The organism is Curtobacterium sp. VKM Ac-1393 (genome assembly GCF_015350995.1).
GTDB lineage: Bacteria > Actinomycetota > Actinomycetes > Actinomycetales > Microbacteriaceae > Curtobacterium.
Genome location: NZ_JADKRW010000006.1, coordinates 340,869 through 390,300, shown reverse-complemented (window position 1 = coordinate 390,300; position 49,432 = coordinate 340,869). Strand labels below are relative to the sequence as shown.

At 68.2% G+C, this 49,432-nt stretch carries 51 protein-coding genes and 1 pseudogene (1 of these 52 running past the window's edge); 26 read left to right on the top strand and 26 right to left on the bottom strand.

Features of this window, described 5'->3' with window-relative positions; all coding sequences use genetic code 11:
• The first annotated feature begins 256 nt into the window (after positions 1–256).
• Positions 257–835, top strand: a complete 579-nt coding sequence (locus ITJ59_RS15485) for a sigma-70 family RNA polymerase sigma factor (protein WP_323749520.1) — start codon at positions 257–259, stop codon at positions 833–835.
• On the top strand, positions 801–1,838 hold the full coding sequence (locus ITJ59_RS15480) for a CU044_5270 family protein (protein ID WP_194652168.1): 1,038 nt from the start codon (positions 801–803) through the stop codon (positions 1,836–1,838). Before ITJ59_RS15485 ends, ITJ59_RS15480 begins: the two co-directional genes overlap by 35 nt.
• A 767-nt stretch (positions 1,839–2,605) precedes the next feature.
• Here the strand turns inward: ITJ59_RS15480 and ITJ59_RS15475 are convergent.
• Positions 2,606–2,914 carry a DUF4190 domain-containing protein gene (locus ITJ59_RS15475; RefSeq protein ID WP_194652167.1) on the bottom strand — a complete coding sequence of 103 codons (309 nt, stop codon included), beginning with the start codon at positions 2,912–2,914 and terminating at the stop codon, positions 2,606–2,608.
• A 155-nt stretch (positions 2,915–3,069) separates the two neighbouring features.
• On the opposite strand from ITJ59_RS15475, the gene ITJ59_RS15470 reads away from it, so the two are divergent.
• Entirely contained in the window at positions 3,070–3,405 is a 336-nt protein-coding gene (locus ITJ59_RS15470) for a histone-like nucleoid-structuring protein Lsr2 (RefSeq protein ID WP_194652166.1), read from the top strand.
• Positions 3,406–3,600: 195 nt separating this feature from the next.
• Positions 3,601–4,755 (top strand): IS30 family transposase, encoded by a 1,155-nt coding sequence (locus ITJ59_RS15465; RefSeq protein WP_228511650.1) that lies wholly within the window; start codon positions 3,601–3,603, stop codon positions 4,753–4,755.
• On the opposite strand, the gene ITJ59_RS15460 is transcribed toward ITJ59_RS15465, so the two are convergent.
• Positions 4,738–5,115 (bottom strand): GNAT family N-acetyltransferase, encoded by a 378-nt coding sequence (locus tag ITJ59_RS15460; RefSeq protein WP_323749524.1) that lies wholly within the window; start codon positions 5,113–5,115, stop codon positions 4,738–4,740. The genes ITJ59_RS15465 and ITJ59_RS15460 overlap by 18 nt on opposite strands.
• Between ITJ59_RS15460 and ITJ59_RS19225 the strand changes: the two genes are divergently transcribed.
• From ITJ59_RS19225 to ITJ59_RS15445, 4 genes are all read left to right on the top strand, one after another.
• Complete coding sequence (locus ITJ59_RS19225) at positions 5,035–5,295, top strand: hypothetical protein (RefSeq protein WP_228511653.1); 261 nt, start codon at positions 5,035–5,037, stop codon at positions 5,293–5,295. The two genes, ITJ59_RS15460 and ITJ59_RS19225, sit on opposite strands and share 81 nt — an antisense overlap.
• Positions 5,296–5,413: 118 nt before the next feature.
• Positions 5,414–5,674, top strand: a complete 261-nt coding sequence (locus tag ITJ59_RS15455) for a hypothetical protein (RefSeq protein WP_194652165.1) — start codon at positions 5,414–5,416, stop codon at positions 5,672–5,674.
• Between the two features lie 299 nt (positions 5,675–5,973).
• Positions 5,974–6,561, top strand: a complete 588-nt coding sequence (locus ITJ59_RS15450) for a hypothetical protein (RefSeq protein ID WP_194652164.1) — start codon at positions 5,974–5,976, stop codon at positions 6,559–6,561.
• Positions 6,562–6,678: 117 nt separating this feature from the next.
• The gene (locus tag ITJ59_RS15445; protein WP_194652163.1) at positions 6,679–8,499 is read left to right on the top strand and encodes a DUF4209 domain-containing protein; all 1,821 of its coding nucleotides are present in this window, start codon (positions 6,679–6,681) and stop codon (positions 8,497–8,499) included.
• 213 nt (positions 8,500–8,712) lie between these two features.
• Here ITJ59_RS15445 and ITJ59_RS15440 read toward each other — a convergent pair whose 3' ends face one another.
• Positions 8,713–8,904: a hypothetical protein gene (locus ITJ59_RS15440; RefSeq protein WP_194652162.1), complete on the bottom strand. Its 192-nt coding sequence runs from the start codon at positions 8,902–8,904 to the stop codon at positions 8,713–8,715.
• A 198-nt stretch (positions 8,905–9,102) separates the two neighbouring features.
• Between ITJ59_RS15440 and ITJ59_RS15435 the strand changes: the two genes are divergently transcribed.
• On the top strand, positions 9,103–9,291 hold the full coding sequence (locus tag ITJ59_RS15435; RefSeq protein ID WP_194652161.1) for a hypothetical protein: 189 nt from the start codon (positions 9,103–9,105) through the stop codon (positions 9,289–9,291).
• 37 nt (positions 9,292–9,328) lie between these two features.
• Positions 9,329–9,613: a hypothetical protein gene (locus tag ITJ59_RS15430; RefSeq protein ID WP_194652160.1), complete on the top strand. Its 285-nt coding sequence runs from the start codon at positions 9,329–9,331 to the stop codon at positions 9,611–9,613.
• A gap of 95 nt (positions 9,614–9,708) precedes the next feature.
• Here the strand turns inward: ITJ59_RS15430 and istB are convergent, their stop codons facing one another.
• Both istB and istA read right to left on the bottom strand, forming a co-directional pair.
• On the bottom strand, positions 9,709–10,521 hold the full coding sequence (gene istB, locus ITJ59_RS15425; RefSeq protein WP_134196241.1) for an IS21-like element helper ATPase IstB: 813 nt from the start codon (positions 10,519–10,521) through the stop codon (positions 9,709–9,711).
• Positions 10,518–11,771: an IS21 family transposase gene (istA, locus tag ITJ59_RS15420; RefSeq protein WP_323749523.1), complete on the bottom strand. Its 1,254-nt coding sequence runs from the start codon at positions 11,769–11,771 to the stop codon at positions 10,518–10,520. Before istA ends, istB begins: the two co-directional genes overlap by 4 nt.
• 55 nt (positions 11,772–11,826) lie before the next feature.
• Between istA and ITJ59_RS15415 the strand changes: the two are divergent.
• Positions 11,827–12,468 (top strand): annotated as a pseudogene (locus ITJ59_RS15415) (IS3 family transposase); the annotation flags it as partial.
• A 330-nt stretch (positions 12,469–12,798) separates the two neighbouring features.
• Here the strand turns inward: ITJ59_RS15415 and ITJ59_RS15410 are convergent.
• Both ITJ59_RS15410 and ITJ59_RS15405 read right to left on the bottom strand, forming a co-directional pair.
• Positions 12,799–13,368, bottom strand: a complete 570-nt coding sequence (locus ITJ59_RS15410) for a hypothetical protein (protein WP_194652158.1) — start codon at positions 13,366–13,368, stop codon at positions 12,799–12,801.
• A gap of 426 nt (positions 13,369–13,794) precedes the next feature.
• Positions 13,795–14,463 (bottom strand): hypothetical protein, encoded by a 669-nt coding sequence (locus ITJ59_RS15405; protein WP_194652157.1) that lies wholly within the window; start codon positions 14,461–14,463, stop codon positions 13,795–13,797.
• Between the two features lie 62 nt (positions 14,464–14,525).
• Between ITJ59_RS15405 and ITJ59_RS15400 the strand changes: the two genes are divergently transcribed.
• From ITJ59_RS15400 to ITJ59_RS15370, 7 genes are all read left to right on the top strand, one after another.
• The gene (locus ITJ59_RS15400; protein ID WP_194652156.1) at positions 14,526–14,759 is read left to right on the top strand and encodes a helix-turn-helix domain-containing protein; all 234 of its coding nucleotides are present in this window, start codon (positions 14,526–14,528) and stop codon (positions 14,757–14,759) included.
• A 324-nt stretch (positions 14,760–15,083) separates the two neighbouring features.
• Positions 15,084–16,571, top strand: a complete 1,488-nt coding sequence (locus tag ITJ59_RS15395; RefSeq protein ID WP_194652155.1) for a metallophosphoesterase family protein — start codon at positions 15,084–15,086, stop codon at positions 16,569–16,571.
• 337 nt (positions 16,572–16,908) lie between these two features.
• Positions 16,909–17,295, top strand: a complete 387-nt coding sequence (locus ITJ59_RS15390; RefSeq protein WP_194652154.1) for a hypothetical protein — start codon at positions 16,909–16,911, stop codon at positions 17,293–17,295.
• Positions 17,296–17,645: 350 nt separating this feature from the next.
• Positions 17,646–19,118, top strand: coding sequence for a tyrosine-type recombinase/integrase (locus ITJ59_RS15385; protein WP_194652153.1), 1,473 nt, complete (start codon positions 17,646–17,648; stop codon positions 19,116–19,118).
• 41 nt (positions 19,119–19,159) lie between these two features.
• Complete coding sequence (locus ITJ59_RS15380) at positions 19,160–20,935, top strand: hypothetical protein (protein ID WP_194652152.1); 1,776 nt, start codon at positions 19,160–19,162, stop codon at positions 20,933–20,935.
• Positions 20,932–23,070, top strand: a complete 2,139-nt coding sequence (locus ITJ59_RS15375) for a hypothetical protein (protein WP_194652151.1) — start codon at positions 20,932–20,934, stop codon at positions 23,068–23,070. Before ITJ59_RS15380 ends, ITJ59_RS15375 begins: the two co-directional genes overlap by 4 nt.
• A 17-nt stretch (positions 23,071–23,087) precedes the next feature.
• Complete coding sequence (locus ITJ59_RS15370) at positions 23,088–23,462, top strand: hypothetical protein (protein ID WP_194652150.1); 375 nt, start codon at positions 23,088–23,090, stop codon at positions 23,460–23,462.
• Positions 23,463–23,675: 213 nt separating this feature from the next.
• Here the strand turns inward: ITJ59_RS15370 and ITJ59_RS15365 are convergent, their stop codons facing one another.
• The 8 genes from ITJ59_RS15365 to coaBC all read right to left on the bottom strand — a co-directional run bounded on the left by ITJ59_RS15365 (position 23,676) and on the right by coaBC (position 30,241).
• Positions 23,676–24,680, bottom strand: coding sequence for a low temperature requirement protein A (locus tag ITJ59_RS15365; protein ID WP_323749518.1), 1,005 nt, complete (start codon positions 24,678–24,680; stop codon positions 23,676–23,678).
• Positions 24,681–24,772: 92 nt separating this feature from the next.
• A complete protein-coding gene (locus ITJ59_RS15360) occupies positions 24,773–25,648 on the bottom strand; it encodes a phospholipase (RefSeq protein ID WP_194652149.1) in 876 nt (291 codons plus the stop codon).
• A gap of 291 nt (positions 25,649–25,939) precedes the next feature.
• On the bottom strand, positions 25,940–26,395 hold the full coding sequence (locus ITJ59_RS15355) for a MarR family winged helix-turn-helix transcriptional regulator (RefSeq protein ID WP_194652148.1): 456 nt from the start codon (positions 26,393–26,395) through the stop codon (positions 25,940–25,942).
• Positions 26,396–26,579: 184 nt separating this feature from the next.
• Positions 26,580–27,230, bottom strand: coding sequence for a GntR family transcriptional regulator (locus ITJ59_RS15350; RefSeq protein WP_194652147.1), 651 nt, complete (start codon positions 27,228–27,230; stop codon positions 26,580–26,582).
• Positions 27,231–27,340: 110 nt separating this feature from the next.
• Positions 27,341–27,814 (bottom strand): DUF1810 domain-containing protein, encoded by a 474-nt coding sequence (locus tag ITJ59_RS15345; protein WP_194652146.1) that lies wholly within the window; start codon positions 27,812–27,814, stop codon positions 27,341–27,343.
• Entirely contained in the window at positions 27,811–28,602 is a 792-nt protein-coding gene (locus ITJ59_RS15340) for a YqjF family protein (RefSeq protein WP_194652145.1), read from the bottom strand. Before ITJ59_RS15340 ends, ITJ59_RS15345 begins: the two co-directional genes overlap by 4 nt.
• Entirely contained in the window at positions 28,599–28,997 is a 399-nt protein-coding gene (locus tag ITJ59_RS15335) for a hypothetical protein (RefSeq protein ID WP_194652144.1), read from the bottom strand. Before ITJ59_RS15335 ends, ITJ59_RS15340 begins: the two co-directional genes overlap by 4 nt.
• 29 nt (positions 28,998–29,026) lie before the next feature.
• Positions 29,027–30,241, bottom strand: a complete 1,215-nt coding sequence (gene coaBC / locus ITJ59_RS15330; RefSeq protein WP_194652197.1) for a bifunctional phosphopantothenoylcysteine decarboxylase/phosphopantothenate--cysteine ligase CoaBC — start codon at positions 30,239–30,241, stop codon at positions 29,027–29,029.
• 64 nt (positions 30,242–30,305) lie between these two features.
• Between coaBC and ITJ59_RS15325 the strand changes: the two genes are divergently transcribed.
• Entirely contained in the window at positions 30,306–31,097 is a 792-nt protein-coding gene (locus ITJ59_RS15325; protein WP_194652143.1) for an NRDE family protein, read from the top strand.
• A 209-nt stretch (positions 31,098–31,306) separates the two neighbouring features.
• On the opposite strand, the gene ITJ59_RS15320 is transcribed toward ITJ59_RS15325, so the two are convergent.
• Entirely contained in the window at positions 31,307–32,215 is a 909-nt protein-coding gene (locus tag ITJ59_RS15320; RefSeq protein ID WP_194652142.1) for an SDR family oxidoreductase, read from the bottom strand.
• Between the two features lie 96 nt (positions 32,216–32,311).
• Between ITJ59_RS15320 and ITJ59_RS15315 the strand changes: the two genes are divergently transcribed.
• The 3 genes from ITJ59_RS15315 (at position 32,312) to ITJ59_RS15305 (ending at position 34,976) form a co-directional block, all read left to right on the top strand.
• Positions 32,312–33,421: an LLM class flavin-dependent oxidoreductase gene (locus ITJ59_RS15315; RefSeq protein WP_228511576.1), complete on the top strand. Its 1,110-nt coding sequence runs from the start codon at positions 32,312–32,314 to the stop codon at positions 33,419–33,421.
• Positions 33,422–33,494: 73 nt separating this feature from the next.
• Positions 33,495–34,124 (top strand): hypothetical protein, encoded by a 630-nt coding sequence (locus tag ITJ59_RS15310; RefSeq protein ID WP_194652141.1) that lies wholly within the window; start codon positions 33,495–33,497, stop codon positions 34,122–34,124.
• Between the two features lie 360 nt (positions 34,125–34,484).
• Positions 34,485–34,976, top strand: coding sequence for a pyridoxamine 5'-phosphate oxidase family protein (locus ITJ59_RS15305; RefSeq protein ID WP_194652140.1), 492 nt, complete (start codon positions 34,485–34,487; stop codon positions 34,974–34,976).
• A 146-nt stretch (positions 34,977–35,122) separates the two neighbouring features.
• Here the strand turns inward: ITJ59_RS15305 and ITJ59_RS15300 are convergent, their stop codons facing one another.
• A complete protein-coding gene (locus ITJ59_RS15300) occupies positions 35,123–36,364 on the bottom strand; it encodes a hypothetical protein (RefSeq protein WP_194652139.1) in 1,242 nt (413 codons plus the stop codon).
• Between the two features lie 228 nt (positions 36,365–36,592).
• On the opposite strand from ITJ59_RS15300, the gene ITJ59_RS15295 reads away from it, so the two are divergent.
• Entirely contained in the window at positions 36,593–36,994 is a 402-nt protein-coding gene (locus ITJ59_RS15295) for a RidA family protein (RefSeq protein ID WP_194652138.1), read from the top strand.
• A gap of 109 nt (positions 36,995–37,103) precedes the next feature.
• Here the strand turns inward: ITJ59_RS15295 and ITJ59_RS15290 are convergent, their stop codons facing one another.
• The 5 genes from ITJ59_RS15290 to ITJ59_RS15270 all read right to left on the bottom strand — a co-directional run bounded on the left by ITJ59_RS15290 (position 37,104) and on the right by ITJ59_RS15270 (position 42,485).
• A complete protein-coding gene (locus tag ITJ59_RS15290) occupies positions 37,104–38,726 on the bottom strand; it encodes an N-acyl-D-amino-acid deacylase family protein (RefSeq protein ID WP_194652137.1) in 1,623 nt (540 codons plus the stop codon).
• A complete protein-coding gene (locus ITJ59_RS15285) occupies positions 38,723–39,382 on the bottom strand; it encodes a bifunctional 4-hydroxy-2-oxoglutarate aldolase/2-dehydro-3-deoxy-phosphogluconate aldolase (protein ID WP_194652136.1) in 660 nt (219 codons plus the stop codon). Before ITJ59_RS15285 ends, ITJ59_RS15290 begins: the two co-directional genes overlap by 4 nt.
• 81 nt (positions 39,383–39,463) lie before the next feature.
• Positions 39,464–40,441: a sugar kinase gene (locus ITJ59_RS15280; RefSeq protein ID WP_194652135.1), complete on the bottom strand. Its 978-nt coding sequence runs from the start codon at positions 40,439–40,441 to the stop codon at positions 39,464–39,466.
• Complete coding sequence (locus ITJ59_RS15275; RefSeq protein ID WP_194652134.1) at positions 40,438–41,283, bottom strand: IclR family transcriptional regulator; 846 nt, start codon at positions 41,281–41,283, stop codon at positions 40,438–40,440. The genes ITJ59_RS15280 and ITJ59_RS15275 overlap by 4 nt, the downstream gene beginning before the upstream one ends.
• On the bottom strand, positions 41,283–42,485 hold the full coding sequence (locus tag ITJ59_RS15270) for an alanine racemase (RefSeq protein WP_194652133.1): 1,203 nt from the start codon (positions 42,483–42,485) through the stop codon (positions 41,283–41,285). The genes ITJ59_RS15275 and ITJ59_RS15270 overlap by 1 nt, the downstream gene beginning before the upstream one ends.
• A gap of 132 nt (positions 42,486–42,617) precedes the next feature.
• Between ITJ59_RS15270 and ITJ59_RS15265 the strand changes: the two genes are divergently transcribed.
• Together ITJ59_RS15265 and ITJ59_RS15260 are read left to right on the top strand one after the other, a co-directional pair.
• On the top strand, positions 42,618–44,030 hold the full coding sequence (locus tag ITJ59_RS15265) for an MFS transporter (protein ID WP_228511575.1): 1,413 nt from the start codon (positions 42,618–42,620) through the stop codon (positions 44,028–44,030).
• Between the two features lie 134 nt (positions 44,031–44,164).
• The gene (locus ITJ59_RS15260) at positions 44,165–44,941 is read left to right on the top strand and encodes an endonuclease/exonuclease/phosphatase family protein (protein ID WP_194652132.1); all 777 of its coding nucleotides are present in this window, start codon (positions 44,165–44,167) and stop codon (positions 44,939–44,941) included.
• A 566-nt stretch (positions 44,942–45,507) separates the two neighbouring features.
• On the opposite strand, the gene ITJ59_RS15255 is transcribed toward ITJ59_RS15260, so the two are convergent.
• Genes ITJ59_RS15255 through ITJ59_RS15245 form a run of 3 tightly spaced genes read right to left on the bottom strand, consistent with a single transcriptional unit; the run spans position 45,508 to position 48,217 of the window.
• Positions 45,508–46,125, bottom strand: a complete 618-nt coding sequence (locus tag ITJ59_RS15255; protein ID WP_194652194.1) for a methionine ABC transporter permease — start codon at positions 46,123–46,125, stop codon at positions 45,508–45,510.
• Between the two features lie 50 nt (positions 46,126–46,175).
• Entirely contained in the window at positions 46,176–47,264 is a 1,089-nt protein-coding gene (locus ITJ59_RS15250) for a methionine ABC transporter ATP-binding protein (protein WP_194652131.1), read from the bottom strand.
• Entirely contained in the window at positions 47,264–48,217 is a 954-nt protein-coding gene (locus ITJ59_RS15245; protein WP_194652130.1) for a MetQ/NlpA family ABC transporter substrate-binding protein, read from the bottom strand. Before ITJ59_RS15245 ends, ITJ59_RS15250 begins: the two co-directional genes overlap by 1 nt.
• A gap of 146 nt (positions 48,218–48,363) precedes the next feature.
• Between ITJ59_RS15245 and ITJ59_RS15240 the strand changes: the two genes are divergently transcribed.
• Positions 48,364–48,858, top strand: coding sequence for a 2'-5' RNA ligase family protein (locus tag ITJ59_RS15240; RefSeq protein ID WP_194652129.1), 495 nt, complete (start codon positions 48,364–48,366; stop codon positions 48,856–48,858).
• A gap of 149 nt (positions 48,859–49,007) precedes the next feature.
• Here ITJ59_RS15240 and ITJ59_RS15235 read toward each other — a convergent pair whose 3' ends face one another.
• Positions 49,008–49,432, bottom strand: partial view of an FAD-binding protein gene (locus tag ITJ59_RS15235; protein WP_194652128.1) — the 3' portion only. It continues 823 nt past the right edge of the window; the window shows 425 of its 1,248 coding nt (coding positions 824–1,248); its start codon lies off the right edge, out of view — the gene reads right to left on this strand; its stop codon occupies positions 49,008–49,010.

The window sequence follows — 49,432 nt, the reverse complement described above, 5'->3', positions numbered from 1 at the left end:
AGCGTTCCGCGAGGGCGCGCTCCTACCCAGTCCTGGCACCGAGGTCGTCGGCCCACGCTTCCGAGACTGGAGCACCGGTCACTGATTCTCGACGACGGCAAGGGAAGGGGGCGGGTGCTTTGGGTATAGCCCTTGTGAATTGCTACGCGGAGGAGGGTCTTGCGACGCACTGTTATCGAGCGCATCATGCGAGTAGAGGTCGTCATGCTGATCGATCGGTCGTGAACTTGTTGGCGCTCGGCGAGCAATATCTGGTGTGAGCACCGACAGCGACATCATCCGGCAGGCAGTGGACGTGCCCGCCGTGTTTGCGCAGCTGTACGACCGGCACGCTCGGCCGATTCACCGCTACGCCGCACGCCGGGCCGGCCCGGACGTCGCGGATGACCTGTTGTCCGAGACCTTCACCGTGGCGTTCGAGCGCCGTGGGGACTACGACTTCGGCCGGCCGGACGCCCTCCCGTGGCTGTACGGCATCGTCTCGACACTGCTGAAACGGCACCGCCGAGTCGAGGCGAGAGCGTGGCTCAGCGTGCGACCGGACCCGACGGCGCTGGTCACCGAGCACCACCACGAAGCACTCGAGGCGGTGTTCGAGGTGCGGCAGCTTGGGACAGCTCTGCGTCGGATGCCGGCTAGGGACCGTGATGCGCTGCTGCTCTACGCCTGGGGTGACCTCGACTACGAGGGCGTCGCTCAGGCATTGGACGTTCCCGTCGGGACCGTCCGCTCACGACTGAACCGGGCGCGCAGAATGCTGCGTGCTGCTGCTGGCCGGACCCCGGCCGAGGAGGTGGACCATGGACGAGCTGACACGACTCCGATCCGTCCGTAACGACGTCGAACCGGCGTCGCCCGAGACCCTGGCCCGTGGCCGCGACATCCTGCTCACGCACATCGCTGCTGCGGGGGAGCGGCCCGGCGCGACGTCACCGCGGAGCACCACGACCCGCCGCATCGGCTGGTTCGGTACCGGCTCGCTCGTCGCGGCAGGGGTCGCTGCGGCGCTCGTGGCCGGCAACGTCCTCGGGGTCGCCGGACTCCACGGCGGCGCGGACCCGGCCGCCGCCGCGGTCCTCAACGCCGCCGCCCTCGAGACGGTCAAAACCTCGGACCCGGCGGTCGGGACTGGGCAGTACCTCGAGGTCGCGACACACGCCGCGTACGCGTACGTCAGCAACGCCGACGACGGAAGCCGCCGCGTGTACCTCTCATCGCAGAACGGGCAGATGTACGTCCCGTCTGACACCGACGACGAGTGGGTGTGGGTGCGCGATGCGCAGCGTCCGATCAAGATGTTCGGCCCGGAGTCCGCACGTGCCGCAGCCGAGGCGAACCCGGCACCTGCCGAGTACCTCCGGGCTGCTGGCGGGGCGTTCTACGACAGCCCGGCGGTCGTCTCGCCCACGATGCTCAGCGACCTGCCGCGCAACCCGCAGGCGCTGCTCGACCGCATCCGCGCCGTGACGAAGGGACAGGGGAACTCCCCGGACTCCGAGGCGCTCGTCTGGATCGCCGACACTCTGCGAAGCGGCATCGTCCCCGCGGACCTCCGGGCGGCGATGTTCCGCGCCGCGGCATTGATCCCGGACATCGAGATCACAGATCGCGCGGCGAACCTCGACGGGCGAACCGGCATAGCGATCGGGCACACGTTCCGCGAGGGCGATGTCCAGGAGATCGTTATCGACCCCGACACGGGGCGTCTTATCGGTGAGCGCGAGGTCGTTACCGGGAAGGGCGCCGAGGAGTGGAACGTCCCGGACGGTACCGCGATCGGTTGGACCGCCGTCACGACAACGGTCGTCGACGCCGCCCCGGCGGGACTGGGCAAGTGAGGGCCGCGGAGGTTGGCACGGACACCGTCCCAATGGACGTGGTGGACTTGCCGACTACACGCTGGGTCGACGTGAGCTGGGCTCTCACCCCGACGGAACCGACGGGCTGAACCGCACCGGTCATCTAACGCCTCGCTTCGTGGCAGGCCACCGTCGGACCCGATACCCCGATCGCCTGGAGCCACAGCACCGACAGGCGCTGTGGCTCCGGCGGACCGGCTGATTTCACCACTCGACGCAAGGCTCCCCGCTTACTCCTCCACACCTCGCTTACACCCCCGCCAAGATATTCCGAGAAGAACTATTATCGGAACTGACCGGCTGGTCGCATGTGGCCGGATTGGGCTCAGCGGTCGCCGCACGGCCGGTGTGCGCGTGCGTGTCTGCGGGGGTTTGGGGCGTGGTGGGGGTGGACTGTGCGCATGTCGCCTCGTGTCCCGCAGCTCCCGTCGACGGTGTCGGTGCATGGGCACCGGCTGCAGCTCGAGCTGGTGCCGTCGCAGATAGCGCGGAAGACATGGCATGTCACTGAGCTGCTCGGCGCGCACTTGGTGGGGCAGCCACCGTTGCATTACGAGGGCGGCACGTTCAGCACGGACACCTCAACGGGCACGATCACTGATGCTGACTGGGGTGTCGTGCTGATGCGGGCGTTCGGGCGCAGCTGGTCACCGCCGAAGTAATCCGCCCGCAGAACAGCTCACCGTCACGTCGGGGGAGCCTGGCGTAGCGGTGAGCTGTTGTGGGGTCTTGCTGATGTTGTCGGTTCAGTAGCTGTAGGACGGTGCGTTCGCGGCGGCGGCGAAAAGGATGATCCCGAAGACGATGGACAGCACGATCGACAGGGCGCTGATGATGATGCCGGCGAGAGCGAGCCCGCGGCCGCGTTCACCGGTGCGCTTGATCTGCGTGAGCGCGATGATCGACACGACGAGGCCGCCAATACTGATCACGAACGCGAGGATGAAGCCGACGATCGCGAGGACGCTGTACCGGTCCGATTGCGCGGGGGCCTGCTGGTAGGGCTGGGCGTTGCTGTTGTAGGGGTTGGGGTGGGAGGGCGTGGCGTCGCTCATCGCGTCGCGTCCTTTCATGATGGGATTTCCACGAGCTTCACCGTCTGAGAACGGCGGAATGTCGAGGGCGCAGGGTCGTGCGCGAGTCATAGCATGGCGGTTCTGTGGCTGTCGTGCACATCGTGTTTTCGCACCGGAGTGCTACACAAGAGGGCATGGCACAGAAAGTCACCACTCACCTCATTGACGACCTCACCGGCGACATCATCGAGCACGGCGGGAAGAACGTCACGTTCTCGTTCGATGGCGGCCATTACGAGATCGATCTGTCCGACAACAACGTGGAGCAACTGCGCGAAGCGTTCTCGGACTACGTCGCGGCCGCTCGGAAAGTCTCAAGCCGCGGTGGCCGCGGATCCGGGACTGCGCAGCGCAGCAACCCGGACGAGCTGGCGAAGATCCGGGAATGGGCGGCAGTGAATGGCCACGAGGTGGCGCCGCGGGGCCGGATCAGTCAGGCCGTGAAGGACGCGTACGACGCCGCTCACTAGCAACGCCTGCTCTGCGCTGGTTACGCTCGCGTTGAGCTCAGTCACTGGGGCTCCGGCCGGGCTGTCACGACACTGACCGCCCGGCCGTTCCCAAGCACCATCGTGACAAGGTGTCGCCCGTCGATGGGCTGTCTCGGTAGCCGATCTTGGGTTCAGCCGGTCGTTGCAACACCACCGTGAATCGGAGTGCTGCAGATGGGATCGAGGCTGGAACACCGTGCTCGAGAGGCACGGTTCTGGGAGCTATTGAGACAGGGCCTCGGACGAACGGCGGCCTGTGATGCTGTCGGCGTGGACCGACGTCAGGGATACCGATGGGTCAAAGCAGCCGGCGGACGGAACCCGTTCGCGCACAAGCCCCGCTCGGACCGGTATCTGAGCCAGGAAGAGCGGCTCCAGATCGCGGACCTGCGCCTCAGCGGCGCGAGCGTGCGTGCGATCGCGAAAGCCCTCGGTAGGGCACCATCCACGATCAGCCGAGAGCTGACAAGGAACGCCGCGGCTGGCGGCAGCTACCGGCCGTACTCCGCCGAGAAGCAGTACCGGGCTCGTGCGCGGCGCCCGAAACCGCGGAAGCTGGACCGAGTCGAGCTTGCTCTGCAGGTCGAGCTGCGGTTGGTGCGGAACTGGTCCCCGGAGCGGATCCGTGATGACCTGGCCCGGACGTTCCCTGACCGGCCGGAGATGCACGTGTCGCACGAGACGATCTACCAGTCCCTGTTCGTGCAGGGCCGCGGTCACCTGCGCGCTGACCTGCACACACACCTCCGCACCGGCCGTGCGATCCGTCGGCATCGTGGTGAACCCCGGCGGGCGTCGTGGTCGAAGATCCGCGACATGATCCTGATCAGCGAACGCCCCGCTGAAGCCGACGATCGTGCCGTCGCCGGCCACTGGGAAGGGGACCTGATCGTCGGGATCAACGCCAGGAGCGCGATCGGCACCCTCGTTGAACGCACCACCCGGTACGTGATGCTGCTCCACCTCCCAAACGGACACAGCGCCGACGCGGTCCGTGACGCGATGATCCCCACCATCCAGACCCTTCCCGAGCATCTGCGTCGGTCGTTGACCTGGGATCAGGGCACCGAGCTTGCCCGACACAAAGACATCACCCTCGCCACGGACCTCGCGATCTACTTCTGCGACCCCCACAAACCCTGGCAGCGCGGCTCGAACGAAAACACCAACGGCCTACTCCGCCAGTACTTCCCCAAGTCCACCGACCTCACCGTCCACACCCCGGAACGGCTCCTCGAAGTCGCTGCCGAACTCAACAGCCGACCCCGCAAAACGCTCGGCTACCGCACCCCGGCAGAAGCATTCGAACAGCTACTGCTGTGTCCGTGAAAGGCCGCTGAGGTCGCGAGACCAGGCAACCTCACGTTCGAGTTGCCCCGTTGAGGTGAACAGACGAACCTGCTGCGTTTCGGGAAGGACTGACGCGAGCATGTCGCGGTCTGCGGGAGTGAAACCGAGCTTCTGCCAGAAGGGCCCCGACCGACGCGAGAACAACCATGCTCGCTCAGCGCCGGCGCGAGCGGCCTCCTCCAGCGCGTATCTCGCAAGCCGTGTTCCAGTCCCAGCCGCCCGCATCGATCCCGACACCGCGACGCTTCGAATCAAGGCATGACTGCCATCAGCGCTGAGCTCAAAACCGGTGCTGCCAACAATTCCGGAGTTGGCTCCGCGCTCGATCCAGATCCGCACAGCTGGCGAATCAAGCCCGGCGAGGGTCAGGTCAGCCTCGCGCAAGAACGCCCGCAGCTCGTCGACATCGGCGCTCGTCACAGGGAAGTAGGCCACGACTCATCATTGCGCGCCGACCGCTACTCTGAGGCCTCCACCACCGCCCGTTGCAACGACCACTTGAAACCACCGATCGTCTAACGAGACGTCGCCTGCTGCGCCAAACCTGCGGTTCGCTCATCGGAACGGATTTCAGTAGCTTGCAGACATGACAAGTAATTCGACCAATACGACTCCTGTTCGGCGCAGGAGCACTCTGGTGAGCGCGATCGTCGCTGTCGTCGCCCTCGTGCTGCTCGTGGTCCTGATGGTGCTGCTGTTTCCGGCCGACTCGGTGTGGGCGAAGGGTGCCGCCATCATCGCGGGTGTTCTGGTGCTGGGGAAAGAGATCTGCAGTGCGTTTGCCCGCGACGGGGGTTGGTACAACCTGGACAAGAAGAAGCTCGAGGACGGCGCGGCGCTCTGCTCCTTGTTCGCCGTCGTCTTCGGTGTGCCAGCAGTAGCAGCCGCCATCCTCTGAGAAACGTCGCCGGCAGCCACTACGCTCGCGTCATGAAACGACCCGCACCGAGGCCTGAGGGCTACGAACGATGCGGATCCTGCGGCGCACTGGTCCGGGTTGTCGTTGTGGAGGGGGTCGTTCGCGGGTTCGAGCGGCACAAGGTGCCATCAAGTCACCTCCGGTGCGAGAACGGCACACAGCCGGTCGCGAAGTCGAAGAAGAAGCCACGACGGGCGCACAAGGGGAAGTCGGTCCGGGCGCTGGGTGGCGGGCTTCCCGGGCTGGGGAAGCACAACTAGGAACCGGCGGAGAACTTCATGGTCGCGGAAAGTGATGTGCGCGCAATGGCGGAGCGGGCACAACTGACTTTGTCGGACGACGAGTTCGCCGGCATCGTACGGCTGGTGAACGAGACCGGAAACCTCGCGCCTGAGCCTGCTGTCGTCGAGCGGTTTGAGTCGGGGGCTCTGACTCCGGGGATGCTGACGTTCTTCCTTCCGAGGATGTGGCGGTACCGGCTCGGTGATTCCCCTGTCCCTGGCGAGGTGTGGCGCGCGATGTTCGAGTTCGCCGAGTACACCGAGGACATGGTCGTCCAGCGACGACGTCGCGGGACATGGGTGGCATTCCGGGGCGCGACGCAAGCGAACCGCGAAGGCTTGTCATGGTCTCTCGAGGTTGAGCAGGCTCGGTACTTTGCCCGTGATCGCCAGGCGCCGGGAGATCGCTCGGCGAGCGTGTGGGTCGCCCGCATCCCGAGCGATCGTGTGTACGCGCGCTACATGGGCGGGATCGAGAAAGAGCTCGTCGCCGATGTTCGCGGCCTGGACGTGCGTTCCCTCGAGGAATGCCGGTCCGACAGGCTCTCACTCTGGCGCCGCGTGCGCGGAATGGCTCGAGTCTGATCCGGGTCGCTACGCGGCTGCGCCCTGTCTCCGCTGCGCAGGCCATCGGCTATCGAGACGGTGAGGCTAAAGGCACAGGCGGGGAGGGCAGACGGCAGCTCATCGTATGCTGCGGCAATGAACGATGCTCCCGCGCACCCGTCTCTACAAGCGCTCGATCGAACGGCTTGGGCTTCAATTGACGCGCAAGAGGCCACTTTCCTTGAGCTCTGGAGCGGTTTCGGGGACCTCACACGCAAGGCGGAGGCGGCCGATGACGTCGAAGCTGCTGCAGCTTGCCGTCTTCTGGCCGGAATCTCCTCGCTCATAACAGCGAATGACCAGATGCACGACCCATATGCCCCAATGGCGCAGTTTCAGGGGCGAAGATCCTTTGTCCCCGATGACATGACCAACGTCGATCTAGATTTTATCGCAGAACTAATCCCTCGGGTGGCGAGCGCACGCCTAGTGGCCCGTTGCAATGACATCTTATGGATAAGAAGGCACGGCACTCAGCCGCATGAGGCGGGACGACGGGCTGTGATCAGCTGGCTTCGCGTGGGCATGGATACAGGTGAATCTTGGTACCTTGAGGACGAGGACAATTGGCCGCGGTACCTACACATAGCCCGTCAGCTCAAACTCAAGGAGGAGCTTCAAGCTGCATGCGATATGCTCAGCAAAGCATTCTGGGAAGCTGATGCTCGCCGGTCGCTAGACCTCGTTGATCTACTCCTCGACACTGGCCTGCCGGATCGGTCCGAATGGGCGCGGGTAGCGGAGCGGCTTACAACACTGGCCACCGACACCGATGGAGGTACGCTACGGCGTGAGCTATCTACTTACGCCGCCAAGCTGTATAAGAGGCTAGGGAACGCGGATGCCGAAGCAGCGGCGCAGTATGAGGTTGTCAAGTGGTGGATGGCCGAAGCGGACCGGAGGCTAAAGGGAAGCGCCCTTTCCGCTGTGGCTTTGTATCAATCGGCTTTGCAAAGTTTGAGATTGATCTCGAATAAACAGCGTGCGCGCCTTGATATTAGCGGACTTGCTTCTGACATCGCGAAGCTCATTAGGTCTTCTGGTGTCTCTGCATTAGACGAAATGCGTCCGATCACGGGCGGGAGCATTGACCTCCGGGCAGAGGCTGAGCAGGTTCAGGCGGCAGTTTCAGGCGAGGATGCCGCATACGCGACCCTCTTGCTCGTCGGCGCAGTGCCGTACGTGGTTGAGGGCGATGAACGTCGCGAGGCCGAGAAGCGTCTAGCTGAATCGGCAATTATGAGTATTGTCTCCACCCAGCATCTAGCTGCAGACGGGCGAGTCGTACATAATGCGGCTCCTGAGGAAGATGGGCCTTGGGGTGGATACTCGGGAAAACTCTGGGATGAGATGGTCCAAGTTTTCGATGACATCCATGTCCAGTGGGCTGTCAAGGGCCGCATTCTACCTGCACTCGAGGTACTCACGTTGGAGCACCGAATCCGAGTTCGTGACTGTGCAGTCGTGGCCCGATGTTCTCCTATTGTGCCGAGTGGGCGTGAGCAGACTGTGGCTCGCGCTCTAGCGGCAGGCTTCAACTACGACTTCACTGCTGCCCTGTATATGCTTACTCCCCAGATTGAACATATAGTTCGGTCTGCGCTCAATGAGTTGGGTATATCGACCACAACAATGGGGGATCGAGTGGAGCAGGAGATCGGGCTCAGTAGCCTGCTTGCGATCCCAGAAGTGGTCGAGGTATTTGGAACTGATATAGTTTTCGAGTTAAGGGCGTTATTCGGAGGGCCTATAGGGGCAAACATGCGGAACGCGGTTGCTCATGGTCTTCTGTCCGACGGAGAGGCGGTAAGTCTGCATGCGGTGTACGCATGGTGGTTCCTGCTGCGCCTCGTGTATATCCCCTACTGGAACGGTCTGAACCATGAGGGGCCTGATCACGGTGAATTTGATAGCTAGGAGTCGAGTGCTGCCTGTGCTGCGCTGTAGTTGGGGCACCGGTCGACGTCGTCTGCTGGGCAGTCCCACCCTAAAGATTCCGCGTGGACGCGCGCACCGTGGTAGCTGACCGCGTTGGGGCCGATCAGCGCAAGCTTTGCACTGCACTGGTAGCCGTCGCAGGTGAGCACGATCGCGGGGTGGATTACCATGCCGTCTCGTCTCTCGCCAGCGTCAGGCTTCGACGGTGATGCCGAGGCTGATCCATCCGTCGGGGCTCAGCGTGTTCGTCTTCGCGACGTCGTAACCGGTGAGATTCAGGCCGTCTATGGCGCGGGCACGGGCACGGGCGGTGCTCTGGTCGTCTGCTGGGCCATCAGCGGTGATGGTGTTCGTGGAGCGGATCGTGCCGCGGACGGCAGTCATGGATCCGTCTTCCCCGATCGCTCCCACACCGTGGACCACAGAGTGCGGGATGCGCGCTGCGCGCGTGCGCTCTGTCTGCGCTGCGCTGCGCAGGCCACTGGAGGGGTCAAGGCCGGTTCGTCGACGTTGGATGCAGCTGCTCGAGGTGGCGGGGTCGTGGTGGTTGGATGATCGGTTTGCCTGTCTAGCCTGTTGAGTGTGGACGATGAGCTCGAGCGGTTGCAGTGGCTGTCCGTTGACGAACTCGCGGCTACGCGGCGGAGTGCGATCCGCCGGCTGAATCGGCTTGACCGATCTGCGCCCGATGTGGCGCTGCGGGAGGCGGCGCTGCAGCGCACAATGCGGCTGATCGGTGAGGTGCAGGAGGGTCGCCGGCGGCAGCGCTGACACCGCTGGTGTCGGCGGCCACGTTCATCATCGGTGCATGCCCGAACACCGGTGGGCGCCGCCGAGCCACCCTGATCCGCCCGAGGATCAGCCGTTCGGTATCGATGCTCCGCCGGCGCCGGACCGAGTGTCCGGTTACCCGGCTGTGTGGGTGCAGGTGGAGTTCACGCGTTCGGGCCCGCAGACGTGCCCCGGCTTCGTGGAACAGACGGACGATGATGTGGTCTACGTGCAGCTCGTGCACATGGGTTTCGTCCACCACGTGTGGGTGCCGATGGACCGGCTCAAGAAGCGGTCCCTGCGGCCGCAGGCGCGTCACTGATGGGTGCACGCCGGCGAGGCCGCTGGTGTTGACGCCGAAGTAGAACGGACCCCTTTGTGCCGAACTGGGGCGGACCCCTTCTGGGGTTGTTGAGCTTAGTTGTTCTCGGTCTGGTTGATGAGGTCGCGGCGGCCGTGGGTGCGGTAGGAATCGCCGGAGAGGGTGAGGACCTCGGCATGGTGGACGAGGCGGTCGATCATGGCTGACGCGACGACGTCGTCGCCGAAGGTCTCGCCCCACCGGCTGAATGGCAGGTTGCTGGTGACCATGATCGATCCCTGTTCGTAGCGGGACGCGACGAGTTGGAAGAAGAGGTTCGCGGCGTCTTGGTCGAACGGGATGTAGCCGATCTCGTCGACGATGATCAGCTTGTAGCGGCGGATCTTCTTCAGCTCGGCCTCGAGCTGGCCCTTGTGGTGCGCGGCCGCGAGACGGGCGATCCAGTTGTTCGCGGTGTCGAACAGGACCGAGTAGCCGGCGTGGGCGGCTTTCACGCCGAGGCCGATCGCGAGATGGGTTTTCCCGAGTCCGGGCGGGCCGAGCAGGATCACGTTCTCCTGTTTCGCGATGAACGTCGACGTCGCCAGGTGCGCGAGGACGTCGCGTCGGAGCGATGGGAGGTGGTCGAGGTTGAAGTCCTCGATCGTTTTCACCTGCGGGAAGTGCGCGGTCCGGATCCGCATGATCGTGCCAGCGGACTCCCGGTCCGCGACCTGCCGCTCGAGGACCGCGGCGAGGTATTCCTCGTGCGCCCAGTTGCCGTCCCTGGCGCGATCGGCGAGGTCTTCCCAGACCCGTCCGATCGTCGGGGTCTTCAACGCTCGGGCGAGGTAGGCGAGCTTGGAAGCGACCTGCTCGCTGTTCTTCGGGATCGGTGCGTCGGTCTGCGTCGTGGTTTTGCTGGTCATCGTGCTTCTTTCGTCGTGGTATCGGTGGTGAAGTCGACGCCGAACAGGGCGTCGTAGTCGGACAGGGCTCGGATCTGGACCTGGTGCCCGTCCTGGTGCGAGCGGACCGTCGCGGGCTTCGGGGCCCGGTAGTGGGCGCGCAGGCGCGCTGCGACGACGACGTGCTCAGGGTCGGTGATCGTCTGTCCGGTGCGCAATGACCGATCGTGTCGTTCGGCAGGCTCGCCGCTGCAGGTGATGCGCACTTCGTCGAGTGCTGCGTGGACGTCGACGAACCGTCCGATGAAGCGCGGGTCGGCGGAGTAGTCGTTGCCGTCGACGCGGACGTAATAGTCCCTGGCGAGCCGGACCCGCGTCCGCAGCCCCGTGGTCGGCGCGACCGACGGGAGGGACTGCATCCCGGCGCGGTCGAGGGCGTCGAGCTCGACCGGGCGGGCTCCGATCGAGCGGACCTTCCGCTGGTTCGCCCGCTCGGTCAACCAGACACCCAGCTGGGCGTTGAAATCGTGGACGTTCTGGAAGAGCCGGCCGGGTAAGAACGACGTCTCGAGATACCGGTTCGCCCGCTCGACGACACCCTTGGTCTCGGGATCCCTCGCCGGCGCCAACCGCAGCTTCGTCGCGATCGTTCCCGTGAACGTCGCTGCGAGGACCGTCGGACGCCCCAGCCCTCCGATCGCAGCCTCCCGGTCCCAAAGCAGCGACTTCGGGATCCCGCCGAAACGTTGCAGCAGCATCCACATCCCCGCAGTGAGGTCCCCGCCCTGCCGCGACGGCAGCACGAGCGCCTCGATCCGCCGGGAGAACCCCGAGACCATCACCAGCACCGGCAAGATCCGGTCCTGCCCGTCACCGACAGGGATCCTGGTCTCGGGGAACCAGAGATCGCACTGGATCACTTCGCCCGATCTGAACGAGAGCCGGTCCGCCGGGTCCACGCCGAGATAGTCCGGCCGCAACTCCGACACACGTTCCCGCAGCAACGATGGCGAGAACGACCAACCCACCCGTTCCGCGATCACGGACGCCGGCATCCGCGGATGCTCTGCCAGCAGCGCCCGGATCTGCGGCACGAACGGATCGATCTTCGACCCGCGCGGCCCACGCGCACGATTCGGAGGCTCCTCACCCCGCAACGCCCGACGAACCGTGTTCCGGCCGATCCCGAGCTCCCGCGCGATCTGCTTGATCGGCACCTTGTCCGCTCGATGCAGCCGACGGATCTCTGCCCACGTGTCCACTGTGATCACTCTCCTAGCGTCAACCAGGGGGTCCATCCCAGTTCGGCGTCAGGGGGTCCGTTCTACTTCGGCATCAACACGTGTCTGGCGGTTGTGCTCGCAGCAGCGGCTCTGGTCACTGCACGCGAAGAAACGGGGCCTGACCCGGAAGGCCGGACCACCAGCGCATGACGATCGGGTGCGGAGGGCGTTCACCGCTCCGGATCTGGACAAGCTGTGGTTGACCGACATCACCGAGCACAACACGGGCGAGGGCAAGCTCTACCTCTGCGCTGTGAAGGACGCGTGCTCCCGCCGGATCGTGGGCTACTCCATCGACTCTCGGATGCGATCCTCGCTCGCCGTCGCGGCACTGCAGATGGCAATCTCTCGCCGCGACCCGCTCCACACCGTGGTTCATTCGGATCGCGGCAGCCAGTTCCGGTCCAAGAAGTTCGTTCGAGCGCTGTCGGATGCCGGACTGCTGGGGTCGATGGGCAGGGTCGGGGCGTGCGCGGACAACGCGGCAATGGAGTCGTTCTTCGCGCTGCTGCAGAAGAACGTCCTCAACCGGCACCGATGGACTTCTCGTGAGCAACTGCGGCTCGCGATCGTGCACTGGATCGAGGGCACCTACCACCGAAAGCGCCGACAGCGCGGTCTCGGGAAGTTGACGCCCATCGAGTACGAAGCAATCATCAACCCACAGGCAGCACTCGCGGCCTAAACCAACGAGTCAACCCAACCTGCAGCAGTCCCTTGCTCGGATCGCACACACGTCCGTCCGATAGCCGATCGGCGGTTTCAAGGGGGCGTTGCAACGGGTGGTTGTTTCGGGTCCGAAAGTAGCTGCTCGAATGCTTCTCAACGTTCTACGGCGGCCCTGGTCGTTGCCGGGGCCGTCCTGCTGGTGGCCGGTATCGCGATGGCCATAGTTGGCTTCCGCGACACCGGCGCGTTCCTCGGCGTGATGGGATCGATCGCCGCCGTGTGCGGTGTCGCCGCATTGGTGATGGCGTTCCGAGGAAAGACAGCCCGCTGACCAATCTCCCTCCGCTTAGGAACCGTGCGGTGGGGGTTCCTCGTTTGCATCGCGGTGGTAGTTGCACCAGAACTGCGCCGAGGTGGCTGCGATGAGACTACGCACGATGGGCCGGTCCCGGAAAAATCGAACGAGCAGCCACGCGGCCACCCCGGTAATGATGATCACCGGTGGGACGTGGTTCCACCAGGCTGCTGAACCGACGGGGTTGGAGGAGATGAACACACCCGCGAGCTGCAGTAGTGCGATCCCGACCGCGACCCAGGCGGCCGGCAAACTATCCAGGTACTGCTCGAGGGTGGGTCGCCAAATGTGTTCCGGGACAGAGTCGGGGACGTGCCGGTCCCGGATCCACTGGCGGAGCTGCTGCTGTCGTTGCCGTTGTCCGCCGGAACCCACCGCGAGGATGAGGCCCATGCCGAGCAACGCTGAGGCAGCAGTGCCGATACCAGTAGTGCGCTCGTCGAGACCCCGCTGGTACGAGAACGCAACCCAGAGGCCCATGAAAAGGACGACGGGCCAGAACTCGCGGACGCGTAGGTCAGCAAAAAGCCCCGATCGCGACTTCAACTCATCACGGCGCACGTGTGCATCTTAAAGCCGACCACACGCAGCGCCATCGGGTCGCAGAGAGGCCACCGCTACCGCGCGGATTGGGCACCCACTCGATACTCGCGAGCCGCGATATCGGAACTCATGGTGTCGCTTCGACCCCCTTATAGGGGGTGCGGTGCTGACAGAAGCTCCGTAGTTTCGTGTGGAGTTGCACAGTACAGCCATGGGGGCTGTGCGATGGTTCGACGTCTTGAGGGGTTCTACGCGTGTTCGCTGCGTCGCTGTCTGGTCGTGTTCGTGGGGTCGTCCTGGCGGTGGTGACGTCTCTTGGGTAGCAGGAAAACGCGCGAATGCCGGACGATGTGTCGCCGAGTGGCGAGTAATCGAACTCCAATACGAAAATTATTCGAAGCGTGCTAAGGGGCAGAGTTCGTCGGGGTGCGGACTGCGTCGGCCTCATCCCGCGAGACGCCTGGTGAACAGCAGGGGCGTCGCGTAGTCGCTGTTTCCAGTGAGGAAGCGAAGGAGAATCGCCATCACTGGCCAGGGCGAGTTCCCCTGGGCGATCCATTCAGCGGGCGTCGTCTCCCTTCCCGCGGCGTCCTTCAGCGCGGATGACTCCGTGGTCATCAGGCGGCGCACGAGCGATGGGCTGGCGCTGTCGGGGATGGCCGCCACGACGGCGCTGAGTGGTCCTCCGAGCAGTCGGATCGGGTCTTCTGATGAGTCTCGCACGAGCTGCCAGGTCGGAACTCTCGGGCCGCGACCAGCGTTGTAGGTCCAAACGCGACCGTCGTTGATGAGCTGCACGAGCTGCGGACGGCCAACGTTGAGCAGCCGTGCGCAGTCGTCGACGTTGAGGTCAGTCACGACGTCGATAGCTGTCATGCGGCAGATGACAGCGAGGAGATCTCGGTGTCGAAGCTGTCGATTGTCGAGCGCTGAGGAGTCGCAGGCGCCCAGCCACTCCAGAGCCAGGTATCGGGTCATCGGAGCGAGTCGGCTGGGCTCTGCCATGAGTTCGAGCATCGCGGCGAGGTCGTGCAGTGTTTCGTCTGGCGCGTCGCTCAATCTGGCCAGGGCGGCCCGGAGGCGTTCGTACTCGGGTGTCGGCTCTGTTGTCATGCGCTCAAAATAGTATCGTCGGCGATACTGTGCTAGCGAGGTAGCGCTGACAGGTTTGTCCGGTGCCGCTTTTGTCCTCGCCGAACGTCGAGGCGATGCGTCTCGAGTTCGCTCGGCGGCGCATCGAGTCCAAGCTGTCGTTCGACGAGATCGCCCGACGCAGCGGCGTGAGTCGGCCGACGGTTTTCAGAGTTGCGTCTGGACAGCAGCGGGGATCGCTCGAGACCTGGTTTGCCATGGCAGCGGCGATCAGGGTTCCGTTCTCGGTGCTCGCGGAGCGTCTCGAAGATGAGTGACGCGCGGCCTTGCGTGCCGAGGCAGAGAGCTTGGCCAGCGCTACCAGCTGAGGATGTCAAGCAAACGTAACGCTGCGATGCCGCGAGCTGACTACGCATTGCAGGGACTGTCCTCAGAGTTCCAGCTCGTGACACGAGGTGTGGTGGGGCGGCTCGTAGATTTGCCGTGTGTCCCCCCACGAAGAGATGGCTGCTCTGCAGCGGTCCGTCGGCCCGTCTCCGTTGTTGCCGACAGGATCCCGGGGGGAGCACGCCCGCAGGTTGACGTCTGCGGACCGGAAAATCTGGCCGACGCCCTCGCGGGGGCCGTCCCATGACTTCACATTGGCGGGGGAGCAGTACGTTGCGATCGCTGGCGACTGGGAGTCGAACTACGCGGCCGTGGCGGCAATTCTCGAGGTCATCAGGCAGGACTGCGCTGAAGCACGAACGATCTTGCAATTGGGCGACCTTCGCTTCGAAGCGCCCATCCGGGTCAACGGAAAGATGCGGTCGCGTCCTTTTCTCCGGGATCTCGATTCGCTCCTCCGCCTCCACGGCATCGATCGGCTCCTCTTGACGCCGGGAAACCATGACTGGTGGGACCAGCTCCATGCTGAGTTCGCTCGTCATCCTGGGCGTCCGTACCGGATCGCGGATCGAGTCTGGGCCCTGCCGAGAGGGTTCCGATTCAGGATCGGGGCAACTGAATTTATGTCGTTCGGCGGTGCTGCGTCTCTCGACAAGGGGCCGGGAAGAAGCGGTTGGAGTCGATACGAAGCGCCCACACAGTCGGAGGTGCTCGAGGCGGCAAAGAGAGGACGCGTGGATGTCCTCCTGACACACGAGCCGCCCGACGCTGGCACCACCGCTGTAGAAGCCGTCACGAGGCAAGCGAACGGGTGGTCCGCCGAGCGGCGGACCGCGTCGGCATCGTCACGGGGACTGATAACGGAACTGGTTGCTGCGGTCGAGCCACACTTGACCGTTCACGGGCACATGCACGTTCCGGGAGAAGCTCACAAACCGTTGCGAAGGTCCATCTACGGTTTGAGCGTCGCGGGGACCCCCGGCAACGTCGGCATGCTCAACGTCATGACTCGACGCTTCAGTTGGTTACCGGCTCGGCCCGCCCAGCTGTCATCCGACCATGCGGCAATCCAAAAGGGCCGAACGAGTAGGACCGAGACCGAGACCGAGACCGAGACCGAGACCGAGACCATTGTTCGTCGGTCGGCAGGTCGAGCCGCTCGAGTCGGGACCCTGAACCGGATCGGCGCCCTCCTGTCGACATACGGTATGGACATCGACGCGTTCGCAAACGCGATCGAAGAAGCGCTCCGGCTTGAGGGCGCTCCGCAAAGCACGGCAATCGTGCCCTACGTTTCGGGGGTGGAGGTTCCCTGCATAAGCGCGGCAGCGGCAGAGGTTGCCGCAGGTTCCTTACAGACTGGTGTTGTAATAAACCTTGCCGACCTCGTTGGCGCTAGTGACTCGGTCTCGCACGCGGCCGAGAAACTGGGCCTCTCCGTCAAGACGCTCATCCAGCTGGCCGACGCTGGCCAGGTCCTCACGATCGACGTCGGCGGCGAACGAAGAATGCCCGTCTGGCAGTACACAGATGATTCGCCACCCCGACTCCTTCCGCATCTCGGTGAAGTTCTCGCTGCCGCCCGAGAAGGCGGTCTGGCCGCGTCTTCGATCGCCGGTGTCATGGCCCATCCGCAACGGACGCTCGAGACATCCACCGTCCTCACGCCACGCCTGTGGCTCATAAGCGGGCAGCCGCCTGATCGCGTAGTCGGCATCCTGCAGCGACGGCGTTTTCTGTGATCGGCGACCGGGGACTGTTCGCCCTTCGTGTCAGCGAACATGACCGACGAGTCTTGACCGCCGCGGGGATTCGCACCGGGAGCTTGCCAGATGAGTTCGTCCTCGCCGCAGCACTTGCAGCCGCAGCGCGCGTCATTGCAAAAGACTTACAGCGCTCAAAACGCCGCCTCGCACCGAGAACCGGATGGCGGTTTGTGGATGTGAAATGGCTGCAACGAAACGCTCATCGGCTCCCACGCCTTCTCGGCAAGGGACGCCGGTTCATCCTCGTCATCGGTGTGACGCCCATAGCGTGGTTGGTCGGACCCGACGACGCTGACCGGCCGTGGAGGTCGCTGTGAATCTGACCGGGCACAATGACAGGACCGGCGCCACGTTCCCGGTGTCGGTCATCAGCGAGACTGCTCTCGCGCGCACAACCGCCGTGAACCTTCCTGCAACCGAAAACCACAACACGGCCATTGTGCTCAGCGTTGACACCAGCGGGCTCGGTGCGGACGAGTACATCGGTCTGCTGGTGATTGTCTCCGCCGAGATCGACGACATCTTAACCCGCGCGATGTTCCGTCCGCGTGTCTACGACGAATGGTGGCCGCTGGGGGGCAACAGTCGCCACCGCCTACGACTTGCAGCACCGCTGACGGCCGTGTTTTGGGCAGCTCCCGTGGCAATGGAGGTTGAGATGCGGCTCACGCATCACGTCCGAGTGCCGTCCTACGACTAATCGAGCGCGAGGCTAACCGGAGGGTGCAGCCGGCGAGAGCCACCGGTCGATGCCTGGAGCGTGGTCTCAGGACGAATCCCTGTCGTCGACGAGGTTCTGCAGCGACTCATATGACGACCGAAGATCAGGTTGAGGCCGCTGCCGTGGTCCGGCCGCGGATACTGCCCGCAACTCCGATGCGGCTTCTACACAGGCGCAGGCGGTTTGAGGCGAGTACACACCTGCGATCGGTACACGTAGACGCAAGAGCGCCGGTTTCCCGCGGAGGAGCAGAAGAAGAGCGTTACAGTAACGAGGGTTGCAACATAATACAGTTCGCATATCACGGGGAATCCTGACATCATCGAAGGATGCTGATCGAGCGAGCGGATGGGCGGTCGAGGTCCGCTCTTATCGACGATCTCGCAGTCGCCCTAGATCGGTTCGAGGGCGTCGAGCTGGATTACGAGGCGGTACGCGTTGCGCTGCAAGACGCGCCCGGTTTGGCGCGCACGCGCCTCAGCAGCGGTACGCGCTTCGTTCTGGACGATGACTTCACCATCGAGGAAGACCTGTCTGCGTTCCTCGAGGCGGTGCCGCTCGGGGCTGCACCCGACGGGCGAATCTCTGGCCGCACCAGCCAGAGTGAACACACCTGGGATGCACTCGCGTTCGATCTCGTCCAACTGGTCGAGTACGGCCGAGACAGCCTTCATCGCACCTTGAGCGACATGACCTACGACGACCTCCTCTCATACAAGGCCGCGCGCGTCATGCCCCCATCAGAGTTCGAGATAGCGCCCGTCACACCGCGGACATGGAATCGACAGCTGGCTTCCATAAATCGCTACTTGCGCTTCCGAGCCGGCGACCCGAACTTCAACGGACCCACCGTCTTCGGACAGCCCCTTGAGCTGTTCGAGCCGGTCGGGCCGTCTCCAGCGCTCCAGTACCGCTCGATCCACGACAGTCTGAGGTGGATCCAGATGGGGCTCGGAGGGCAGGGCGTCAACGGTGGCCTGCTTCCGAGGAATGCAACGCGGGACGAAGCACTGGCCCGGTTGATGGCGGGTGCGGGCCTGCGAGTTGGCGAGACGGCGCTGCTCCTCCTGCCAGAAATATGGGAGGAGGATCCAACCGGCATCGTCTCTTCGAAGGTCCGATCGAAGGTGTCGCTCAGTTCGAAAATCACCAAGGGCGGTCGACCACGCACCTTTCGCGTATTCGGTGCTCTCAGCCGGCTGATCAGAAACTATATCGAGAAGTCCCGTCCCGGATACATGAAGAACGTCGCCGACGATGGAAGCTGGATCTTCTGCACTGTTGATCACCATGCCGGCAAAATCGTCTTTGACGATGGTCGGTCGCTTCCCTACGCTGATATCGGCAGAAAACTCCGCCCCCTGCTTGCCGAGCGAGGCAGTGATGGCAGCCCGCGGCCACTCGCATTGTGGCTCACTGCGACAGGCTCCGCATTCACCGCTGACGGCGTCTACAGCGCATTCCGTCGCAGTAACGAACGATGCGCTCAGGCTGGCTACGAGATGGTCATCCATCCTCACACACTCCGGCACACCTTCGCGGTGCATCGCCTGGCGGGACTGCTGGTCGAGCAAGGGCTGATCGACCGCCGGACCGGCCAGCTGACCGTCGATGAGAACGAGATCAAAGGTCGGCTGGATGTCATCGCGCAGGTGCAACGCGAGATGGGACACAGTTCCTACGCGACCACAATCGAGGCTTACCTGCGCCCGGTGATCGAGGATCCGGCTGGCACGATCGAGTCGCTGATCAAATATCACGACGCAGTTGGCGCTCAAGAGATTGTGAATGAAAACGCATGAGCCGTGCCGAGTCATTGCGTGCAAGGGTACCTTCACGTCGAGTGAACACCAAAGCCCCCATAAGCTCATGGGATCTCGCGGATCGTTCCGTCCCGTTCAAGGACGGCACGTCAGCTGAGTTCGTGGTTCCCGGGTTTGACGGGCGCGATGGACTCATCGGGGAGATTGCGTCCGTTTTCCGAGCGCGCGGCATGGCCCGCGGATTCACCAGATCAACGTACAGAAAGCTCCGTGCGGCGTGCATTACGCTACTTCGTGCCACCGATAGCGCGACCGATCGTCCGATCACACTCGTCGAGATACTCCCCGTACACCTCCAGGCGGGGGAGCGATGGGCACGGGACCACACAAGGGGTGACCCTGCAGGCGCCGCGTACGCCTATGCCACTGGTATCAGACGCGCGCTGCTCGTGGCGATGAGGGCGTGGCCAGAGCGTTTCGACGATCGCACACGGAAGGCGGTCTTCGAGATGCGTGGATCCTTCGGGGCGGTGCCACAGAGGCAGCCGATATCGACGCCGGTCGAACCAATCACCGACGAGCAAGCTGCACTCCTCCGCCGCCAGCTTCCTGTGCAGATAGAAGAAGCTCGCGCGGCGGCGCGGGCTGAACCTCCGGCGGCGCTGCGGCCGATGCTCGAGCGCATCCGCCGAGACGGACCGTTGCGGCACGGCGATCTGTCGCGTGCGGAACGAGGGCTCTTCACGAAGGAATGGGGTTTACGGCGACTGACTTCGTTGGTGTTCCCCACGCAGACGGAGTTGGCGCCCTACTTAATGCTGCTGATGCTTGATCTCGCGATGGAGCCAGAATGCGTCAAGACACTCACTCGGGACTGTATCCAGAATGAGTTCCATGGCCGAGGTGACATTACTTGGTTCAAAGCAAGGGCCGGCGTCGGCCCGGCATCGAACAAGGAGCAGCGGAGGCCCACTGTCGGCGTTATGCAGCCAGGGTGGTTGATCAAGCAAGTACTTGAGCGCACCGCTGCTGCAGATTGCTTCGTTCGTCAGAACGCGCTCTGGAGCGTCCACGTCGCGCACGGGAAGGCGACCGCCACCGTTTTCCGGCTGCCGAACCGTCTGGGTGTGGCGCCTTGGCGACGATCTCCGAAGGCTGAGTACGACCCGGTCCGTATGGTTGTCGAGAGGGCGTGCGCCGCAGAAGGCATGGAGCCCTTCGCAGTCCACCTCGGAGCGCTCCGGAAGATTGGCAAGGTCGAGGGGCTGCGGGCCGCGGGCGGCGATCCCGTCGCAGGGACCAAGCACCACAGCCTGCACGTCGCGGTTAAGCACTACTTCGAGGTCGCCGCTCTCAATGAGACCTATGTTCAGGTCGTCGTCGACGGCTTGATGGAGGCATGGGCCGACGCCAAGGCGAGCGGTCGTGTCGGTGAACCCGATGTGATCGGGTCCGCGGTTGCGACTGGCGCGCCTTGCCCAACCCGTGAGGAAACACTCGTGGGCCGCGCGATTGCGATGTACACGAACGAATGCCATGGGTTCTTCGACGCTGCTGGGCGCGAGTGCCCCGTTGCATTTTGGGGATGCCTGTCCTGCCCAAACGCGATAATTACCGTCGATCATCTGCCGAACATCTTCAAGTTCGTGCGATACGCCGTGGGGCAGATCGATTCGGACGGGAGCGCCCTCGAAAGCTGGTTCGAGATGTTCGGTGTCGTCATCGCCATCCTCAGTGAAGTGATCCTGCCACGGTTCTCGGCCGACGAGATCGCAACGGCCGCGAACCTCGACGAGAACGGCCAGTCCCGAATCTTCCTCCCCATGACGCCCGCATCACCACAGGAGGTCCGATGAGCAAGCGTGCGCTCGTTGGTGAAGCTGTTCAACGAGAAACGGGAGCGCCGTCAATTCCCACGCCGGAAGACCCGCGACCGGTACGGACTCGCTCGCCCTACGAAAACGAAAGCCGCGTCCCGCGCTTTCACGAGTCGTCCTGGGATCTGTCTCAACTGCATCCGAACGCGACGCTCCCGCGAACGAACGCGACGCTCACTTTCGACGATGTCGAGAGCCTCGCTCTTCGGCACGCCGCGAAGCAGTTCATCTACGCTCGACTCAACGTCGCGCTGCCGCGCGGCCGTGTCTTCAGTGGAGACACAATGGCGATCACGGGGGCTTACAGTGAGTTCCGGCACATATGGTGGTTCTTCAAACATCTTGAGAGTCGTAACATCTTCGATCTCGGTGAGGTCGTCCATGAGCACTACCTCACGTATGTCGAAGACCTCCGCCGGCACGGTGCGAGTAATTTGACCGTCAATCACCGCATTCAAGTCCTTTGGCGCCTATTCGCGTACCGCTCGCACATCTCCGGAGCGGACACGGTTCCCAGGCCGTGGCCTGGATACGATCCGATCGACATCTCTGGCCCGTTCTATCGGCCAGCCGAGAACAGTACTCCTCGGGTGCCGGCGCCAGTGATGATGCCACTCCTCAATTGGGCGTTGTGGTACGTCGAAGAGGCCGGGCCCGACATAATCCGCGCGGTGCGCGAGGCGAGGGCACTCAAGGGCCGCGAATTCGCCGCAGATCCGGTAGTTTCCGAGCGCCGATTGCTGAGGTGGCTCAACGAACGCGAGCGCAACGGCCGGGGGCTTCCGCGACGCGACAGCGAGCTTTCCTTCATCAGCCGCCTGATGCCAGGACAACCCATAGCCTTCCTGAACTTGAATTTGTTGGCGCACCTGTCGGGTGCGCGGCATGACTTCCTGAAGAAGAAGCGCACGTTGATGATGCTCAACGAACGACTTTCCGTACTGGGGTTCGAGTCGGGTGGTCTTGATGCCGTGGCAACGGCGCCGCATCCGTTCGATCGCGACCGAGCGTGGCGGGCGAACGGCTTCACGATTCAGACCGCCGACTGTGCGGGACGCATGCTGATGGCAGCGTGCTGGATCGTCATTGCGTACCTCAGCGGAATGCGGGACAGCGAAGTTCGCAACCTTCGCCGAGGGTGTAGACGCACGAGTACTGTCGGTGCTGACACTCGCCTTTGGGTCGACGGTCTTGCCATCAAGGGACAAGGCGATACCGGACTGGACGCAAGTTGGGTCGTCATTGCGCCTGTTCACCAGGCGATCGAGCGCCTTGAGGAACTTCATGACGCGGAACTGATCTTCGGCTGGAGCCCGCAGGATCGAGAAACCAGAGATGGCCTGCCTACGCTCGGTCTGTCACGAACTCTCAATGAGTTCGTGCAGTATGTAAATCAGCACCACTCGACGGAAGGCTCTCAAGCAATTCCAGACTGGGAAGGTGCACCTTGGAGCTTGAATTCCAGACAGTTTCGGAGGACGATCGCGTGGTACATCGCCCGTCGGCCCTTCGGGCTCATTGGTCTCAAACGCCAGTACAAGCATGCCGATATTCGCACTTCGATGGGCTACGCGGGGACCAGCGAGTCCGGTTTCCCCGGAGAGATTGAGGCCGCGAGGAGCCTTGATGCAACCGAAGACCTCTACGAGCTGTACATCATGCACAGCGAGCATGGCAGGCTGCTCGGTGGACCGCGCGGCGAACGTCTCAACGATGAGTTCCGCAAGATCCTCGCGGAGATTGACGAGGACGATCTTCCTCAAGCTGCCAAACCGGACGCTGTCAGGACCATGCTTCGGATGATCGATCAGCGTTACATTGCAGGACCGCTAGCCGACTGCTTGTTTCGGGCGGAACGAGCCCGTTGCCTCCGACACCTTCCTATGTCGGAGCGCATCGAGCGTGATCGTCCCATCTTGGCTCTGTGTCAACCTGACGATTGCGGAAACGGCCTGACGCGCCCAGAACAGAGAGAAGGTTGGGCGCAAGCAGCCGAGCGGAGCGCTCATTTTCGCCGAACGACCAAAGGGCTCGACGATGCGCAGAAGATAGTCTCTCGATCAATCGAAGCGGCTTACCGACGCCGGGCGGCCGAGCCTGACCTGACCACATGAGTGCGCATCAGAGGCTCATGAAGGCCCTTGAGGACCTTCCGCACGACGAACCGCCAGTGAAGAGGCGGTTGGCGAAGACGGCGGGGGTTTCGGAAGCTCAGCTCTATCGAGATCGGACGTTCCTCGCGGCAGTCGATGAGCGCAAGGCGGCTTTCCGGTCCGATGCTGCCGCGGCGCAGAGAGACCGGGACCACGAGGTTGCGTCCGCGCTGGTCGCGCGCCTTCGGCACACTGTCCGGACGATGGCGCAGGTCATCGTGGAACTGACCCGCGTGAACGCTGCCCTCCGCCGCGAGGTCAAAAAGCTTCGTGCGACGCAATCGCCGGGCAGGCGGGACTTCGGTTCAGAGAACGTGGTGGATCTTCCGAAGCGAAAGCGACGACGCCTCTAACGAGACTCGGACTGAGCTGTCCTCCGCACCTCAGCGGAGCGGAGAAAAGACTTTTGGACTAACTGAGTCGCTGTCCGGAATTCTTCGGGAAGTCCGGAAGATTCGACGGCACGGACGTTCTTGGGGCGCGGCCGACAGCGACCTGCGCTGCGCTCTCAGCTCCGTGTGGCCGACCGTTCAAGAACCTCGGCGACTCGCGAATCCCGTTACCGATCACGTGCCTGTTCGGCAGCCCTGCGGAGATCGGCCGGACGTTCGGCGCGGGGCTGCCAGATTCGGTGTCGAAGAGAGACGACCTGACTCGATGAGTACACCGGACGGGACTGGCTTCCGCCCACATACGGGCCGACTCACCTGACCGATGAGAGAGATCCGGTCGGCCGGATAATACCCGAACACGAGCGCACTGGGCAGGTTCCGGATGTGGTCGTGCTGCTCGCGCGAGAAGTAGATCCACCACAGTCCGGCGACGATGACGAGTCCGGCCGCCGCCAGCACGAGCAGTGAACCGAGGTGGTCGGCCTGCGCGATGCCGTCGATGACCGCGTTCGCCGAGGCGACGAGCCCCTCACCCAGGACGATGAGCGTGAACAGGGCGTACCGCTCGGCGATGTGGTGCGTGTGCCACGGGGTCGTCTCGGTGGTGCCCTCGGCGATCGGCGGGACGAGCACCTCGAGCAGGACGAGCACGGGGAACGCCCACGCGGTCGAGCCCTGCGGCAGCGCGAGCATGCCGGCCCAGAGCGCCTGCACGACGACGATCCCCACGGCGTACCGGAGCGCGGTGCGTCGGAACCGCGGTGACGAGACGGCGACCCGGAGCCACTGCGCGACCATCGCCAGGCGCATCACGACGTACCCGATCACCGGGATCGCCCAGTCGCCCTCGGTCATGGCGGCGTGCACCCCGGCGGCGAGCACGAGCACCCCGGCCATCTGCACGAAGGTCGTGACGCGGTACAGCCAGTCATCGGTGTCGAACGACGTCGCGAACCAGCTGAAGTTCAACCACGCCCACCAGATCGCGAAGAACACCATGGCGTACGACACGACGGCGGAGCTGACGTGTCCCTCGGCCTCGATCTCGTGCAGGTTGGTGGCGGCGAACCCGACCGCGACGACGAAGACCAGGTCGAAGAGCAGCTCCAGGGGGCTCGCGGCGCGGTGTCCCTCGGCGGGGTCGCGGGGCGCCATCCGGCGCAGTCCGATCGTGGTCACCCGGCATGCCTACAGGACGAACGGCCCCGGGCGGAACCCGGGGCCGTTCGTCGTGCGGGTGCGTGGGCCGGCGAGCGGCCGCCCCGCGCCGCTCAGTAGAAGTTGCTCGCCTGCGAGTGGGCCCACGCCGAGCACGGGGTGCCGTACGCGGCGCTGATGTACTGCAGGCCCCACTTGATCTGCGTCGTGGCGTTGGTCTGCCAGTCCGAGCCGGCCGTCGCCATCTTCGACCCGGGCAGCGCTTGCGGGATCCCGGTCGCGCCACCGTTCGCGTTGACGGCCTGGTAGTTCCAGCCCGACTCCTTGGTCCACAGGTTGTCGAGGCACTGGAACTGGTCGGCGCCCCAGCCGTACTCGGACGATGCGAGCGAGGATGCCGTCGCCTTCGCGCCGGCGACGGTGTTGCCCGCCGCGAGCTTCCGGGCGGCCTCCGCGGCCTCGGCAGCCGCCTGCTGCTCGGCTGCCGCCTTCGCGATGGCCGCTGCCTTCGCGTCGACCTCCCGCTTGTCCTGCGTCGCACTCGCGAGTTCGACGTGCGCGGCCGAGGCCACCGTGGACGAGATCCGCGTCGTCAGCTCGGCGCCGGACAGCTCCGGGTAGTCGCTGAGGGCGTCGATGTGCTGCTCGAGCGACGCCGTGTCGGTCTTGTCGTTCGCGGTGGCCATCACGGTCTTCGCGGTGGAGATGGTCGCCGCGGCCTGGGCACGGTCGAGGGCCGTGCCGTGCAGTGCCGGTTGCGCCGTTGCCGACGCGCTCGGGGTGCCGGTGGGCATGCCGAGGGCCTCGCCGATGGCGGGCTGCGTGCCGATGGTGAGGGCGCCACCGGCGACGGCGAGCACCGCGGCGCCGCCGACGATCAGCGTCGCCCGGTGGCGGAGGGCGCGGCGCACGCGCCGGCTGGGGGAGTTCAGGGCCTCACGTCGGGTCGAGGCGGTGGTGATGGGGAGGTCTGGGGTGGGTCCTGGCATCGGTTCCGGTGGTCGGGCGGTTCGTGGTGCGGGACTCCGTGCTGCTCGGCACGTCGGTTGCGGTCGAGCGGTGCTCCGCGCGTCGAGACGCGCGGAGCGTGGGGAGTCCGGCGAACCGGGGAGGACCGGACGGTGGTGTGGGGCCCGTCCGTCCGCCACGAGCAGCCCTGGGGAGGCCGCCGTCGGGCGAAGCCGACACGATGACCCGCCCGACTGGGTGACGCGTCCAGGATCGCTGGCAGAACCGTCCGTCCACCCGTTGGTAACGGTTCGGTAACGGCCCGCGAGTGGCTAGAACGTGTGAGGTTCCTGAACGCGGTCGCCCTGGGCGACGCGCTCCAGTGCGGACAGCGCACCGGCGATCGCCCGGACGTCGGACTCGTCGAGCTCCGCGATGAGCTCGGCGACGATCCCGGTGCGGTCCGAGCGTGCCCGCTCGACCGCTTCGATGCCCTCGTCGGTGGCCGAGACCATGAAGGCCCGGCCGTCTCGGGGGTCGGCTTCGCGCGCGATGAACCCGCGCTGCTCGAGCTCGGTCAGGATGCGGGTCATCGTCGGCTTCGTGACGACCTCGATCCGCGACAGGTCGCCAGGGCGCAGGGGTCCTTCGCGCTGGATGGTGGCCAGCGCGGACACGATCCCGTACCCGAGCGAGGCCGAGTCCGTCCGTGCTCGTCGGTTGATCCGTCCGACCGCCGCGGCCAGTCGTGCGGCGACCTCGGTACGGTCCGTCGATCGAGGACTCATGTGCTGCTCCGGGTGGGGATCGGGTGGTCGCAGCGATGCTATCGGCTCGCTGGGACCGCAGACTGGGAGCGTCGTGCCCACCGGCTGGCGGCTCGGAGCGGTCGACCGGGAGGCCCGTGGAACGCGGACCGCCCGCCTCGCGCGGGCGAGACGGGCGGTTTCCTGTACGCGGGTACAGCTCGACTCAGCGCTTCTCGCCCGGCAGCTGGTGGATCGCCTCGGTCGCGAGCTCCGCGGCGATGTTGTCGCCCGACTCCGTCGCGGTGCGCAGTCGACGGAAGTCCTCGGTCATCCGGTCCCAGTCGACGAGCTCGTCGAGGTTGGGCAGGCGCAGGCGGAACGCCAGGCCGTCCATCGTGTCGCGGCACACGCGCTGCAGGTTCTCGTTGCCGCACTCGGTGACGTAGAGCGCGAACACGTCGAGCGCATCGTGGTTGACGGCGGGCACGTCGTGGGACTCGAGCTCGGCGATCGTCTTGTCGATCTGCGCGAGGATCTTCTTGCGTGCGCCGGCGCCGAGGCGGGGGACCGCGAGCCGGACGACGCCACCAAACAGCACGCCGAGGGTCTGCATCGCCTCGATGACCTCGGCGGGGTTCGGCGTCGTGACCCGGGTGTACCGGTTCGGCGCCATCTCGATCAGCCCGGCGCGGGAGAGCTGGCTCAGGGCCTCGCGGATCGGGGTGCGGGAGACACCGAGCCACGCGATGAGTTCGTCGTCGTTGAGTCGCTCCCCGGGGACCAGGGTGCCGTCCATGATCGCGTCGTGGATCTTGTGGCGGACGGTGTCGCGGAGCAGCTGGTGCTCGGTCGGGGCGCTGCGGGGGACCGGCATGCGTTCTCCTCGTGGGGGCTGATCATCGGGTCTGTTCGGGGCAGTGGTGCGGGCGTCGCCGCGCACACACGGATCACCGTACCTGATATAAGAACGGCGTTGCGATCGGGTCAGCGCGTGTCACGTGACGGTCGGTTGCCCTCGGTCAGCAGTCGGACGGTGACATCGTCCTCGGCGCCGCCGTACCAGCGGTCGAGCACCGCGGTGAAGGGCTCCGGCACCGCGGCAGCCCGGGCGAACAGCGTCATCGACGACCGGAGCTTCACGGCGTCCGTCCCGCCGAGGAGCGCCTCGGCCGATCGTGCCGGCGCGTCCGAAGCGGTCGCTGCCGCGGTCCGCAGCCGCTCGCCGAGCACGGGGTGCGCGAGGTAGGCGCGGGCCTCGGCGATCCCGCGCACGCCGTAGCGCTCTGCGGTGGCGCTCCGTCCGAGCCCGGCGAGCTGCGGGAACACGAACCACATCCAGTGGGAGGTCTTCCGCCCGCGGCGCAGTTCGGCGAGGGCGTCGTCGTGCACGCCGTGCTGCGCTCGCACGAAACGGTCGAGGTCGTACGGGTCGGCGTCGCGCGTCGCGGGGCCGCTCACCGGACGATCCCGCCCCACGCGTACCGGACGGTGGTGCCGTCGACGACGAGCACCGAGTCCGGCTCGCGGTCGAACAGGCCGGGCATGCCGACGGCGTCGGGCAGGTCGCCCTCGAGCCGGTCGAGGCTGGCCGTCCGGATCGTCAGCGGCGGGTGCTGGCGCTGCCAGAACAGTGTCTGTGCCAGGTGTCGGGCGTGGATGCCGGCGCGGGTCGTGAGTTCGGCGGCCAGGGCCGTGTCGACGACGTCGCCAGCGGTGACCCGGACCGAGGCGGCGTGCCGGGGTCGGACCGTGTCGGCGGGACGCTCCTGTCGCAGGGACCGCGCCCAACGCACCGGGTGCAGTGCCCGGGACGGGTGCCGGACGGACCGGTGCACGATGCTCTCGCCACGGCGCCGTGACCGCGCGTGCGCGAAGGTGTACGGCACGCCGAGCAGCGCATGTGCGGCGACGATCGCCGGCACGTTCGGGGTGTCCACCGTGCGGTAGGTCACCCCGTGCCGGCCCTGGTCGTCGACGGTCAGGACCTCGAGGGTGACCTCGGTCATCCGGCCCAGGCGACCGGCAGAGGGGAACGGCGGCACCCGGGTCTCACGGAACACGTACGCCGTCAGCCCCACCCAGGCACTGCCGTCGACCACGTCGGGACGGGTTCCGCGCGGCACGAGGCGCTCGAGGGCCGAGGGGTCGTGCCGCCAGTGCGCGAAGACGATGTCGTCCCACGCGTGCTGGGTGACCGGGCGGTGCAGCAGCGGGGCCGCTGCACGGGTCCACGACGGCTGGGTCACCGCTTCGGGGCGTGCCGACCGACGCGCACGGCCCACAGGACGAGCGGCACCTGCAGGGGGAGCCGCAGCACCGACACCAGGCGCATCGCCCGGGTCGACCGCGGGCTGTCGAGCAGGTCGTTCGCCATCTTCACGTTCGCGGGGAAGACCGCGGCGAACAGGGCGGCTGCGGCCCACCCTGAAGCCCGGCGGGTGGCCGGGAACGCGAGCCCGGCGGCGATGCCGAGTTCGGCCACGCCGGACGCGACCGTCGTCAGGCGCGGTGGCAGCGTGTCGGGCACGATCCGGTCGTAGTGGCGCGGCTGCAGGAAGTGGGTGACGCCGGCTCCGCCGAGCAGCACCGCGAGCAGGGTGGCAGTCCGGGTGGCTCGTTTGATCCGCTCACGTCGTCGCATGCGCCCATCGTGCTCGCCGGTCCTCGGAATCAGGTCAGTGCGGTCGCGACGAGGTCGAGCACCGCCGTCGCCACCTCGGCCTTCGTGCCCGAGGTCTCGCGGACGACCGCACCGCCGGGGACCAGGACCTCGATGGCGTTCTCCTCGCGTTCGAACCCCGCCGTCCAGCCGACGTGGTTCACGACGAGCAGGTCTGCGGGCTTCCTGGCGATCTTCGCGCGGCCCAGCTCGACGCGGGCGTCGCGGTCGGGTTCGGTCTCGGCGGCGAACCCGACGATGACCTGCCCGGAGCGCCTGGCCGCCACGAGGTCCGCGAGCACGTCCGGGTTCCGCACGAGCTCGAGCGTCATCCGCTCGCCCTGGGCGTCCTTCTTGAGCTTCTCGGCGAGGACCTCAGCCGGTCGGTAGTCGGCCACCGCTGCCGTCATCACCACGACGTCGGCCTCGGCCGCCGCCGCGTGCACGGCCTCGGCGAGCTCGAGCGCGGACCCCACCGGCACGACGGTCGCGTCGATCCCGGCGGTCAGGCCGGCCTCCACGTTCGCCGCGACGACCGTGACGACGGCACCGCGAGCCGCGGCGTCGGCGGCGATCGCCAGACCCTGCCGGCCACTGGACCGGTTGCCGACGAAGCGCACGGGGTCGAACGGCTCGCGGGTGCCGCCGGCGCTGACGACGACGCGGACCCCGGACAGGTCGCCGCGGCGGGTCTCGCTCGTGCGGTCCAGCACCGCGAGCGCCGCGGTGACGATGTCCTCGGGTTCCGCCATCCGGCCGATGCCCGCGTCGTCACCAGTCAGCGCGCCGACCACCGGTCCGACCAGGTGCACACCCCGCTCGCGCAGGGTCACGACGTTGGCGCGGGTCGCCGGGTGCTCCCACATCTGCGGGTGCATCGCGGGGGCGACGACGACCGGGGCCTCGGTCGCCAGCAGCGTGGTGCCGAGCAGGTCGCTGGCCAGGCCGTGCGCCATCCGGGCCAGGGAGTCGGCCGTCGCCGGAGCGATCACCACCAGGTCGGCGCGTCGACCGAGGGCGACGTGTCGGACCTCGGAGACGTCGTCCCAGACGCTCGTGGTGACGGGGTTGCGGCTGAGCGCCTCGAGCGTCGGCAGCCCGACGAACCGCAGGGCGCCCTCGGTCGGGACGACGTGCACCTCGTGACCGCGCTTGACGAGGTCGCGGACCACGCCGACGGCCTTGTAGGCGGCGATCCCGCCGGTGATCCCCACGATGACGGTCAGGCTGCGCTCTGCTGCTGCGTTCACGTCGATCACGCTACCGGGGGCACGTGCGAGGATCGACGGCATGTGCACCGTCGTCGTCCGCGTCGACCCCGGGTCCGAGTGGCCCGTCACCGTGCTCGCCCTGCGGGACGAGTCGCCCGAGCGCCCGTGGGACCCCCCGGCGGCGTGGTGGCCCGACCGCGACCCCGAGGTCCGCGGCGTCCGCGACCGCGCTGCCGGAGGTGCGTGGCTCGCCGCCTCGGACCGTGCCGGGCTGGCGGTCGTGCTGAACCGCGGCGAACCGGTACCGAGCACCGACGGCACGTGGACGACCCGTGGCGTGGTGCCGGTCGACGCCGTCGCCGACGACCTGTTGCCCGGGCACGACGACACGCTGCCGACCACCCGCGCGTTCAACCTCGTCCGGGCCACCGCCGACGGCGCCGCTGTCCTGACCTGGGACGGCACGAGCGTCCGCACGACCGAGCTCGGCCCGGGCGTGCACATGGTGACGCACGGCGAGCCGGACGACCCCGCGTCGCCGCGCATCGGTCGCTGGCTCGAGGCCTTCCGTGCGGTCGACGCCCCGGTCGGCCCGCCGGCGCTCGGGCCGTTCGACGAACTCCGCACGGTGGATGGCGTTGGCGAGGCCGGAGACGGGTGGAGTGGCTGGTTCGGCGTCCTCGCCGACTCGGCGGCGCTGCCGAGCGACCACCCGGACGCGATCCTCCGCGACGTGCACGAGACCGAGGGGCACATGACGACGCTGTCCATCGTCGCCGCTGCGATCGGGCCGGAACGCACGGTGCTGCAGCACGCACGGCTGACCGAACCCGGTCGGCTGGACGGGTCGGTGGAGCTGCACCGCGCCTGACCCGGCGGCTTGTCGGACGTACCACGGGGCCGTCGCGAGACGCCGGTGTACTCGTTCGACGCCGCCATGTGCGCGAGACGCCTCCGAATTCGGCGGCGTTTCGTGGAGCTGGAGGCGTCCTGGCGAGACGCCGGCGTCCTGGGGAGACGCCGGAGGCGAGCCGGAGTCGAGCCGGAGTCGAGCCGGACGCCCCCCGGCCGCACCCGCGCTCAGAGCGGCGGGCGCGTCCCGGTGAGGTCCTCGGCGACGGCCCAGAGGGAGCGGGCGAGGTCGGCGCTCCGTGCCGATCCGGGGATCGAGACGGCGGTCGTCGGGCCGGTCAGGCCGAACGGGCCGGCCGGGCCGTAGTAAGCGCCGCCGACGGCGTTCGGGCCGACCGCGGCGTACAGCAGCGGCTCGGTGCCCTGCTCGACGGCCTGGGTGAACGGCAGCGCACGGTTGCTCGCCTGCACGGGCTTCGCACGCCCGAGGGAGCGCCCTGCCGACTGCAGGTTCGTTCGGGTGTAGCCCGGGTGTGCGGCGGTGCTGACGAGGGGGACGTCCGCCTCGACGGTCAACCGGTGCAGGTGCAGGGCGAGGAGCAGGTCGGCGAGCTTCGACTGGGCGTAGGCGCGCCAGCCGTTGTAGCCACGCTCCCACTGCAGGTCACCGAACCGGATCCGACCGGGGATCGCCGCGAGGCTCGACATCGTCGCGACGCGCGGTGCCTCGGCGCGCAGCAGCGACGGCAGCAGCAGGTTCGTCAGCGCGAACGGGCCGAGGAAGTTCGTGCCGAGCTGCAGCTCGAAGCCGTCGACGGTCTCGAAGCGCTGCGGCGGGGCCATCACGCCGGCGTTGTTGACCAACACGTCGATCGGGCGTTCCTCGTCCACGAGCTCCGCGGCGAAGCGGCGCACGCTCGCCAGGTCCGCCAGGTCGAGTTCGCGCACCTCGACGTCGGCGTGCGGGTGCGCGGCGCGGATCTCGGCAGCGGCGGTCGCGCCCTTCTCGGTGCTGCGGACGGCCAGCACGACGCTGGCGCCGACCGCTGCGAAGCGGGTGGCGGCTTCCTTCCCGGTCCCGCTGTTGGAGCCGGTGACGACGATCCTGCGTCCGGACTGATCGGGGAGTTTCGGCATGCGGGCGACCGTACACGCGGGCGCTGGTCGAGCCCGTCTGGCCGTGCCGTTCCGGGCGTGGTAGTTTTATGCAAACGCATCGATCTGGAGGCTCGCATGAGCAACGCATTCGGCACCGACCGCCCCTCGGACGTGCCGCCGCCCGCACCCGAGCGGATCGGCCCCGTGCAGCTCGGCATCGACACCTTCGGCGACGTCACCGAACTCCCCGACGGCAGCCTGAAGTCCGACGCGCAGAGCATCCGCGACGTCGTCGAGCAGGCCGTCCTCGCCGACCAGGTGGGCATCGACTTCATCGGAGTCGGGGAGCACCACCGTGCCGACTTCGTCGTCAGCGCCCCCGAGGTCGTCCTCGCCGCGATCGCTGCCCGGACGTTGCGGATCCGGATCGGGTCCGCCGTCACCGTGCTGTCCTCCGACGACCCCGTGCGCGTCTACGAGCGGTTCGCCACCGTCGACGCGATCTCGGACGGCCGTGCCGAGGTCATCCTCGGCCGCGGCTCGTTCACCGAGTCCTTCCCGTTGTTCGGCTACGAGCTGTCCGACTACGAGGTCCTGTTCGAGGAGAAGCTGCAGCTCTGGGCGGCCCTGCGCGGCGGCGACGCCGTGACCTGGTCCGGCACGAAGCGCGCCGGTCTGGTCGACCAGGACGTCTTCCCGAAGCTCGAGCACGGCGCGATCCCGACCTGGGTCGGGGTCGGTGGATCGCCCCAGTCGGTGATCCGCGCGGCCTCGTACGGCCTGCCGCTGTTCCTCGCCATCATCGGTGGGCAGCCCGCCCAGTTCGCCCCGTTCTCGCGGCTGTACCGCCAGGCGCTCACCCAGCTCGAGCTCCCGCAGCAGCCCATCGCGATGCACTCGCCGGGCTTCGTCGCGGCGACCGACGAGGAAGCCGCCGAGCGCTACTGGCCGTACCACAAGGCCGTCACCGACCAGCTCGGCCGGGAGCGCGGCTGGCCGCCCCTCGACGTCGCCGGCTACCACGCGGGCCTGTCCGCCGGTGGCTCGCTGTACGTCGGGTCGCCGGAGACCGTGGCGCGGAAGATCGCCCGGAACATGCGGATCCTCGGCGCCTCGCGGTTCGACATGCGGTACGCGACCGGTCGCCTGCCGCACGAGGACATGCTGCGGTCCATCGAGCTGTACGGCACGCAGGTCGCCCCGCGGGTGCGCGAGCTGCTCGCCGAGCCCGTCCCCGTCCCGTAGGGGGCGGTCGGCCGGGAGGCGCGGGTCGGCTCCGTCGGTCCGCCTCACGGGCGCGCCGGGTACGGTCCACGGCATGCCGTCACGTCCCAGCACCCCTCCCGTCGAGCGCCGGTTCCGCGGCCGGATCATGGGCGTCGGCACCACCTCGGGTGTCCGGATCGTCGTCGGGATGTGGGACCGCTCGCCCTTCGGCGCCTTCACCGACGTGTTCCTCGAACTGCCCGACGGCACCAGCGTGCTGCTCGCTCCGGACGAGATCGTCGCCGCGTACGTCTCCGGCACCTACCGGTTCGACACCGTGTCCGTGGTCGACGTCCGGGCGCGACGGACCGCCCGCGGCCTGGAGCTCGACGCCGGCGCGCTGCAGGCCACGGTCGACGTCGGCACCATCTCACCGCTCGGACGACTGCTCCGCGTCGTGCCGAAGCCGATCGCCCGCGACCCCCGGTGGCTCGCGGCGATCGACCCGGTCGCGCGGCTCGTCGCACCCGGCTCCGGCACCGCCGGCTCGGCGGGGAACGGCCGCCGCGAGTACTACGGCGTGACCGGGGCCCACGACGTCACCGGCGTGCGCGGGACCTGGGCGGGGGAGCCCCTCGGGTCCCTGGCGCCGCTCGACCCGCCCGTGGCGTTCGGCTTCGCCTCGATGCCGCGGGTGCCGCAGGTCGTCGACGTCGAGACCACGATCCGCGAGCCCGTCTGACCCGTTCGGTGCGGGCGCATCTTCCGACGATCCACCACCGGATCGACTCGTGGAGTGTCGCTCGTTGCGCATGCATCCGGTGCGTGTGCATGTTCCGACGATGCACGCGGTGATCGTCTGGTGGATTGTCGCTGTGTGCGGACGCATGGAGTGCGCCGGACCGGGCGCGGGCACTGCGAGCCAGCCACCTGCGCGTCCGGACGTGCCTGCGCGAGTCGGCACGGGCCTCCCGGCCGGGGTGGTGCTGCCGCGTGCCGGACGCGCCCAGCGTCGAGGGGCACACTGGCGGGAACGGTACGGCCCCGCCGAACCCGCGGTCGAACGTCGGGCAGGGCGGGGCGCACGACGCAAAGGAGCATCATGACCGACACGCAGACCGACCAGCGCGCAGCCATCTCGGACATCGTCCACGGCGCCCACACGGCCCTGTTGACGACGGTGAGCGAGGACGGCCAGCTGCACTCCCGGCCGCTCGCCGTGCAGGACAAGGCGTTCAACGGGACCCTCCGCTTCCTGGTGCAGGACGGCAGCGAGAAGGTCGACGACATCGCCAGGAACCCGCACGTCAACGTCTCCATCGAGTCGCAGGGCGGGTACCTGTCCATCGCCGGCACCGCGACGGTGACCCAGGACAGCGCCGTCATCGACGAGCTGTGGTCGCCGTTCGCCGAGGCTTGGTTCCCGGACGGCCGTGACGACCCCTCGATCCGGCTCCTGACGGTGTCGGGTGACTCGGTCGAGTACTGGACGCAGGACACCGGCCCGGTCGGCAGCCTCGTGCAGACCCTCAAGGCAGCGCTCGGCAAGCAGAGCCAGCCGGACACCGGCGACCACGGGACGATCGAGCTCTAGGGCGCGCGGTCGGGCGGGCCGGGCGGTCGGGCAGGCCGGGCGGCTCGGACCGACTCAGAACGACGAAGCCGATGTCGTCCGACGTCGGCTTCGTCGTTCCGCGTCGGAGCCAGCGCAGGCGCCGGAGTGATCGCGAGCGCCGGCCGCTACGGAGGCCCGAGCAGCCAGAGCACCGCGACGAGCACCGGCTGCCCGGCCAACGCCGCGGTGACGAAGGTCCAGCGCATCCAGGGCTTCGCCACGAGTTCGGGCGACCCGAACAGCGGCGCCAGGGGCATCAGCAGCCGCGGCGTCGAGGCCATCGGCAGCGACACCGCGAAGATGTACAACGCGTAGGCGGCCGAGTACAGCACGGTCGTCGAACCGAGCCGCTTCGTCGACCGGCGGAGCAGCCAGATCGGGAACCCGACGAGCAGGACCACCACGATGAGGACCCCGCCGACGCCGAGCCACCGACCCGCGATGAGGAACCACGGCGACAGCGGCACGAAGTCGACGCGGCCGATGAAGTTCACCCACCAGGACATCTCGGTCTCGAGGTAGGCGTTCGGCGTGCCCGTCACGTGCGAGGCGATGACCGGCCACGCGAGCCCCGCGGCGACCATCACGGCACCCGCGGCCACCACCCGGAGCTGCTCGCGCAGGGGGAACGTCTCGAGCACCCGGCCGGTCTCCCGCCGTGCCCGCACCCAGCGGACGAGGGCGATGACCCCGAGGACGAGCGGGATCGCCAGCGCCCCCGGACGGGTGAAGGCCGCCGCGACCCCGAGCACGGTGAGGAGCCCGTACCGCCGCCGCTCCAGGGCGAGCAGCGCGCCGAACGTGAGCGCGAGGAACATGCTCTCCGCGTACCCGACCTGCAGCAGGAACGACAGCGGACCGCACGTGAAGAAGAAGACCGCCCACATCGCCGCCGCGTTGCCTGCGCGGTCGCGGACCAGCCGGTGCAGCAGGTACGTCGCGAGCAGGCCGGCGAGGATCGAGATCAGGGGCGCGCCGACCGTGAACGGCAGCCCGGTCGAGGCGGTGAGCATCCGGATGGTGAAGGGGAACGCCGGCAGGAACGCCCACGCGTTCTGCGCCACGTTGCCGACGGCGTCCACGGGCAGCACATCGGGGTAGCCGTGCAGCGAGATCTGCTCGTAGTATTGCCCGTCCCAGGCCGTCAGGAACGCCGCGAAGCCGTGCTCGTTGCCCCAGATGGCGTTGTCCGGCATCGCTCGCCCGATCAGCGGGTACGCGAGCGCCAGCCAGAGCGTGGAGACGATCCGGCCACCGGTCCAGACGAGCAGGACCGCCGCCCACGCCGGCAACGACGTGACGGTGTCGAGGACCCGGCGTCGTCCGTTCGCGGCTGCTCCGGCGACCGCGCCGTCGAGCCGGCTCACGCGCGCGCTCCGAGCCGGCCTGCGCGCGCTCGGCGGCGTTCGGGCAGGGTGGACGGCACCCGGTCAGGCTAGTCGACGTCCACCTGGGTGGACGGTGCGGCACCCCGGACGGGAGGCCCGGCTCGCGTTCTGCAATGCGGAATGCGTGGGCCGGGTGGCCGGCCCCACCGCGTGGCCTCCGCCTAGCCTGGAGACTCCGCCCACGACCGACGAACCCCAGGAGCAACCGTGCCGCACTCCACCGCGCCGAAGACCGCCATCGTGACCGACAACGCCCCGAAGCCCGCCGGGCCCTACAGCCAGGGCATCGTCGCCAACGGCTTCCTGTACACCGCCGGATTCGGCCCGCAGGACCCGGCCACGGGTTCGATCGCCGATGACGTCGCGGGTCAGACCGCGCAGGTGCTGTCGAACGTCGCCGCGGTCCTGGCCGAGCACGGCGCGACGCTCGACGACGTCGTGAAGTCCACGGTCCACCTCGAGCACTCCGACCGTGACTTCGCGGCGTTCAACGAGGAGTACGCGAAGCACTTCTCGCAGCCGTACCCGGTCCGCACCACCGTGCAGTCGCACCTGGCGAACATCCTGGTCGAGATCGACGTCGTGGCGGTGCTGCCCAGCGCTTCGTGACGGCCGGACAGTGCTTCGTGACGGCCGGACAGGCTGTGTGAAGCCTCACCGACGCGTGTGCCTCACCGACACGTGTGCCTCACCGACCCCCGTTGCCCGCTGCGTCCCGTTACTGGTCGATCCGGCCCGGACGGCAACGCAGCCCGGCACCGGGGGTCGCGTGTGTCAGGGCACCGGCTGCCAGCACCGGGACACCGGCGACGAGGACGTCGTCGATGCCCTCGGCCAGGCGCATCGGCGCGTCGTAAGACGACTGCGCGGCGACCCGATCCGGATCCACGACGACCAGGTCCGCGATCGCCCCGACCGTGACCGTGCCACGTCGGCCGAGCCCGAGCCGTTCGACCGCGGTGGTGGACAGGTGACGCGCGGCCTCGTGCCACGTCAGGAGTCCGGGCCGGGCGAAGTCCTGCAGGTAGCGGGCGAACGTGCCGTACGCCCGCGGATGCGGGTGCGTCCCCACGAAGATGCCGTCCGAGCCAGCCGTGTGCCCGGGCAGCCGGAAGAGCGGGGCGAGGTCGTCGGCGGTCCGGGGCCTCGGCACCCGCATCACGGCGGTGACCTGCAGCGCCGAGTCGACCAGGACGTCGAGGGCGAGGTCCACCGGGTCGGTCCCCGTTGCCTCGGCGGCGTCGGCGAGGGTCCGGCCCTGCAGCGCATGGAACTCGGCGGCGGGCACGTGCGACAGCATGATCTGCTCGGCCCAACCGGTGCCGAGGTCGGCCCGGGACAGCACCCGGTCGAGCACGGCGGCCCGGACCGCGGCGCGACCGGCCGCGTCGGCGATCGCGTGGGCGAGGTCCTCGGTGCCGGGGCGGGCGAGGGCCGCCGGCAGGAGCAGCATCGACAGGATCGTGCAGCCGCGCGAGTAGGGGTAGGCATCGAACGACATCGCTGCGCCGTCGGCCTCGAGTTCGGCGAGCGCGCTCACCGCGAGGTCGACGGGTGCGTGCAGGTGCGAGACGTGGGCCCGGACGCCCGTGGCGCGCACGATGTCGGCGATCTCGTCGAGTCCGGCGCGGGCGTTGCCCTCGTAGCCGCCGCGCATGTGCGAGACGTACAGGGCATCGACGGCTGCGACCTCGGTGCACAGCGCCACGAGTTCGGCGGTGTCGGCGAACAGGCCCGGAACGTAGTCGAGTCCCGTCGCCAGGCCGGCGGCACCGTCTGCGAGGCCCTGTCGGACGAGCTCCCGCATCGCCACCAGCTGCTCGGCGTGCGCCGGGCCCGGGTCATCGCCCATGACCTGGTGGCGGACCGTGCCGGCGGGCACGAGCGTCGCGACGTTGATCGGGGTCGTGCCGTCGTAGGTCCCCAGCAACCCGGCGATGCCGCCACCGCGGTACCTCGGGTGCGGGCCGTCGATGGCGGCGAAGTACGTGTCGGCGTACGAGCCGTCGCCCGGAGCCGGCCCGACGCCGTCCTGCCCGGTGACGATCGTGGTGACGCCCTGGCGCAGGAGCGCGAGCTGCACGCCCTCGTCGAACACGAGCGAGCCGGCGTGGGAGTGCGCGTCCACGAAGCCCGGCAGCACCAGGCGCTCGCCGCAGTCGATCACGTGCGCACCGGCGGGCGCGTGCAGGTCGGAGCCGACGGCGCGGATGACGCCGTCGGTGACGAGGACGTCGGCGCGGACCCGGGTGTCGTCCGGACCGAGCACCGATCCGCCGCACAACAGCACGGTGCCGCCGGCCGCCTGCTCCGGATCGGTGGGCTGCTCCGGAGCGGTCATCGGTCGAGTGCTGCCACGAGGCGTCCGGCGCGCTCACGCAGGGCGTCGAGGTCGCCCGAGGTCAACGCGTCGCCGACGAGCGGGGAACCGAGTCCGACGGCGACCGCACCCGCGGCCAGGTAATCGGAGGCGTCGTCGACACCGATCCCGCCGGTGGGGATGACGTCGACGAAGTCGAGCGGCGCCAGGACCTGTCGCAGGAACGCGGGGCCGCCGAGCGGTGCGGCCGGGAACACCTTCACCGCACGGGCTCCGAGCTGCCACGCGCGGACGATCTCGGTCGGCGTCGCGGCGCCGGGGTACCAGCCGAGACCGCGCTCGTGCGCACGCTCGCCGATCCCGGCATCGAGGTGGGGGCTGACGGCGAACGATGCCCCGGCGGCGGCGGCCTCGTCGAGCTGGCGGACGTCGAGCACGGTGCCGACACCGATCGAGGCAGCCGAGCCGTAGCGGTCGACGGCCCAGGCGATGCCTTCGCGCCAGCGCGGGGTGTTCGTCGTGATCTCGATCGCCGTGACGCCGGACTCGACCAGGGTGGCGATGACGTGCTCGACGTGGTCGCCGGTGCCGCCGCGGAGGATCGCGATCGCCGGACCGGCCTGGTGGCGGTGCCGGGCGCCGGCGTGCTGGTCGGTGCTCGTGCTGTCGTTCGTCATGGTGCGGTTCCTCGAGGTGTGTGCGGCGGACCGGGGTGTGCGGGCACGGGCTGTGTGGGGGCGGGCGGTGTGGCCACGACGTCAGCGGTCGACGTGGTCGTGCACGGCGTGGTCGGTGTCGGACGGGTCCGGGGCGTGGCGGAGCGCGTCGGGGTCGGGTCGTCGCCAGTCGCTCTCGACGGTGCACGCGAGCGCGCCGGCGTCGGCGGCCCGGTCGAGCGCCTCGACGGTGTCGGCTCCGCCCATGGTCGCCGCGAGCCACCCCGCGACGAAGGCGTCACCGGCACCCACCGGGTCGACGACGCGCACCGGGGTCGCGGACCGACGGACGAACACGCCGTCGATCGATGCCACGGCCCCGCGCGACCCGAGCTTCACGACCGCGCGGCCCTGAGCCAGCGCCGCGAGGTCGTGGGCGAGGGATTCCTCGTCGTCGTCCTGTTGGTCACGGCCGAGCACGAGGCGCGCTTCGTCGTCGCCGGCGAACACGACGGCGGAGCGCGCGGCGACGGCCCGGTACCGATCGCGTGCGGCGTCGGCGCCGATGAGCTTCGGCCGGTGGTTGACGTCGAACGACACCGGCACACCCGCGGCTGCTGCACGGTCGAGGGCCGCGGTCACGGTGTCGTGCGCGGACTCGGAGAGCGCGAGGGTGATCCCGGTGACGTGCACGAGCGCAGCCGTCTCGACGACACTGCGCGGCAGGTCGGTCGGCGTCAGGGCCGATCCGGCCGAGCCGCGGCGGTGGTACGTCACGCGGGTCCGGCCGTCGAGCAGCCGTTCCTTCATCATGATGCCGGTGGAGCGTTCGGCGTCCGGCACGGCCACCACGTCGACGCCCTCGCTCCCGATGTCCACGGTGACCCGTTCGCCGGCTGGGTCCGTGCCGACGCGACCGACCCAGGTGGCCGGCACTCCGGCGCGGACCAGGCCGATCGCGACGTTGCTCTCGGCGCCGCCGGTGTCGATGCGCATGTGCTCCAGGTCCGGCACGGCTCCGACGTCACGCCCGGTCAGCAGGAGCATCGTCTCGCCGAACGTCAGCACCGAGCCGGTCACCGGGCACCCCGCGCGAGTGCGAGCTGCGCCGATGAGGACCCGAGTGCCACCGAGATCTCGCGGGCGGTCCGCACGACGCCGTCACCGAGTTCGCGGACCGCGGCGGCGGGGAACCGGGACGCGAGCCCGGAGATGCTCATCGCGCCGACCACCTGGTTCGCGTGGTCGAACACCGGGGCGGCGACGCACCGGATGTCAGGCTCGTTCTCGCGGTCGTCGATGCCGTAGCCGCGGCCGTGCGTGCGGTCGACCTCGGCCCGCCAACGGTCGTCGTCGGTGATGGTGTGCTCCGTCATGACCTGGGCCGGTTCCGCGAGCACGCGCACGAGCAGTTCCGGTTCGCCGAACGCCACGATCGCCTTGCCGGACGCGGTGTTGCGCATCGGCAGGCGGTTGCCGATGCGGGAGCCCATCCGGACGGTGCCACGGGTCTCGACCTTGTCGACGTAGACGATGTCGGTGCCGTCCGGCACCACGAGGTGACACGTCAGACCGGTCTGCTCTGCGGTCCGGCGCAGGAACGGTGCTGCGGCCGAACGCAGGTCGATGCCCTCGAGGTAGCTCTGCCCGAGCAGCAGCGCACCGAGTCCGAGCGTGAAGCCGGCGTCGGCGGTGCGGCGCAGCAGGTCGTTCTCGAGCATCGGCGCCGTCAACCGGAGCACCGTCGACTTCGCGGTGCCGAGCTCGGCGGCGAGCACCGACAGGCTCACCGACGTCGCGCCGCTGCGGGTGCGGTCGGCGATGCAGTCGAGCAGGCGGAGCCCGCGGCGCAGGGACAGCGCGGCGTTCCGTGCGGGCCCGTCTCCGTCGGTGGGGAGCGGTGCCGCGGTGGTCGCGCGCATCAGAACCACGTCGCGATCGTCCGGAGCACGGTGTCGTCGTCGGCGAGGACGTGCACCTCACGCCACTTGTCGAACACGGTGCAGGGGTGCGAGATGCCGAACACCACGACGTCGCCGGGCGTCAGCTCGGGGGCCCCGTCTGCCAGCGCGAGGTAGCAGTGCTGGTCGTCGAGGCGGGTGACGGTGACCGCTCCGGGTGGCGGGACGACCTGTGGGGCGGTGCCCGGGCCTCCAGACAGGGCCGGCCGCACCGACCGCACCACCGGCAGCCCCTCGTCGAAGGAGACGTCCCGCTTGCCGACCGCGACGAACGCGAGCCCGGGCTCCGGGCAGGACGTCACGCGCCCCCAGACCTCGATCGCGGGGAGCAGCGAGCCCTCGGCCGGGTGGCGGCCGAACGGGGTCCGCTCGGCGTAGAAGCCGTCGTCGTGGGTCAGGTACGCGCCCGACCGCAGCAGCACGTCGAGGTCGTCCGTGCGGGGCGCAACGGCGTCCACGACGGCATCGAACCAGGCGCTGCCGCCCACGCTGAGCAGGGCGCGACCGTCGACGAGCGAGCGGACGTCCTCGGCGACGTCGAGCACGCCGGTGACGTACTCGCGAGCGGCGTCGACACCGGGGAGTCCGCCCTCGTACCCGGAGACCCCCCGGAGCACGAGTCCGGCGTCGTGGGCGAGGCGCGCGAGGGCCCGTGCGGCGTCGGGGGAGCGGACCCCGGTGCGCCCGCCCGGGAACCCGACCTCGACCAGGACGTGCAGCTCGCCGCTGGTCGCGTCCTGCGCGGTGACGGCGGCGGAGACGCCCGCGGCGGAGTCGACGTAGCAGAGGACGTCGGCGTCCGCGTCGACCGCACGACGGGACGCGAGCCAGGCGAGCCCCGCGGGGTCGAGGACCTCGTTCGCGACCAGGATCCGGTGCACGCCGTGCTCCCACGCGACCATCGCCTGCTGGACGGACGCGACCGTCACGCCCCAGGCCCCGGCGTCGATCTGCCGCGCGGCGAGGTCCGGTGCCATGTGGGTCTTCATGTGCGGTGCGAACAGCAGCCCGTGGCGCTCGACGTAGGCCTGCATGACCGCGGTGTTGTTCGCCAGGGCGGACTCGCGCAGGGTCATCACGGGCAGGTGGGCGTGGTCGAGGACGTGGTGCGGGGCCGTCGCTGCCGGGTCCCACGCACCCTTCGTCGTCACGGTTCCGGTCATCGGTGCCTCCTGTCGTCGTGCTGCCCCAACGCTCCCGCTCGGCGGGCCGGTGGGGCAATGCTCGGGTGCGCCCAATTCTGCAATGCAGAACCTCGCAACGGCCAGACCCGGTGGGCATAGCCTGTGAGCGACATGGCGACGACGATGACGACGACCCCCAGACGACGGACGGGCAGCACGGCGGTCGCCGTGCTGGTCGCCGGGACCTTCTTCATGGAGCTGCTCGACGGCACGATCCTGGCGACCGCAGCGCCCGCGATGGGACGTGACCTCGGCGTCGACTCCGCCGCGGTCGGCGTCGCGATCACCGCCTACCTGGTCACCCTCGCGGTCTTCATCCCGGTGTCCGGCTGGCTCACGGACCGGATCGGCTCCCGGACGGTCTTCGCCGGCGCGATCGCCCTGTTCACGATCGCGTCGGCGCTCTGCGCACTGTCGACCGGCCTCGTCGACCTGACGCTCTGGCGCATCCTGCAGGGACTCGGCGGCGCGCTCATGGTGCCCGTCGGTCGTCTCGTGGTGTTGCGGAGCGCCGGTCGCGAGCAGCTCGTCACGGCCATCGCGATCCTGACCTGGCCAGCGCTCGCGGCGCCGATCATCGCCCCGTTCATCGGCGGCGTGCTCGTCGACACCCTGTCGTGGCACTGGATCTTCCTCATCAACATCCCGCTCGGCGTGATCGCGTTCATCGCGGCGCTCGTGCTCGTCCCGCAGGAGCGTGCGGCGCAGCGGGTGCCGTTCGACTGGTTCGGGTCACTGCTCGCGTGCTTCGGGCTCGGTTCGCTCGTCGTGATGGCGTCGCTGCTCGCGCTCGACGTCATCCCCGTGCCGGCCGTCGTGGTGTCCGGGGTCGTCGGAGCCGTCTGCTGCTGGTTCGCGATCCGGCACTTCCGCCGGGCGCCGCACCCGATCATGGGGCTCGAGGCGTTCCGGCTCGAGACCTTCCGGGTGTCGCACGCCGGCGGCAGCCTGTTCCGCCTGGCGGTCTCCGCGGTGCCGTTCGTGCTCCCGCTGCTGTTCCAGGACGCCTGGGGCTGGAGCGCCGTGCTCGCCGGGTCCGCCGTGCTCTGGGTCTTCGTCGGCAACCTCGGCATCAAGCCCATGACGACACCGTTCCTGCGCTGGTTCGGGTACCGCCCGGTGATCATCGTGTCGAGTGCGATCGCGGCGCTGACCGTCGTCGCGATGGCGTTCATGACCGAGGACACCCCGTTCTGGCTCCTCGCGGTGCTCCTCGTCGTCAGCGGCGCGGCCCGGTCGGTCGGGTTCACGGCCTACAACACCATCGCCTTCGCCGACGTCGAGCAGGCCGACATGACCCCGGCGAACACGCTGTCGTCGACGCTGCAGCAGACCGCGGCGGGCTTCGGTGTAGCGGTCGCCGCGGTGGTCATTCGTGCGGCCGACGGGCTCGGTGGCGACGGGCCGTACTCCGTCGCGTTCTGGGTCATCGCCGTCCTGCTCGCCGTCGCCTGCCTCGAGGGCGTCCTGATGAGCCGCACAGCGGGGGACACGGTCCGCCCGGCGCGGCGGGTCCGCGCCTGACCGCACGGCTGTCCGTTTCCGTCACGGTCACACGCGCGAAACCCGACAGGCGTTACAGTCTCAGCATCCGTTTGCCGACGCCGAGTACGGTTGCCGCGGCAGGGTGACCCGGACCACCCGGACAGGAAGGCAGCATGGCCGCGCCAGAGCAGCAGAGCAGGATCGCCACGGACGCAGGCGTGCCACCCACCGCCCTCCGGGTCGTCAGCTACAACCTCCGAGAGCACACCGCGAACGGTGAACTCGCCGCCCTGGCCGAGGCGTCCGACGCCGACGTCCTCTGCGTGCAGGAGTGCGACAGCAACGACCTCGCCCCGTCGATCGGCGGTCTGTCGCTGGCTGCATCGACGAAGGGCAACCGCCTCGGACTCGCGATCTACAAGCGTGACGACCGCTTCGAGGTGCAGGACTTCAGCATCCACTCGCTGCAGAAGTCCCTGCACGACCGGGTCCTCGCACCCGCGCACGAGCGGCTCATCGCGATGCACCTGCGCGACACCGAGGCCGATGCCGAGGTCGTCGTCGCGTCGTTCCACGCCTCGCCGCTGACCGCGACGAACTCCCTGCGCCGCAAGCAGATCGAGGCGGCGCACCAGTTCCTCCGCGAACTCGCGAAGGACGTCCCCGCGGTCATGGTCGGTGACTTCAACTACCCCTGGTTCCAGACGAACCTGCGTCGCAAGATCGAGCAGGGCGGATTCGCACTGTCGCTCTCCGACCAGCCGACGTACCTGCGCTACCGCAAGTTCACGGGGCACTTCGACTTCGCCACGAGTGTCGGGCTGCACATCGCGGGAGTCGAGACCCTGCCCGCGGGCATCTCGGACCACCGACCGATCCTGGTCCGTGCGCACTACGAGCACCCCGGCGAGACCGGTACCGTCGCGACCGTGGAGTCCCCGGCCGCCTGACCCGCCAGGAGCCCGCCCCGCCCCGCCCCGCCCCGGAGCCCGCCGCGCCGGAGCTCGCCCCTCCAGGTTCCGAAATCTCGGCATCTCAGCGCTCGATGCGCTCCTCCGTGGAACCTCGGCGCCTCGCCTGCGGCGAGTCGTGGAACCTCGGCGACCGAGCCGAGCACGGACGGCGCCGCGCCGCGCCCAGGACCCGACCCGTCCCCGTCCCGTCCGTCCTGCTCCCGAGGTTCCGAGATTTCGGAACCTCGGGAGCCCCCGTGTGCGTTCGTGGAACCTCGGTGCATCGCGTGCGGCGATTCGTGGAACCTCGGCGACCCTGACGAGACCCGGGCCCGGACCAGGACCCGACCCGGTCCCGACCCGCGGACGTCACCACGGGCGCGCCCCGCGCCCGGCGCACGCTCGGGAGGCCCGGAGCCGGTTCCAGGAACCGGCACCGGGCCTCCCGGCAGTCGCGTCCACGGCACGTGCCGAGCCCGCAGGACACGCCGCGCGCGTCAGCGTCAGCGTCAGCGTCAGCGTCAGCGTCAGCGTCAGCGTCAGCGTCAGCGTCAGCGTCAGCGTCAGCGACGCAGGGTCGCGCGCGCCAGACGGTTGCCGACGAACTGCCCGAGCTGCACGATGACGACGATCGCCGCCACCGACACGTAGACGATCCACCAGTCGTAGCGCTGCGAGCCGTAGGTGATCGCGTACTCACCGAGCCCACCGCCACCGATCAACGCACCCTGCGCCGTCATGTCCACGATGCCGATGTAGATGAAGGTGTAGCCGAGGATGAGCGGCCCGAGGCCCTCGGGGATGAGGACGGTCAGCAGGATCGAGACCGGGTGCGCCCCCGATGCCCGAGCAGCCTCGACGACGCCGGGGTCCACCGCGAGCAGGTTCTGCTCGACGATGCGCGACACCGCGAAGGCCGCGGCCAGCGAGATCGCGAACGTCACCGCGGGCACACCGATCGTGGTCTGCACCACGACGCGCGACAGCGGGGCGATCGCGGCGAGGAAGATCACGAACGGGATCGGTCGGATCAGGTTCACGACGACGTTGATGACCGTGTACGCCGTGCGGTTGCCGAGCAGGTTGCCCGGTCGGGTCGCGTAGAGCAGCAGGCCGAGTGCGAGGCCGATGACGCCGGCGATGACGAGCGACACGAGCGACATCACGATGGTGTCGCGCATGGCGGCGAGGAAGACGTCGAACGTGTCGATCACGCTCTGGAACGAGTTGTTCACGCTGCTGCCTCCTCGTCGGTCGTGACACCGTCGGCGCGCAGGGCGGCGACGGCACGGTCGATGGCGTCCGGTGCACCAGCACGAGCACCCCCGCCAGCGCCGTCACCAGCGCCGGCACCCCCGCCGACGGTCAGCTCGTAGGTGAGCGAACCGATCCGACGCTCCCGGATCTCGCCGACCCCGCCGTAGACGAGCTCGGCGGTGACCCCGGCGGAGCGGAACACTGCGTCGATCCGGTTCTGCAGCCCGGCCTCGTCGGTGATCTGCACGGTCACCAGTCGCCCGGGGTGGCGCTCCCGCAGGCGCGCGAGGGTGTCGGTGGAGGGGCGGTCGTGCAGCGCGGTGCGGACGAAGCGCTGCGCGGCCCCCGTCTTCGGGGTCGAGAACACGTCGTAGACGTCCCCGACCTCGACGACGCGACCCTGTTCCATGACGGCGACACGGTCGGCGATCTGCCGGACGGCGTCCATCTCGTGCGTGATGACGATGATCGTGACGCCGAGCTCCTTGTTCACCCGGCGGAGCAGCCCGAGCACCTCGGAGGTGGTCTCCGGGTCGAGGGCGCTCGTAGCCTCGTCGGCGAGCAGCAGGTCGGGCGATGCGGCGAGTGCACGGGCGATGCCGACGCGCTGCTTCTGGCCGCCGGACAGCTGCTCCGGGTAGGCGTGGGCGCGCTCGAGCAGCCCGACGAAGTCGAGGAGCTCCGCGACTCGGCGGTCGCGCTCGGCCTTCGGCACACCCGCCACCTTGAGCGGGTACGCGACGTTGCCGGCGATGGTGCGGGACCGGAACAGGTTGAACTGCTGGAAGATCATGCCGATCTTCCGGCGGGCCTGTCGGCGGTCCCGCTCCGGCAGGGCGGTGAGCTCCTGCCCGGCGACGGTGACGGAGCCCGACGAGGGCAGCTCGAGGGCGTTGACCAGGCGGACCAGGGTGGACTTGCCGGCACCGGAGTACCCGATGACGCCGAGGACCTCTCCCTGGTGCACGTCCAGGGAGACGTCCTCGACCGCCACCACGGTCTCGCCGGTGTCGGCGCGGCGGTAGTGCTTCGAGACGCCGCGGAGTTCGACGAGGACCGGCACTACTGCTTGGCCGCCTTCGCGTCCTGCTCGACCTTCGCGAGCTCGGACTGCAGCTTCGAGGCGCTCTCGTCGCGGGAGACGGCCTCGGGCAGGTCCTTCGCGAAGACCTTCTGCACGGACTCGTCCTGGAACAGCTTCGCGAGGGCCAGGTACGTCGTGTTGTCCTTGTCCTCGTCGCGGGCGGCGAACACGTTCACGTACGGGGCGGCGCTCGCGCTCGAGGGGTCGTCCTGGTAGATCGCGTCCGAGATCGGCAGGCCGGCGGCGGTCGCGAAGTTGTTGTTCACGACGGCGGCGGCGACGGAGCCCTGCTGCAGCGCGTTCGCGGTCTGCGAGGCCTCGAGCGGCTGGATGTCGACCTTCTTCGTCTCGATGTCCGAGGTGGTCGAGAACGCCGAGCCGCCGTCCTTGAGCGTGATGAGGTCCGCTGCCTGCAGGATGAGCAGCGCGCGGGCCTGGTTGATCGAGTCGTTCGGGATCGCGACCTTCGCGTTCGCGGGGAGCTTCGAGGGCTCGTCGTACTTCGTCGAGTACAGCGGCAGCGGGTAGACGGCGGTGGAGCCGATCGGCTGCAGGTCGTCGTCCGACGTGACGTTGTAGTCCGCCAGGTACTGGATGTGCTGGAACTGGTTCAGGTCGACCTGGCCGTCCTTCAGCGCGGGGTTCGGCAGCGAGTAGTCCGCGAAGTTCGTCAGCTTGACGGTGACGTTGAGCTTCTCCTTCGCGAGCTTCGTGTACGTGCTCCAGTAGGAAAGTGACTTGTCCGCGACACCGATCGTGACGGTCTTCGGCTTCGCGTCACCGGCGGCAGCGCCAGCGTCGTCGCCCCCTGAGCGGACGGCTCCGACGATCACGGCGACGACGATCGCGACGACGACGATCGCTGCGGCGACGATCCACCCGATCGGGCGCTTGCCCTTCGGCTTCTCGGGCAGTGCGGGGGCTGCGGACATGGTGGTGCTCCTCGTGGGCAGGTGCTGTCGGGGACGCCGCGGTGGTCCGCGGCGTGGAGTCGAGTGTGGCGGGAGCGTCGCCCCGGTGCGAGTTCCGTTCCGTCGTGTTACATCGGTGTCACGGGCTTCGTTGGTTGACTCGGTACGTGCGCAGCATCGAACTCGTCCTCGACGGCCCGTCGGACGCAGCGGTCCGGGCGCTCTGGCAGACTCTCGTCGCCGCCGAACTGCCGAGCCTCGGCCACTCGGGCACGAACGATCCGCACGTCACCCTCGTGGCCGGCGAGGCGCTGCCCGTCCCGACGGACCTCGACGTCCTGATGCCTGAGACCCTGCGCGTCGCGGGCGTCCTGCTCTTCCCCGCCGGCCCCGGTCGGCACGTGCTCGGCCTCGGTGTGGTCGTCGACGAGCCACTGGCCCGCTTCCACCGCGCGGTCGACGCCGCTGCCCCGGGATCGCTCGACTCGTCGTCGCCGGGCCGGTGGGCGCCGCACGTCACCCTCGCGCGGCGCATCCGCGACGTCGACCTGCCCGCGGCCCTCCGGGTCCTGTCTGCGGACGCGCCCCTGCCCGAGGTGCTCACCGTGGGCGGTCTCCGCCACTGGGACGGGGATGCGAAGGTGGTCACCCGCCTGCGCTGAGCGCCGTGGCGGACCGGCACCGGGCCTCCCGGTCGGACCGGGGCCAGCGGAACCAGGTTCCGGACACAGCACCACGCGATCGCACGGTTCCGTGTCCGGAACCTGGTTCCGGGGCGCGGAGGCGCGGGGCGTCGGACGGGAGGCCCGGGTCAGGTCCCGAGCAACCGCTCACCGAACGCGGATGCGAACGTCCGGTCCGGGTCGGCTCGTGCCACCAGCTCGCGGACGTCCGCCACCCGCGGGTACAGCTCCGCGATCGCGTCGCCGTCGAGCGAGCTCATCTTCCCCCAGTGCGGCCGCCCGTCGAACGGTGCCAGCCGCGCCTCGAGGTCGGGCAGCAGCGCCGCGACCGCCTCCGGGTGCTTCTGCCAGGTGAACGCGATGCAGAGCACGTCCTCGCCCTGGGTCGGGCTCAACCAGAGGTCGTCCGCCGCCATCGTCCGGAGCTCGCACACGTGCAGGTGCGGCTGGATGCGGTCGGCCAGGCCCCGCAGGGCGTCGAGGGCGGCGGCGGCGTGCCGGAGCGGGACGAAGTGCTCGCTCTGCACCTCGGATCCGTGGCTCGGGACGGACT

Coding starts and splice junctions, on each gene's coding strand:
- ITJ59_RS15245 (WP_194652130.1), bottom strand. CDS start 48,217: ATGTCCGCAGCCCCCGCACTGCCCGAGAAGCCGAAGGGCAAGCGCCCG.
- ITJ59_RS15255 (WP_194652194.1), bottom strand. CDS start 46,125: ATGCGCGACACCATCGTGATGTCGCTCGTGTCGCTCGTCATCGCCGGC.
- ITJ59_RS15405 (WP_194652157.1), bottom strand. CDS start 14,463: ATGACAACAGAGCCGACACCCGAGTACGAACGCCTCCGGGCCGCCCTG.
- ITJ59_RS15385 (WP_194652153.1), top strand. CDS start 17,646: ATGCTGATCGAGCGAGCGGATGGGCGGTCGAGGTCCGCTCTTATCGAC.
- ITJ59_RS15270 (WP_194652133.1), bottom strand. CDS start 42,485: ATGACCGGAACCGTGACGACGAAGGGTGCGTGGGACCCGGCAGCGACG.
- ITJ59_RS15290 (WP_194652137.1), bottom strand. CDS start 38,726: ATGACCGCTCCGGAGCAGCCCACCGATCCGGAGCAGGCGGCCGGCGGC.
- ITJ59_RS15325 (WP_194652143.1), top strand. CDS start 30,306: ATGTGCACCGTCGTCGTCCGCGTCGACCCCGGGTCCGAGTGGCCCGTC.
- istB (WP_134196241.1), bottom strand. CDS start 10,521: ATGACCAGCAAAACCACGACGCAGACCGACGCACCGATCCCGAAGAAC.
- ITJ59_RS15375 (WP_194652151.1), top strand. CDS start 20,932: ATGAGCAAGCGTGCGCTCGTTGGTGAAGCTGTTCAACGAGAAACGGGA.
- ITJ59_RS15275 (WP_194652134.1), bottom strand. CDS start 41,283: ATGCGCGCGACCACCGCGGCACCGCTCCCCACCGACGGAGACGGGCCC.
- ITJ59_RS15260 (WP_194652132.1), top strand. CDS start 44,165: ATGGCCGCGCCAGAGCAGCAGAGCAGGATCGCCACGGACGCAGGCGTG.
- ITJ59_RS15350 (WP_194652147.1), bottom strand. CDS start 27,230: ATGCCGGTCCCCCGCAGCGCCCCGACCGAGCACCAGCTGCTCCGCGAC.
- ITJ59_RS15475 (WP_194652167.1), bottom strand. CDS start 2,914: ATGAGCGACGCCACGCCCTCCCACCCCAACCCCTACAACAGCAACGCC.
- ITJ59_RS15465 (WP_228511650.1), top strand. CDS start 3,601: ATGGGATCGAGGCTGGAACACCGTGCTCGAGAGGCACGGTTCTGGGAG.
- ITJ59_RS15265 (WP_228511575.1), top strand. CDS start 42,618: ATGGCGACGACGATGACGACGACCCCCAGACGACGGACGGGCAGCACG.
- ITJ59_RS15370 (WP_194652150.1), top strand. CDS start 23,088: ATGAAGGCCCTTGAGGACCTTCCGCACGACGAACCGCCAGTGAAGAGG.
- ITJ59_RS15445 (WP_194652163.1), top strand. CDS start 6,679: ATGAACGATGCTCCCGCGCACCCGTCTCTACAAGCGCTCGATCGAACG.
- ITJ59_RS15470 (WP_194652166.1), top strand. CDS start 3,070: ATGGCACAGAAAGTCACCACTCACCTCATTGACGACCTCACCGGCGAC.
- ITJ59_RS15335 (WP_194652144.1), bottom strand. CDS start 28,997: ATGCGACGACGTGAGCGGATCAAACGAGCCACCCGGACTGCCACCCTG.
- ITJ59_RS15450 (WP_194652164.1), top strand. CDS start 5,974: ATGGTCGCGGAAAGTGATGTGCGCGCAATGGCGGAGCGGGCACAACTG.
- ITJ59_RS19225 (WP_228511653.1), top strand. CDS start 5,035: ATGACTGCCATCAGCGCTGAGCTCAAAACCGGTGCTGCCAACAATTCC.
- ITJ59_RS15285 (WP_194652136.1), bottom strand. CDS start 39,382: ATGACGAACGACAGCACGAGCACCGACCAGCACGCCGGCGCCCGGCAC.
- ITJ59_RS15480 (WP_194652168.1), top strand. CDS start 801: ATGGACGAGCTGACACGACTCCGATCCGTCCGTAACGACGTCGAACCG.
- ITJ59_RS15305 (WP_194652140.1), top strand. CDS start 34,485: ATGACCGACACGCAGACCGACCAGCGCGCAGCCATCTCGGACATCGTC.
- ITJ59_RS15320 (WP_194652142.1), bottom strand. CDS start 32,215: ATGCCGAAACTCCCCGATCAGTCCGGACGCAGGATCGTCGTCACCGGC.
- ITJ59_RS15310 (WP_194652141.1), top strand. CDS start 33,495: ATGCCGTCACGTCCCAGCACCCCTCCCGTCGAGCGCCGGTTCCGCGGC.
- ITJ59_RS15315 (WP_228511576.1), top strand. CDS start 32,312: ATGAGCAACGCATTCGGCACCGACCGCCCCTCGGACGTGCCGCCGCCC.
- ITJ59_RS15430 (WP_194652160.1), top strand. CDS start 9,329: ATGCCCGAACACCGGTGGGCGCCGCCGAGCCACCCTGATCCGCCCGAG.
- ITJ59_RS15355 (WP_194652148.1), bottom strand. CDS start 26,395: ATGAGTCCTCGATCGACGGACCGTACCGAGGTCGCCGCACGACTGGCC.
- ITJ59_RS15360 (WP_194652149.1), bottom strand. CDS start 25,648: ATGCCAGGACCCACCCCAGACCTCCCCATCACCACCGCCTCGACCCGA.
- ITJ59_RS15440 (WP_194652162.1), bottom strand. CDS start 8,904: ATGACTGCCGTCCGCGGCACGATCCGCTCCACGAACACCATCACCGCT.